Annotated in this window: 34 protein-coding genes; 16 read left to right on the top strand and 18 right to left on the bottom strand. The window is 66.3% G+C overall.

Annotation, left to right across the window (positions count from 1 at the left end; all coding sequences use genetic code 11):
- The first annotated feature begins 352 nt into the window (after positions 1 to 352).
- The 8 genes from rplU to DNJ95_RS16435 all read left to right on the top strand — a co-directional run bounded on the left by rplU (position 353) and on the right by DNJ95_RS16435 (position 9,324).
- Positions 353 to 664, top strand: coding sequence for a 50S ribosomal protein L21 (rplU, locus tag DNJ95_RS16470; RefSeq protein ID WP_131185821.1), 312 nt, complete (start codon positions 353 to 355; stop codon positions 662 to 664).
- Between the two features lie 36 nt (positions 665 to 700).
- The gene (gene rpmA, locus DNJ95_RS16465; RefSeq protein ID WP_131185820.1) at positions 701 to 958 is read left to right on the top strand and encodes a 50S ribosomal protein L27; all 258 of its coding nucleotides are present in this window, start codon (positions 701 to 703) and stop codon (positions 956 to 958) included.
- Between the two features lie 262 nt (positions 959 to 1,220).
- A complete protein-coding gene (gene cgtA, locus DNJ95_RS16460; RefSeq protein WP_131185819.1) occupies positions 1,221 to 2,441 on the top strand; it encodes an Obg family GTPase CgtA in 1,221 nt (406 codons plus the stop codon).
- A gap of 156 nt (positions 2,442 to 2,597) precedes the next feature.
- Positions 2,598 to 3,716, top strand: a complete 1,119-nt coding sequence (proB, locus tag DNJ95_RS16455; RefSeq protein WP_131185818.1) for a glutamate 5-kinase — start codon at positions 2,598 to 2,600, stop codon at positions 3,714 to 3,716.
- Positions 3,717 to 3,723: 7 nt separating this feature from the next.
- Complete coding sequence (locus DNJ95_RS16450; RefSeq protein ID WP_181953402.1) at positions 3,724 to 4,179, top strand: CreA family protein; 456 nt, start codon at positions 3,724 to 3,726, stop codon at positions 4,177 to 4,179.
- A gap of 283 nt (positions 4,180 to 4,462) precedes the next feature.
- Positions 4,463 to 6,829: an ATP-binding protein gene (locus DNJ95_RS16445; RefSeq protein ID WP_131185817.1), complete on the top strand. Its 2,367-nt coding sequence runs from the start codon at positions 4,463 to 4,465 to the stop codon at positions 6,827 to 6,829.
- Complete coding sequence (locus DNJ95_RS16440; RefSeq protein WP_131185816.1) at positions 6,826 to 7,257, top strand: response regulator; 432 nt, start codon at positions 6,826 to 6,828, stop codon at positions 7,255 to 7,257. The genes DNJ95_RS16445 and DNJ95_RS16440 overlap by 4 nt, the downstream gene beginning before the upstream one ends.
- Positions 7,258 to 7,263: 6 nt before the next feature.
- The gene (locus tag DNJ95_RS16435; protein ID WP_131185815.1) at positions 7,264 to 9,324 is read left to right on the top strand and encodes a putative bifunctional diguanylate cyclase/phosphodiesterase; all 2,061 of its coding nucleotides are present in this window, start codon (positions 7,264 to 7,266) and stop codon (positions 9,322 to 9,324) included.
- A gap of 79 nt (positions 9,325 to 9,403) precedes the next feature.
- Here the strand turns inward: DNJ95_RS16435 and rpsT are convergent, their stop codons facing one another.
- Positions 9,404 to 9,682 (bottom strand): 30S ribosomal protein S20, encoded by a 279-nt coding sequence (gene rpsT, locus DNJ95_RS16430; RefSeq protein WP_131185814.1) that lies wholly within the window; start codon positions 9,680 to 9,682, stop codon positions 9,404 to 9,406.
- 100 nt (positions 9,683 to 9,782) lie between these two features.
- The gene (locus DNJ95_RS16425; RefSeq protein ID WP_131185813.1) at positions 9,783 to 10,268 is read right to left on the bottom strand and encodes an LEA/WHy family protein; all 486 of its coding nucleotides are present in this window, start codon (positions 10,266 to 10,268) and stop codon (positions 9,783 to 9,785) included.
- A gap of 648 nt (positions 10,269 to 10,916) precedes the next feature.
- Here DNJ95_RS16425 and DNJ95_RS16420 point away from each other — a divergent pair.
- From DNJ95_RS16420 to DNJ95_RS16410, 3 genes are all read left to right on the top strand, one after another.
- Complete coding sequence (locus tag DNJ95_RS16420) at positions 10,917 to 13,010, top strand: TonB-dependent receptor family protein (RefSeq protein WP_131185812.1); 2,094 nt, start codon at positions 10,917 to 10,919, stop codon at positions 13,008 to 13,010.
- 120 nt (positions 13,011 to 13,130) lie between these two features.
- Entirely contained in the window at positions 13,131 to 13,595 is a 465-nt protein-coding gene (locus DNJ95_RS19570) for an Rpn family recombination-promoting nuclease/putative transposase (protein WP_420824395.1), read from the top strand.
- Positions 13,478 to 14,251, top strand: coding sequence for an Rpn family recombination-promoting nuclease/putative transposase (locus DNJ95_RS16410; RefSeq protein WP_420824396.1), 774 nt, complete (start codon positions 13,478 to 13,480; stop codon positions 14,249 to 14,251). The genes DNJ95_RS19570 and DNJ95_RS16410 overlap by 118 nt, the downstream gene beginning before the upstream one ends.
- Before the next feature lie 145 nt (positions 14,252 to 14,396).
- On the opposite strand, the gene DNJ95_RS16405 is transcribed toward DNJ95_RS16410, so the two are convergent.
- The 16 genes from DNJ95_RS16405 to DNJ95_RS16330 all read right to left on the bottom strand — a co-directional run bounded on the left by DNJ95_RS16405 (position 14,397) and on the right by DNJ95_RS16330 (position 37,666).
- Positions 14,397 to 14,906, bottom strand: a complete 510-nt coding sequence (locus DNJ95_RS16405; protein ID WP_242671985.1) for an Hsp20/alpha crystallin family protein — start codon at positions 14,904 to 14,906, stop codon at positions 14,397 to 14,399.
- A gap of 125 nt (positions 14,907 to 15,031) precedes the next feature.
- Positions 15,032 to 15,898, bottom strand: coding sequence for a 3-mercaptopyruvate sulfurtransferase (sseA, locus tag DNJ95_RS16400; protein WP_131185808.1), 867 nt, complete (start codon positions 15,896 to 15,898; stop codon positions 15,032 to 15,034).
- Between the two features lie 11 nt (positions 15,899 to 15,909).
- Positions 15,910 to 16,629: a DUF4198 domain-containing protein gene (locus DNJ95_RS16395; RefSeq protein ID WP_131185807.1), complete on the bottom strand. Its 720-nt coding sequence runs from the start codon at positions 16,627 to 16,629 to the stop codon at positions 15,910 to 15,912.
- Positions 16,630 to 16,723: 94 nt separating this feature from the next.
- The gene (locus tag DNJ95_RS16390) at positions 16,724 to 17,539 is read right to left on the bottom strand and encodes an ABC transporter permease (RefSeq protein WP_131185806.1); all 816 of its coding nucleotides are present in this window, start codon (positions 17,537 to 17,539) and stop codon (positions 16,724 to 16,726) included.
- Positions 17,536 to 18,372: an ABC transporter permease gene (locus tag DNJ95_RS16385; RefSeq protein WP_131185805.1), complete on the bottom strand. Its 837-nt coding sequence runs from the start codon at positions 18,370 to 18,372 to the stop codon at positions 17,536 to 17,538. Before DNJ95_RS16385 ends, DNJ95_RS16390 begins: the two co-directional genes overlap by 4 nt.
- Positions 18,369 to 19,445 (bottom strand): ABC transporter ATP-binding protein, encoded by a 1,077-nt coding sequence (locus DNJ95_RS19245; RefSeq protein WP_165491636.1) that lies wholly within the window; start codon positions 19,443 to 19,445, stop codon positions 18,369 to 18,371. Before DNJ95_RS19245 ends, DNJ95_RS16385 begins: the two co-directional genes overlap by 4 nt.
- On the bottom strand, positions 19,442 to 20,554 hold the full coding sequence (locus DNJ95_RS16375) for an extracellular solute-binding protein (protein ID WP_131185803.1): 1,113 nt from the start codon (positions 20,552 to 20,554) through the stop codon (positions 19,442 to 19,444). The genes DNJ95_RS19245 and DNJ95_RS16375 overlap by 4 nt, the downstream gene beginning before the upstream one ends.
- Entirely contained in the window at positions 20,541 to 21,890 is a 1,350-nt protein-coding gene (locus tag DNJ95_RS16370) for an LLM class flavin-dependent oxidoreductase (RefSeq protein ID WP_131185802.1), read from the bottom strand. Before DNJ95_RS16370 ends, DNJ95_RS16375 begins: the two co-directional genes overlap by 14 nt.
- A gap of 153 nt (positions 21,891 to 22,043) precedes the next feature.
- Entirely contained in the window at positions 22,044 to 24,761 is a 2,718-nt protein-coding gene (locus DNJ95_RS16365; RefSeq protein ID WP_165491635.1) for a TonB-dependent receptor plug domain-containing protein, read from the bottom strand.
- 122 nt (positions 24,762 to 24,883) lie between these two features.
- Positions 24,884 to 25,828, bottom strand: a complete 945-nt coding sequence (locus tag DNJ95_RS16360) for a FecR domain-containing protein (RefSeq protein WP_242671984.1) — start codon at positions 25,826 to 25,828, stop codon at positions 24,884 to 24,886.
- Positions 25,825 to 26,340: a sigma-70 family RNA polymerase sigma factor gene (locus DNJ95_RS16355; protein WP_131185800.1), complete on the bottom strand. Its 516-nt coding sequence runs from the start codon at positions 26,338 to 26,340 to the stop codon at positions 25,825 to 25,827. The genes DNJ95_RS16360 and DNJ95_RS16355 overlap by 4 nt, the downstream gene beginning before the upstream one ends.
- Positions 26,341 to 26,660: 320 nt before the next feature.
- Positions 26,661 to 27,575 carry an Rpn family recombination-promoting nuclease/putative transposase gene (locus DNJ95_RS16350; protein ID WP_131185799.1) on the bottom strand — a complete coding sequence of 305 codons (915 nt, stop codon included), beginning with the start codon at positions 27,573 to 27,575 and terminating at the stop codon, positions 26,661 to 26,663.
- Between the two features lie 125 nt (positions 27,576 to 27,700).
- Positions 27,701 to 29,764 carry an exodeoxyribonuclease V subunit alpha gene (gene recD, locus DNJ95_RS16345; RefSeq protein ID WP_131185798.1) on the bottom strand — a complete coding sequence of 688 codons (2,064 nt, stop codon included), beginning with the start codon at positions 29,762 to 29,764 and terminating at the stop codon, positions 27,701 to 27,703.
- A complete protein-coding gene (gene recB / locus DNJ95_RS16340) occupies positions 29,761 to 33,411 on the bottom strand; it encodes an exodeoxyribonuclease V subunit beta (RefSeq protein WP_131185797.1) in 3,651 nt (1,216 codons plus the stop codon). Before recB ends, recD begins: the two co-directional genes overlap by 4 nt.
- Positions 33,408 to 36,842 (bottom strand): exodeoxyribonuclease V subunit gamma, encoded by a 3,435-nt coding sequence (recC, locus tag DNJ95_RS16335; protein WP_131185796.1) that lies wholly within the window; start codon positions 36,840 to 36,842, stop codon positions 33,408 to 33,410. The genes recB and recC overlap by 4 nt, the downstream gene beginning before the upstream one ends.
- Before the next feature lie 107 nt (positions 36,843 to 36,949).
- On the bottom strand, positions 36,950 to 37,666 hold the full coding sequence (locus DNJ95_RS16330; protein WP_131185795.1) for a murein L,D-transpeptidase catalytic domain family protein: 717 nt from the start codon (positions 37,664 to 37,666) through the stop codon (positions 36,950 to 36,952).
- Positions 37,667 to 38,020: 354 nt separating this feature from the next.
- Here DNJ95_RS16330 and DNJ95_RS16325 point away from each other — a divergent pair, with 354 nt between their 5' ends.
- The 5 genes from DNJ95_RS16325 (at position 38,021) to DNJ95_RS16305 (ending at position 42,754) form a co-directional block, all read left to right on the top strand.
- Positions 38,021 to 38,800 (top strand): AraC family transcriptional regulator, encoded by a 780-nt coding sequence (locus DNJ95_RS16325; protein WP_131185794.1) that lies wholly within the window; start codon positions 38,021 to 38,023, stop codon positions 38,798 to 38,800.
- Between the two features lie 70 nt (positions 38,801 to 38,870).
- Complete coding sequence (locus DNJ95_RS16320) at positions 38,871 to 40,295, top strand: NAD(P)/FAD-dependent oxidoreductase (RefSeq protein WP_131185793.1); 1,425 nt, start codon at positions 38,871 to 38,873, stop codon at positions 40,293 to 40,295.
- 40 nt (positions 40,296 to 40,335) lie between these two features.
- The gene (locus DNJ95_RS16315) at positions 40,336 to 41,421 is read left to right on the top strand and encodes a polyamine ABC transporter substrate-binding protein (protein WP_131185792.1); all 1,086 of its coding nucleotides are present in this window, start codon (positions 40,336 to 40,338) and stop codon (positions 41,419 to 41,421) included.
- Positions 41,422 to 41,423: 2 nt separating this feature from the next.
- Entirely contained in the window at positions 41,424 to 41,744 is a 321-nt protein-coding gene (locus DNJ95_RS16310; RefSeq protein ID WP_131185791.1) for a cupin domain-containing protein, read from the top strand.
- Positions 41,745 to 41,905: 161 nt separating this feature from the next.
- Positions 41,906 to 42,754 carry an aldo/keto reductase gene (locus DNJ95_RS16305; RefSeq protein WP_131185790.1) on the top strand — a complete coding sequence of 283 codons (849 nt, stop codon included), beginning with the start codon at positions 41,906 to 41,908 and terminating at the stop codon, positions 42,752 to 42,754.
- The last annotated feature ends 175 nt before the right edge of the window (positions 42,755 to 42,929 follow it).

Genomic DNA, 42,929 nt, shown 5'->3' with positions numbered 1-42,929 from the left:
CACTCTGCCATGCGAGGGGGCGGGCTGTTCGGCGCGGGCGGCGGAACGCCGGTCGGCATGTCCAGGCGATGGCGCCGCGTGCGCCGTGGGGCGAAGAGCGCTCCAGCCTTCAGCGCTTTTATCGAAGTGCCTGGCCGCTGGATAATGGAGTGGTCCGCTCGCCCTGCCGGTATGTTGTTTTCAGCTTGAAGCTTGCAATTGTCACGCGTACAATCGCGGACCCTGAACTTTTACTGGGCATTTCCCTGCCTTACGCAATTGCACTGGCGCCTCTCCCGGCACCACGCAGCCATGCCAGCCACCAATCATTCTTACAAAGCGCTGGGTGAGCAGGATCAACGGAGATACACAGATGTACGCAGTCATCGTAACCGGCGGCAAGCAATATAAAGTTGCCGAAGGCGAATACCTGAAAATCGAGAAACTCGAAGCCGCTACCGGCGACGCCGTCACCTTCGACCGCGTCCTGCTGGTCGGCAACGGCGAAGACGTGAAGATCGGCGCTCCGGTCGTAGATGGTGCCAAGGTTACCGCTGAGGTGGTTGCCCAGGGCCGTCACGACAAAGTGACCATCATCAAGTTCCGCCGCCGCAAGCACCACATGAAGCGTCAGGGCCACCGCCAGTGGTTCACTGAGGTCAAAATCACCGGTATTCAGGGCTGATCCAGGCCTGAATCCCCCAACAGGAGTATTGAACTCATGGCACACAAAAAAGCTGGCGGTTCCACCCGCAACGGCCGCGACTCCGAAAGTAAACGCCTTGGCGTGAAACTGTTCGGTGGCCAGGCCATCAAGGCCGGCAACATCATCGTGCGTCAGCGTGGCACCCAGTTCCACGCCGGTGTTGGCGTTGGCATCGGCAAGGATCACACCCTGTTCGCGAAAGTGGAAGGCGTGGTCAAGTTCGAAGTCAAGGGCGCCTTCGGTCGTCGTTATGTGAGCGTCGTCGCGGCCTGATCGCGGTGTTGCTCGAGAAGCCCCGTCATGCGACGGGGCTTTTTTGTTTGGCCGCCATCCATGGCGGCAACCCTTCGGGCCGTCTCTGGATGACTTCAAGAATGGCTCCCGGCCACTTCCTGTTTCCGTATCCTGTGAGGTTCTTGCAAAACGGCTCGCCACTTCTTTAATAGTGGTGCCGGCAGCCCGGCGGCTGCGAGGGGTTTTGCAAGGCCCTTATATTCCTGTTTCTCGACCCGCATTGCCGCGGGAGGCGTTCTCCATGAAATTCGTCGATGAAGTATCCATTTTTGTAAAGGCCGGTGATGGCGGTAACGGCATGATGAGCTTCCGGCGCGAGAAGTTCATCGAGAAGGGCGGCCCCAATGGCGGCGATGGCGGCGACGGTGGCTCGGTGTATCTGATCGCCGATGAGAACCTCAATACACTGGTCGATTACCGTTATACCCGCAGGTTCATGGCGCGTAACGGCGAGAAAGGCGGCAGCACCGATTGTACCGGCGCCAAGGGCGACGACCTGCTGCTGCCGGTGCCGGTCGGCACCACGGTGATCGATGCCGCGACCCAGGAAGTGATCGGCGACCTGACGGTTGCCGGGCAGCGCTTGCTGGTTGCCCAGGGCGGCTGGCATGGACTGGGCAATACCCGCTTCAAATCCAGTACCAACCGCGCGCCGCGCCAGACCACGCCGGGCAAGCCGGGCGATGCGCGGGACCTGAAGCTGGAGTTGAAGGTGCTGGCCGATGTCGGCCTGCTGGGTTTGCCGAATGCCGGCAAGAGCACCTTTATCCGTTCGGTGTCGGCGGCCAAGCCCAAGGTGGCGGACTATCCCTTCACCACGCTGGTGCCGAACCTGGGAGTGGTCAGTGTCGGGCGCTACAAGAGCTTCGTCGTCGCCGACATCCCGGGGCTGATCGAAGGCGCCGCCGAAGGCGCCGGCCTGGGCATTCGCTTCCTCAAGCACCTGGCGCGCACGCGGCTGCTGTTGCACCTGGTGGACATGGCGCCGCTGGATGGCAGTGACCCGGCCGATGCGGCCGAAGTGATTCTGCGCGAGCTGGAGAAATTCAGCCCGGCACTGGCCCAGCGTGAGCGCTGGCTGGTGCTGAACAAGGCGGACCAGATGCTCGATGACGAGCGCGAGGAGCGTCTCCGCCAGGTGGTCGAGCGCTTGCAGTGGACGGGGCCGGTGTTCGTGATCTCCGCGCTGGAGAGCGAGGGTACCGAGGCGCTGAGCCAGGCCATCATGCGCTATCTGGATGAGCGCCAGGAGCGCCTGGCGGAAGATGTGGCCTATGCCGAGGCCCTGGCCGAACTCGACCGGCAGATCGAGGGCGAGGCGCGGGCACGCCTGCAGGCGCTCGATGACCAGCGCGCGCTGCGGCGTTCGGGGCTCAAGGCGGTGGGCGAGGCCGATGACGACGACGATGATTTCGATGACGATGATGATGAGGGCGGCGCGGAGATTTTCTACGTCCGCTGAGGTTTTCGTGTGTTGCGTCGAGGGTGGGCCTGAGAGCCTGTTCACGATCCCGCGAGCTAGAGCCCTGTTTTCAACGCGACAGAGCTGATGCACGGCGGATGGTGAGTGGGTTCCGAGTGGTCCGTTCGATGATTTGCCGGAGATAAGGCAGGGGCGATGCGGGACAAGGTGAGTGGTGCGCGGCGCTGGGTGGTGAAGATCGGCAGCGCCTTGCTGACGGCGGATGGGCGTGGCCTGGATCAGGCCGCCATGGCCGTGTGGGTCGAGCAGATGGTGGCGTTGCGCGCTGCCGGTGTCGAGCTGGTATTGGTTTCTTCCGGGGCCGTGGCCGCTGGCATGAGTCGGCTCGGCTGGGCCGAGCGCCCGAAAGCGGTGCACGAGCTGCAGGCTGCCGCGGCGGTCGGGCAGATGGGGTTGGTGCAGGCCTGGGAGGCCAGTTTCGCCCGTTGCGCGCAGCAGACCGCACAGATTCTGCTGACCCACGATGACCTGTCGGATCGCAAGCGCTATCTCAATGCCCGCAGCACCCTGCGTACCCTGGTCGATCTGGGGGTGGTGCCGGTGATCAACGAGAACGATACCGTGGCGACCGATGAAATCCGTTTCGGTGACAACGATACGCTGGCGGCGCTGGTGGCCAACCTGGTGGAGGCCGATCTGCTGGTCATCCTGACCGACCGCGACGGCATGTTCGATGCCGACCCCCGGCATAATCCGGGGGCGACCCTGATCAGTGAGGCGCGTGCCGATGATCCGGCGCTCGATGCGGTTGCCGGCGGTACCGGCGGGGCGCTGGGCCGTGGCGGGATGCAGACCAAGCTGCGGGCGGCGCGCCTGGCGGCGCGTTCGGGGGCGCATACGGTGATCGTCGGTGGGCGTATCGAGCAGGTGCTGGCGCGGCTCAAGGGTGGTGAGCGACTGGGTACGCTGCTGGCTCCCGAGCGTGGCCGGCATGCGGCGCGCAAGCAGTGGCTGGCCGGTCACTTGCAGACTCGCGGCACCCTGGTGCTGGATGCCGGGGCGGTGAACGCTCTCAGGCAGGGGCATCGCAGCCTGCTGGCGGTGGGGGTCAAGGCGGTCGAAGGCTCGTTCCGGCGCGGCGAGATGGTGGTCTGTGTCGGCCTGGACGGTGTCGAAGTCGCGCATGGCCTGGTCAACTACAGCGCTGCCGAGGCTCGCCGTATCAGTGGCCATTCCTCCGACGAGATCGAAAGCCTGCTGGGTTATGTCGATGACCCGGAACTGATTCATCGTGACAATATGGTCATCGTCTGAGGTGGGTATGGGACGCTATCTGCCGGGTTTGCTGCTTGCTCTGGGCGTTGCCCAGGGGGCCTGGGCCGAACGCATCGGCGAGGTTTCCACCGTGTTCAAGTGGGTGGGGCCGAACGACAAGATCGTTGTCGAGGCTTTCGATGACCCCAAGGTCGAGGGGGTCACCTGTTATCTGTCGCGAGCGAAGACCGGGGGCATAAAGGGTGGCGTCGGCCTTGCCGAGGATCGTGCCGAGGTTTCCGTCGCCTGCCGGCAAGTCGGGCCGATACGCTTCAAGGAGCCGCTGAAAGAGGGTGAGGAGGTATTCAAGGAGCGCACCTCGCTGATCTTCAAGACCATGCAGGTGGTACGTTTCCACGACAAGGCGCGCAATACCCTTGTCTACCTGGCCTATAGCGATCGTGTCATCGAGGGCAGTCCGCAGAATGCGGTGACGGCCATTCCCATCCTGCCCTGGCGCTGAGCCTTCAACGGCGGCTGCGGGCTTCAGGCCCAGCTCCAGGCCGTGCCTGCTCCCGGTGGTTCCCTGCAACGGCCGCGCCTCCACGGGTGGCGCGAGGCGTCTAGCGCGGATCTTTGCGCCTACCTTTTGCGAGTGCTGCCGGCCCGTCCTGGTGTGGTCATGGCTCTGGCTGAATCCAGTGGGGCATGGAGCGGCTTGATCTGCGGGAGAAATGCTTCCAATCTACGCGAGCTGGGGGGTCGTATAGCGATCAGGCGGGGTGCAGCTGCCGGAGCAGGATTCGATGGCGAGCGAGAGAATTGTCCAGGCAACGGATACCGGGGAGCGGTTGGCGCCTTCGTTCACCAGGGCGCTGGTTTCCAGTGTCGTCGGCTTGCTCATCGTTCTTGGATCGGCGCTGCTCGTGGCCATGTTCTGGCAGGGAAGCGCGAGTACCGAAGAGGCGGCCCGCCAGGAAGTCGGCGAGACACTGAACAAGACACTGGGGCGCCTGCGGATATTGCTCAGGGCGGCGGAAATGACCGTGGCGTCGGTCGAGCGTATCGTGCGGGCGACCCCCGCCAGCGGCGATAGCCTGCAACCGATGCTGGAGAGCGCTCTGGCCGCCTTCGAGCAGCGGCCAGAGTTGAGCTACCTCGGTATCGTTCTGCCCGAGCATGGCGAGTATGGGAACCTGGAGCGGACCGCCACGGGCGAAGTGCTCCTCTGGCTGTTTCCCGGGGCCCGGCCCCGGGACCCGAACGTCCGGACCTTTGCGCTGATGGAGCAAGGCTTCGTGCTCCGCGACGCATCCCCCCACGATGGTTACGATCCGCGTCGCCGGCCCTTCTATCAGGCGGCGTTGAACAGTACTGCCGAAGGTACCTGGATGCGTGTCTATCCCTGGGTCGTGCATGGCGGGGATAGCCAGCCGCTCTGGGGGTTCAGCTATGTGAAGGCATTGCATGACGAGGCCGGCGGGTTGCTCGCGGTGCTCGATAGCGACTTCGACATCCCGGCCCTGAACGGCTTCCTGGGCGCTCTCGCCGACGAGTACGCGACCCGCCTGCATATCATCGAGCTGGGGACGACGCCTCGGCTGATCGGCGCTCCCGAGGTCGGGCGGCAGCCATTGCCACTGCCTGCGGAACTGGCGACATTGCTGGATTTCCCCGGCGATACCTTCGTCGACCGGCTGGTGCTGGATGGCGAGCGGCGCTGGGTCGCGGCCCGCCGTATGGAGCTGCAGGGCGGGGTGCCATGGCTGGTCGTCGTGTCGCATGCCGCGCCTTTGATCGAAGCCCCGCTGCAGCGCCAGTTGTTCCAGGTATTGGCCATGGGCGCGACCATTGCGCTGTTGCTGGTGCTGGTTTCCGTTCGGGTAGCGCGCCGTTTCGGCAGGCCATTGCGGGAGCTGGAGCGGCGTGTGGCGCGGCTCGGGCTGTGCCGGGACGGCGCGCTGGCGGCGGGGAAGGCCAGTGTGGAAGGGTTCCGCGAGACCCAACTGCTGGGCGAGGCGCTCGATCGCATGGCCCGGGGCATGCACCAGGAAGCGCTGGCCAGGGAGCAGCGCCTGGCATCGCTGGCCTTGAAAGGGGCGATGTTCGATTTCACTTCCGCGGCGATCTTCAGTCTGGATACCAGCTTGCATGTCATCGAGTGGAATGCCGCGGCCGAGCGACTGTTCGGCCATTCGCGGGACGAGGTGCTGGAAAGGCCGGTGGGCGACGCGGTCCTCACTCCCGAGGGGCCTGCCGACTGGGCCGCTATCCTGGCTACCACGGGAACTGGCACTTTTCGCTTCGTCGGTGCCCAGGGCGCTTTCGATGCCGAGCTGCGGCTGGTGACTTTCATGCAGGAGGCGCGCGAGGTGCATACCCTTGTACTCAACGATATCACCGAGCGGGAGCAGGCCCAGGCCAGGCTGCAGGCCTTCAACACCGAGCTCGAACGGCGGGTGGGCGAGCGTACGGCGGAGCTGCGGGCCATCAATCAGGAGCTGGACTCTTTCTGTCATGCGGTTTCCCATGACCTGCGCGCACCCTTGCGCGGCATTGCCGGATTTTCCGAGATTCTCGCCAATAACTATGCCGCCAGCCTCGACGAGAAGGCGCGCAATTACCTGGGGCGGGTCCAGGCCGCCACCCAGCGCATGGGCGATCTGATCGACGACCTGCTCAAATTGTCCCGCGTTTCCCGTGACGAGATGCGTCGGCAGAGGGTCGACCTGAGCATGTTGGCGCGGGAGGTCATCGCCGATCTTCGGGAGGCGGCGCCCGAGCGCCGGGTGGAGGTGTCCATCGAGGACGGCTTGTATGCCGAGGGCGATATACGGCTGTTGCGCGTGATGCTGGAAAACCTGCTGGGCAACGCCTGGAAGTTCACCTCGAATACGCCGGATGCCCATATCGCTTTCACTGCGCTTGCCGATGAGGGCGATACTCCAGCCTTCGTCATCGGTGACAATGGCGCCGGTTTCGACATGCGTTATGTAAACAAGCTGTTCGGCGCCTTCCAGCGCCTGCACCGTGAGGCGGAATTCCCCGGTACCGGCATAGGCCTCGCCACGGTCCTGCGCATCGTCAATCGCCATGGTGGATATATCCGCGCCTACGCCGAGTTGGGCAAGGGCGCTACTTTCCAGTTTTCCCTCGGACGGGCCGAATCATGAACGCCAAGACCATTCTCCTCGTCGAGGACAATCCGGACGATGAAGAGCTGACGCTGCTCGCTTTCGAGCAGAATCATATTTCCAACGCCATCACCGTCGCCCGCGATGGCGTCGAGGCACTTGACCTGCTGTTCGGGCCTGACGGGCAGGGCGGCAGTATCGACCCGGCGGTGATACTGCTCGACCTGAAGTTGCCGAAGGTGGACGGCCTGGAGGTGCTGCGGCGCATTCGCGGCGACGAGCGCACGCGATTCCTGCCGGTGGTGATCCTGACATCCTCGCGCGAGGAACAGGACCTGATCGACAGCTACAGCCTGGGTTGCAACAGTTATGTGCGCAAACCCGTCAACTTTGCCGAGTTCCTCGGGGCTGTCCGGCAGTTGGGGCTGTACTGGCTTCTTCTCAATGAACAGCCCTCAGGGAGGTAAACCGCCATGGCTCCCATTCTCCGTGTCCTCATGGTCGAAGATTGCGAGGACGATGCGTTCCTCGTGCGCGAAGTGCTGAGCGGCGGTGGCTATGAAGTCCTCGCCCTGCGGGTGGACACCGAGGATGACCTGCTGCAGGCATTGCGCGACGAGGAATGGGATATTGTCCTGGCCGACTATTGCCTGCCTGCGTTCAGTGCCGAGGGGGCGCTGAGGGTGTTGCGCGAGTCGGGCCTCGATATTCCGGCGATCGTCGTTTCCGGCACCGTGGGCGAAGATGTCGCGGTGCAGACGATCAAGCTCGGCGCCGATGACTACCTGCTCAAGCAGAACCTGACCCGGCTGGCCTCGGCGGTGCGGCAGGTGCTCGAGGGCGCCGCCAGCCGGCGCCAGCAGCGCCGGCTCGAGCGCATGAAAAGCATCATCCTGGACAGTTCACCGGACCTGATCTGCATCCTGGATATGCAGGGGCGCTTCATCGAGGTGAGTTCGGCATCCCTGGCGATGCTCGGTTACGCGCCGGACGAACTGGAGGGGGCGCATTTCGAGGGCATGATGCACCCGGCGGACCTGCAGCGGGCATGGGACGAGTTCCATTCGATCCTGGCTGGCCATCCCGTGCGGAACTTCGAGAGCCGCCTGCTGCATCGCTCCGGAGCGGTGGTGCATCTGCTCTGGTCGGCCGCGTTTTCCAGGGATGATGGCCTGATCGTCTCCGTTGGGCATGACATCACCGCGCGCAAGCAAGCCGAGCAGCACATCCGCTATCTGGCCATGCACGATGACCTGACAGGCCTGCCGAACCGTAACCTGATCCAGGACCGCATCGTGCAGGCGATTGCCCATGCGCGCCGCAGCGGCTCCCTGCTTGCGCTGCTTTACCTCGACCTGGACCGCTTCAAGATCATCAACGATGGTTATGGCCACCTGTTCGGCGATGCCGTGCTGAGGGCGTCCGGTGAGCGCCTGGTGCGCCTGGTGCGCGAGGGCGACACCGTGGCGCGGCTCGGGGGCGACGAGTTCCTGATTCTGTTGACCGACCTTCGCCAGCCGGGCGATGCGGATATCGTCGCGCGCAAGATCATCGAGAGCCTGGATTGCCCGCTGGCGGTCCAGGGGCGGGAGATACACCTGTCGGGCAGCCTTGGTGTGAGCCTGTTCCCATACGATGGCGAAACCGCCGCGGCGCTGATCGACAATGCCGATATGGCCATGTATCGGGCCAAGGAGCTGGGTCGCAGCAACTATCAGTTCTTCACCTGTGAGATGAGCGAGAGGACGCAGCAGCGGGTCGAACTCGAGACTCGCTTGCGTGGCGCCGCGGCGGCCGGGCAGTTGCGGCTGGTCTACCAGCCCAAGGTCAGTCTGGACGATGGGCGCATCATCGGCTGCGAAGCGTTGTTGCGCTGGCATCACCCGGAGCTGGGGCTGGTGCCACCCGGCCACTTCATTCCGATCGCCGAGGAGTCGGGGTTGATCGTGGCGATTGGCGACTGGGTGCTGCGGGCCGCCTGCGCCCAGGCCAGGGCCTGGATGGATGCGGGGTTGCCGCCGATTTGTGTCGCGGTGAATGTTTCGGCGTTGCAGTTCCTGCAGCAGGATGTGGTCGCCTGGGTCACGCGCATACTCGAGGAAGTGGGGATACCACCCGGCTGGCTGGAGCTGGAGTTGACCGAGAGCCTGATCGCGCAGGATATAGAGAAGGTGACGATCGCCATCGACCAACTCAAGGGGCTCGGTGTGAAGCTGTCCATCGACGATTTCGGCATCGGCTATTCGAGCCTGAGCTACCTGAAGCGCTTCCGGGTGGACACGCTGAAGATCGACCAGTCTTTCGTGCGCAACATGCTGGTCGAGGCCGAGGACTCGACCATCGTGCGGGCGGTCATTTCCCTGGCCCACAACCTCAACTTCAGGGTGATTGCCGAAGGTGTGGAAACCGAGCAGCACTGCCATTTCCTGCGGGCGCACGGTTGCGACGAAATCCAGGGCTATTACTTCAGCAGGCCGGTGACGGCGCCGGAGTTCGAGGCGATGCACCGGCAGGGCAAGCGGCTATCCGCCTGACGTTCGCGCCATGCGCGCATCAATGGCCGGCCATTAAAAAACCGGCGCTTGGCCGGTTTTTTCTTCACATGCTGGTCAATCAGGCTGCGGCGGCTTCGCCGAGTGCCTTGATATGGCCATTCAGACGGCTCTTGTGACGAGCGGCCTTGTTCTTGTGGATGATGCCCTTGTCGGCCATGCGGTCGATGACCGGTACGGCGGCAGTGTAGGCGGCCTGGGCTTTTTCCAGGTCTTTGGCATCAATGGCCTTGACTACATTCTTGATGTAGGTACGGACCATGGAACGCAGGCTGGCATTGTGGCTGCGACGCTTCTCAGCCTGAATGGCGCGTTTTTTGGCGGAAGGGCTGTTGGCCACCGTCGAACTCCTCGAAAACGTAGGATTACAGAGTAAATAAGGCCGCGAATCATGCCGAGTCAGGTGGGTCCTGTCAAGTGCAAGAGCGGAGTTCCGTGCATTATTCGTACGGCTGGCCGATGCCGGAGAAGTCCAGCGTTCCCCGCTCGACGAAGTTGCGCGTGCCGAACAGGCCGCCCGCCAGCTTGCCACGCAAGACGTAGGGCATCCGGTCCAGGCTCGAGGCGTTGGCAAGGCCGATGGCCTGGCGGGCCGCGGAGAAGGCGGAAAGCGTGACCGGAACCGTCAGTACCTGCTCACCGAAGCGCGGAATCTGCCCCTGCTGGTCGCTGACCCCGCTGGCGAGGCGCTTGCCGTTGACTTCCAGGTCCAGTGCCACGCCATTGTAGCTGACCGCCTGCTCGTTGGGGTTCTGCAGCCTGAGCTTGATCGCCAGGCGCAGCTCCAGCCCTTCGCCGGGCAGTGGCTGGATGCCGGCGACCTGCACGTTGAGTGGCGAGCGTGGCGCCAGGCTGGAGCAGGCACCGAGGGCCAGGGCCAGCAGACCGATACAGAGGAGGCGGGCAAAAGGCTGGAAGGTTGTCATGGCGGGCTCCTGGGTTGTGTCCTGTTCAGACGTCGACAGGGGGGGAACAGTTCGCGGGGTATTGCGAGCGGATTGGTAATCCGGTCTGCGACGGATCGTACACCGCAGATGGGGGCTGTGGCCTCGCGAACCTGGCCACCCCGCTACGAAACACGCATGAACCCGTCGCCCATATGAATAAGGGGGCGCTCTTCGTCGGCGTCCCTGCCGACGAAGGTTTCGTAGCGGGGCTGGCCAGGCGCGCAGCGAATACCGAGGCGACTATGGAAAGAGCTGTCGGCGCAGTGCCTGAAATTATTCGTAGGTCTGGCTCTTTCTCACAGTCACCGCCGCTGGTGGCTGTGCGGATGCCTGGTGGTGGGACGGGGCCTTCGCCGCCAGGGATGGCGGCGAAGAGCTACAGGGATGTATTCACGCGTGCCCCGTCCCGCCACCAGGCATTCGCACAGGAACGATGATCCCGAGATCGCGCCCTACGATCCTGAAGCCAGACACACTATTACCAATCCGGTCGCAATACCGGGTTCGATCCAACCCCGCGGCCCTGAGCCTGGGCGGTAGCCATTGCCCTGATTTCCGGGCGCCTGCTTACCTGTCGCTGCCTGCGATGGCATCATGCCCGCTTTTGTGCCGCAGGAACCACTACTGATGCTCTTTCGCCGCCTGTTGACCCTGTCCGCCCTTGGGGTGTTGTCGCCGACCCTGTCCGCCGCCTCGCTGGAGCTGGACTCCGTACGGGTCGCCGAGCATGCCCTGGATGCCGGGGCGCAGGCGCGGGAAAGGCTGCGCCAGGTGCCGGGTGGTACCAATCTGCTGGAGGGTGGGGAAATCCAGTCCGGTCGCACCGCCACCCTGCAGGATGTACTGGCCTACCAGCCGGGTGTGCAGGCGCAATCGGCGGGCAACGAGGGCGTCAAGCTGTCGATTCGTGGTTCGGGCATCAACCGCGGGCCGGGTGGCCATGGCTCGGGGGTGTTCGTGCTGCTGGACGGCCTGGCGCTGAGCGGACCAGGCGGGACGCCCTACGAGTTGCAAGAGCCGCTGTGGATCGAGCGGGCTGAGGTCTGGCGTGGCGCCAACGGTTTCGACAGGGGGGCGATGGCGCTCGGTGGCGCTATCGACCTGATCAGCCCCACCGGCTACACGGCGGCGCCACTGACCTTGCGCTACGAAGCCGGCAGCCACGGTTTTCGCAAGCGGCACGTCAGCAGTGGTGGGCATGCCGATGGCGCGGATTACTTCCTGGCGCTGACCGATTCCGACTACGACGGCTACCAGGAGCAGAGCGCGGGCAGCAGCAAGGGGGTGATGTTCAATGTCGGCTATCGCTTCAATCCTAAGCTGGATACCCGCTTCTATTTCCGCTATCGCGAGACCGAGCATGAAACGCCGGGGCGCCTGACCTGGGCGCAGATCAAGCATGATCCCCGCGCGGCCAATCCCACTTTCCTGGCGCGTGGCTCGTATCGCCCGCAACCGGGCAGCACCTGGGTGGCGAACAAGACCACCTGGCGTTTCGACGACGGTGGCATGCTGGAAGGCGGGCTGGCCTACCACGATTATCCGATGGACCTGCATGAAACGAACAACCGGGTGAAGCTGGAGTACAGCGATGCCAGCGCATCGCTGCGCTACAGCAAGCCGCATCAGTTGTTCGGGCGTGATAGCCAGAGCGCCGTGGCCTGGCGCGCCACCGTCTTTCTGCCGCATAGCGGCGCTTCTGAATACGTGCGCATCGCCGGCAGCTACCCGGTCGGCACCAAGACCCGCAACTACGAACACAACGGCTCTGATTCGCTGCTGCAGTTCTCCAACGAACTGGAGCTGGCGCCCGATCTCTGGCTATCCAGTGGCCTGGCGTTGATCTACACCCGCCGCGAAGTGCAGGTGACCTATCCACAGGAGGGCACGGCGCTGAGCCTGAGCACCTGGGACTATGCGCCGCGCCTGGGGTTGCGTTACCAGATGACGCCGGATCTACAGGTGTTTGGCAACCTCAGCCGTTCGGTCGAGGCGCCACATGCCTGGTCGATGCTCTGGGGTTCCAATGACACCTTCCCTGGCGGCAGCGGCGCGGCGACCGGCATGATCCGCAATCCGGTGGAACTGGAGAACCAGACCGCCACCACCCTGGAGGCCGGTGGCCGTGGCGATTCCGCCCTGGGTGCCTGGGCGCTGGCCTACTACTATTCGCTGGTACGCCATGAACTACTGACCGTCGAACTGGCGGATGGCCCGACCATCTACAACGCCGAATCGAATGCCAGCCCGACCATCCACCAGGGCATCGAAGCGGCGCTGGACTCCGAATTGCTGCGCGCCGGGCAGGGCCGGCTGCTGTTGCGCCAAGCCTATACCTATAGCAACTTCCGCTATCGCGACGACGATCTCTTCGGCGACAACCGCCTGCCGGGCTTGCCCGAACATTTCTACCAGGGCGAACTGCGCTACCAGCATGACAGTGGCTGGCACCTGGCGCTCAATGCGCAACTGGCCTCGCGGATGGCGGTGGATTATGCCAATAGCCGCCATGCCGGCAGCTACAAGGTGTTCGGTGCCCGTGCCGGCTACCAGGCGCCGCGCCAGGACTGGCTCGGCTGGCTGGAGTTGCGCAACCTGGGCGGCGAGCGCTATGCCAGCAGTGTCACACCGGGCTATGACGACAAGGGTGGCGATGCTGCCCGGCTGACTCCGGGCGAAGGCTTTGGCGTCTATGCCGGGATCAGCTATAGCTGGCGTTGAACCGCGCGGCGGACGTTTTCCCGTCTGCCCGGGCATTGCCGGTGGGAACTGTGAACGGCTTCACGGCAGTCCATGGGACGAACTGGCAACATTCGCTCCTGGAACTTCCAGGAGCGGGACATGGCGCATACTCACGACAGCGGCTACAAACTGCTGTTCTCCAACACCGCTTTCATTCGCGATCTGCTCCTGGGCTTCGTGCCCCATGAGTGGGTGCGGCAGCTCGATTTTGCGACCCTTGAGCCACTCAATGGCCACTACGTCAGCGAGGACATGCGCCAGCGCCACGAGGACATGGTATGGCGTGTACGCCTGCGGGGCGATTGGCTCCACATCTACCTGTTGCTGGAGTTCCAGTCCACGCCGGATCGCTTCATGGTACTGCGGCTGCTCAGTTACATCGGGCTGTTCTGGCAACAACTGGAGAAGCAGGGGCAACTGACCGACGACAAGCGGCTTCCCCCGTGCTGCCGCTGGTGCTCTACAACGGTGAGCAGGAGTGGCCCTACCCCACCGAACTGGCCGCCTTGTGCCATCCGCCACCGAAGGATCTGCGGAGCTTCCAGCCACAGGACTACCTGCTGATCGACGAGAGCCGCTACGAAGAAGAACAGCTCGCCGGCCAGCGCAACCTGGTGGCCACCCTCATGCGGCTGGAGCACGCCCGCGATGTGCAGAGCCTGCAAGCGATTATCGAGGAGTTGCTGACCTGGCTGCGGCTTGATGACCAGACGGCGCTTAGGCGTAATCTCGCGCAATGGATCGTTCGCCTGATTCGCCGTCGAGTGCCGCGGGGCGAGGTCCCCGAGTTGACCGACTTGCTGGAGGTAAACACCATGCTGGCCAAACGAGATATCGACTGGGGCGCGAAGTGGAAGCAGCAAGGCCGGGAAGAAGGCCGGGAGGAAGGGCAGGCTGCGCTGTTGCTGCGCCAGTTGAGCAAACGCTTCGGCCCGCTGCCGAGTGGGCTGTGCAACGGGTGGCCCGCGCCGGGGGGCAGCGGATCGGTCAATGGGCTGAGGCGATCTTCGATGCGCAGGACCTGGGAGAGCTGCTGGGGACGGCTGACGACGGGGCATAGGTGTCGACCGGCAGGCCTCGCAACCATGGCGGGCGACTACACTATGCACGGCAAACAGCCGAAAACAGCGCTGGAAGGCTGGACGAAAGAGCGCGACAGCCGATGTTTTTCGTCCAGTTTTGCAGCCTCCAGCGCTTTTATCGAAGTACCTTGCCGGTGAATAACGGCATAGCGCGATCGCCCTGGCAACTATGGGTTGGAAGCAAGGGCGGGCACTCAATGCGGTGTATGCTGCGATCCGCCATGGGGACGCCGTGCACTTTGCACTGGGCGCACCCTTGTTGCTGGCTAAGGGGTACGGGGCCTCACTCGCTGCGCTTGACCTCGATGCGCCGCTCGCTGGCCAGGGCTTCCGGTTTTTTCGGCAGGGTCAGGGTCAGCACGCCCTTGGCGAAGTTGGCTTCGATGGCGTCGGCGTCCGCTGCGGCGGGCAGGGTGAAGCGGCGCTCGAAACGACCGTAGCGGCGCTCGGACAGGTGGTACCCCTTCTTCTGTTCGTCGCGCTCGTCTTTCTTCTCGGCACTGATCGACAGGTCGCGGCCAGAGAGTTTGACCTCGATATCCTGCTCGTCCAGGCCGGGCAGCTCGGCGCTGATGACGAAGGCCTGGTCCTGTTCGACGATGTCCACGGCGGGTGTGCCGGGGCGGCCGAGGAACAGCTCGCTGTCGAACAGCCCCTTGCCCAGTGGCAGCAGGCCAGGGGTGTGGTCGTAGTCGTCGAACAGCCGGTCGATCTGCTTGCGCAGGTTCAGCAGGGGATGCCAATGGCTGGGCGCGCCCTGTTCCTTGGCCAGCTTTTTATCCTTGTCAGTCATGATGAGTCCCTCCATATGGGTGGATAGAAGAGAGATCAGACCGCCCGAAGGCTGTTCGGGCGGTCTGACCAGTACACAGTCTGCCGATATCTGGAACGAGCGGCCAAGACCTGGATGCTTTCAGCTTAGACCTTGTACTCATGGGGGGCCGAGCTTTCTTTGGGCAAATCGTCGCGCCCGCCCCATTCCGCCCAGGAGCCGTCGTACAGCGCGCCCGGCGCGAAGCCGGCGAGCACCAGGCCGAGGCTGAGGATGGCGGCGGTCATGCCGCTGCCGCAGGTGGTGACCAGCGGTCGCTGGCCATCCACTCCGGCGGCGTCGAACAGGCGGCGCAGTTCCGCGGCGGGCTTGAAGGTGGCGTCGGCATTCAGCAACTCGCCGAATGGCAGGTTGGCGCTGCCGGGGATATGCCCGCTGGCCAGCCCGGGGCGTGGCTCCGCCACTTCGCCGGAGAAGCGCCCGGCGGCGCGGGCGTCGAGCAGTTGCTCGGCCTGGCTGTCGAGGTTGCCGCGAACGTCGCCGACGCCGCGCAGCAGGCCGGCGCGCAGGCTGGCGCGGAAGCTGGCCGGAGCCGCCGCGGCGGCCTCGCCAGTCGCCAGCGCGTGACCTTCGGCGCGCCACTTGGGCAGGCCGCCGTCGAGTACCGCCACCCGCTCATGGCCGAACAACTGGAACAGCCACCAGGCGCGGGCGGCGGAGAACAGGCCCTTCTGGTCGTAGACCACCACCCGATCGTCGTTGCCGATACCCAGCTCGCCAGCCAGGCGGGCGAAGCGCCCGGCGCTGGGGACCATGTGTGGCAGCTCGGTGTCCGGGTCGGAGAAGTGTTCGATGTCGAAGAAGCGCGCGCCAGGGATATGCCCGGCGCGGAATTCCGCCTGGGAATCGCGGCCTTCGTTGGGCAGGTAGGCGCTGGCGTCCAGTACCAGCAGGCCGGGTTCGCCGAGGTGTTCGGCCAGCCACTGGCTGTCGATCAGGGGTCCGAAGGTCATGGGTCGATTCCTCAATGTCCGTGATGTGCCAAGGCGAAGCTGAGGCTGCTGAAATAGCGTTTGAAATCCACCTCGGTGCCCGCCGGTTGGGGCTGATCGTACTCCAGGGCGATCACGTTGAGGCTGTCGGCATGCAGTTTTACCCGGGTCTGGCCCGAGGCGTCGGTGGCCGGGCTGAGGGCATGGTCGTTGGCGATGAAGTCCTCGGCCAGTCTGACCCCGGCCAGGGGCTTGCCGTCGAGCAGGACCTGTATGTTCAGTGAGTCGCCGCGTTTGAGTGCCAGCGGGTCGCCCTGCGGCAGCAGTTCCAGGCCCTGGCCGCGAGGTGCGATGGGCAGCTTCGGCGTGGCTTGCACGCTGAGGTTGTACTTGCGCGCGTAGAGGCCCTCGACGGCGCCGGGCAGCGCGGCCTTGGCCAGCGGTTGCCAGGGGGCGTCCTTGGTGCTGCGGCTGTAGAAGCCGAAGTCCACCGTGGTACGCAGCAGGGCGGCATCCGCTGGCGCCTGCAGGGTCAGGTGATCGCCCCGGTCGATACGCTTGACCTTGACCACCTCGCCATTGGCGCGCAGGCCTTCGACGGCTGTCACCTGGCCGGGCTCGTAAGACTCATCGGAGGCGCCTTCGCCGATTACTACCGCCAGTTCACCGTGGCGCTGGGCGACGTAGACGCCGTGGGCATGGGCCTGCTGGGCGGCCAGCAGGGCGAGTAGGACAAGTGCGGTTCTGTTCATGGAAGGTTCCTTTCGTCGGTGTGGCTGGTTGGTGTCGCGGTGCGCATGGCGCACCCGGTCGTGCAGGGTGCGCCATGCGCTCCTGGGGAGTGGTTCATGAGTGCAACCAGTGTGGCGCCGTGGCCGAGCGGCGGCGCAGCAGCATGGTCGCCAGGGCGATGAGCAGGGTGGCGAACACCAGCAGGCTGGCCACCGCCGCCACTGCGGGGGTCACGCTCTGCGCCAGGTAGGCGTACAGGCGGCTGGTCAGCGTCGGCGTTTCCAGCGGGCCGATGAACAGCGCGAACACGGTCTCGTCCCAGGCCGAGTGGAAGGCCAGCAGCACCGAGGTGAACAGCCCGAGGGCGGTCAGCGGCAGCATCAGCGTGCGCAGGATGGTCAGCGGACGGGCGCCGAGGGAACTGGCGGCCAGCCACAGGCTGGGGTCGATGCGGGCGAAGGTGCCGCCCAGCACCAGAGCCGACAGCGGCAGGGCCAGGGCGGTGTTGGCGAGGACCAGCATGACCTCGCTGCCGAGCAGGTCCCAGGGCAACAGTAGGCTGAACAGGCCGCTGGCGAGGATCACCTGGGGCATCCACAGTGGCAGGGTGAACAGGCTGTCGAGGCCGCGTGGCAGGTGCCGATAACGGTAGGCGTAGAGGGCACTCAGCCCGCCCAGCAGGGTACTCAGCACGGCGCAGCCGAGGGCGATGCGCAGCGACAGCAGGGCCGAGTCGAGCCAGTCGCGGTCGTTCAGCACCTCGCCGTACCAGGCCAGGGTCGGCTGGCGTGGCGGGAACTCGATCAGCTCGGCGCTGCCCAGGCTGGCCGGCAGGATGGTCAGCAGCGGCAGCAGCAGGAACAGCATCAGCGCCAGGCTGTAGAGGATGCCGAGGGCGTGCCCGGCGAAGGCTGGCAGTCTCGTTTTCATGAGTGGCTCCGGCGTTGGAAGGGGCGCCCGCCGAGCAGCAGGCAGAGCAGGGTGACCAGTAGTACCAGCAGGGTCATGGCGATACCCGAGGCGGCGGCCAGGGCCGCGCCCTGTTCGAAGTCGTAGACCAGGTCGTCATGCATCAGCTTGCCGAGCACCGTGTCGCCCGGTCCGCCGAGCAGCGCCGGCAGGAAGAAGAAGCCGCAGGACAGTGCGAACACCGCCAGCAGGGCGTTGGCCAGCGGCCGCCGCAGTTGCGGCCACCAGATGTCGCGGGCGACCTGCCAGAAGCCGGCGCCGAGGGTGCGCGCCGCCAGCGCCAGCGAAGGGTCGAGGCCGCGCAGGCCGGCCAGCAGGATCAGCGCCGCCACCGGCAGCATGATCTGGGTCATGCCCAGCAGCACCGCCAGGCGGGTGTAGAGCAGGTCCAGCGGCTGCTCGAGCCAGCCCAGCGACAGCAGCGCGGTGTTCAGCGGCCCGGAGCGGCTGAGCAGGATCTGCCAGGACAGGATGCGCAGCAGTCCGGAAATCGCCAGGGCCAGCAGCAGGCTGGCGCCGAGCAGGCGCAGCAGGCGCCCCTGGCGCCAGCTCAGGTAGGCGCAGGCGGGCAGCGCCAGCAGCACGCTGGCGACGGCGGCACTGCCGGCGAACAGCGCGGTATTGGCCAACGCCGCCAGGTACTGGCCGCGCTGCAGGAAGGCCAGGTAATGCCCCAGGCTCCACTGCCCGTCCTGGCGCAACGAGGCGTACAGGGCGATCAGGATCGGCAGCAGCACGAAAGCGCTGATCAGCAGCAGGGGTGGCGCGAGCAGTGTCAGGCGCAGGTGCCTCATAGGTCCTCCACCAGCAGCGGCGCCAGTTCGCTCCAACCCAGGTGCAGTGGGCTGTCCGCCGCCGGTGCCGGCAGGCTGCCGGACAGGCTGGCCTGCAGCGCCTGGCCGTCGGCCAGGCGCAGTTCCAGGCGCTGGCGTGCACCGAGGAAATGCCGATGCTCCAGGCGCACCGGCAGGGAGGCACCCGCCGCCTGCGGCTGCTCGTACAGGCGGCAGTCTTCCGGACGCAGGATCAGCACGGCGCGGCTGCCGTTTCTCAGGCCATGGGGGTTGCGTGCGCGCAGCACGGCACCGCCGCTGCTGTCGGCGGCCACCGTGCCGTCGCCGAGGTCGCGCCAGGCGCTGACCGGCAGCACATTGGCATCGCCGAGGAATTGCGCCGCCCAGCGGTTCGGCGGCTCGCGGTAGAGCGCCTCGGGGGTGCCGAGGGCGACGATGCGGCCGAGGTTGCACAGGGCGATCCGATGGGACAGGTAGAGCGCTTCCTCCTGGTCGTGGGTGACGTAGAGGGTCGGCACGCCAGTGCGCCGTTGCAGGTGGTGGATTTCCGCCTGCAGTTCCAGGCGCAGGTTCTTGTCCAGCGCACCGAGCGGCTCGTCCATCAGCAGCAGCGCCGGCTCGAAGGCCAGGGCGCGGGCCAGGGCCACGCGCTGCGCCTGGCCGCCGGAGATTTCCGCCGGGTAGCGTTCGGCCTGGGCCTGCAGGCCGGTCATCTGCAGCAGCGCGTCGACCCGCCGGCGTACTTCGGCCGCTGGCTGGCGGCGGATCGCCAGCGGGTAGGCGATGTTCTCGCGCAGGGTCTTGTGCGGGAACAGCGCGTAGCGCTGGAACACCATGCCGATATCACGCTGGTGGGTGGCCAGGCGGCTGGCGTCGCGGCCCTGGATGGTTAGGCGCCCGCTGTCCGGCTGCAGGGCGCCGACCGCCAGGTTGAGCAGGGTGGACTTGCCGGAGCCGCTGGGGCCGAGCAGGCTGACGAATTCCCCCGGTTCCACCGCCAGGCTGGCGTCCTCTATGGCCAGGGTATCGCCGAAGCGCTTGCTGACCCGCTCGAAGGCGATGGCGGCGCTCACAGCGACACCTTGCCGGTGGCGACCCACTCGCGCCACAGCGTCTGCACGCGCGCGCCATTGGCCTGCCACCAGGCCAGGTCGATACGTGCCGCCCGGGCCAGGTTGTCCGGCGCGGTGGACAGGTGGCGTACGTCCTCGGCGCTCAGGTGCGCGGCGCTGTCCTTCGGCGCCGCGCCATAGCCGGTCAGGCGGGCGAACGCGGCCTGGCGCGCCGGGTCGTTGATATAGAACAGCAGCGCGGCGGCGGCGCGCGGGTGGCGGGCGCCCTTGGCGCGGAAGATCCAGGCTTCGTCGAACAGGTTCTGCCGCCAGCTCACGCCGATGTCGTAGCCCTGGCGCAGCCCGGCCAGGGCGCGCCCGCTCTGCGCCACGCCGGCGACGAAATCGCCGCGCTGCACGCCCTGTACCGGTTCGTCGCCGCCGCCGGCCCAGAAACTGCGGATCGCCGGGCGCAACTGGTCGAGCCTGGAGAAGGCGCGGCGCAGCTTGGCGTCGTCGAGCGGGTGGATGTCCTCGGCCGCCACGCCATCGGCGAGCAGGGCGATGACCAGGCTGTAGGGCGAGTCCTTGAGGGTGCGCGGGCCGGGGAAGCGTTGCAGGTCGAAGAAGTCGGCCCAACTGTGCAGCCCTTCGGGAAACACCTCGCGGTTGTAGATCAGTACTTCCGAATAGGCGCTCAGCCAGGTGCCGTAGCGGTCGTAGGAGCCGTCGAGCAATTGCCCGGCGATGGGCGCCCAGAAATCTTCCGGCAGCGGCTCGATCAGCCCGCCCTGCTTGGCTTCGGCGACTTCCCAGGGCACCGCGGTGTAGGTCAGGTCGTAGGGCACCCGGCCACGCTGCACGTAGCCTTTGAACTGGGCGAAGCTGTGGCGGGCGCTGACCAGGGTCTTGACCCTGACCCCGCAGTCGCGTTCGAAGCCGTCGAGGAAGGCGCTGCGGAAGGCCTCCCAGTAGGTGCCGCCGGAGGTGTTGAGCACCAGCTCGCTTTCCAGCGGCTGCTCGGCGCTGGCGGGATAGCAGGTGGCGGCAGCCACGGGGCAGGCGGCGGCCAGCATCAGGCCGAGGCCGGCCAGCAGGCCGGCCCGGGCGTGCGACTCAGTGGTCGGCATGGGTGGGTGTGCTCCTCGGGTGTTCGGGGTAGTCCAGCCCGAGGTTCTGCCTCAGGGTGGTGCCTTCGTATTCGCGGCGGAACAGCTCGCGCCGCTGCAGCTCGGGGATCACCAGGTCGACGAAGTCGTCCACCGCGCCGGGCAGGTAGGGTGCGGCGATGTTGAAACCATCGGCGGCCTCGGCCTCGAACCAGGCTTGCAGGTCATCGGCCACCTGCTCGGCGCTGCCGACCAGGGTGCGGTGCCCGCGGCTGGCGGCGATCGCCTGGTAGAGCTGGCGGATGCTCAGGTTGTCCTTGCGTGCGCGTTGCTCGATCAGCCTGGCGACGCTGGCCATCTCGCCGTAGTCGTGGATCGGCGGCAGCGGACCGTCCAGCGGGTAGGCGGAGAGGTCGCCGAGCAGGGCCAGCAGCGACAGGCCGATCTTCGGGTCGATCAGTTCCTGTAGCCGGCCGAACTTGTCCTGCGCCTCCTGCTCGCTGCGGCCGACGATGGGCACCACGCCGGGCAGGATCAGCAGTTGCCCGGGGTGCCGGCCATGCTGCGCCAGACGGCCTTTCACTTCCCGGTAGTAGGCCTGGCCGTCCTCGATGCTGTGGTCGGCGGTGAAGACGAAGTCCGCCGATTCGGCGGCGATCTCCTGGCCCGCCGGCGACTTGCCGGCCTGGCAGATCAGCGGGCGGCCCTGGGGCGTGCGCGACAGGTTGAGCGGGCCCTGCACCGAGAAATGCTCGCCCTGGTGGCCGAGCACATGCAGTTTGTCCGGGTCGAAGAACAGCCCGGACTGCTTGTCCTCGACGAAGGCGTCGTCCTCCCAGCTGTTCCACAGGCCATGTACCACCCGGGCGAATTCCCGGGCGCGGGCGTAGCGGCTGTCGTAGTCCAGCGGCGTGTCGCGGCCGAAGTTGCGCGCCTCGCCGAGCGACCAGGAGGTCACCAGGTTCCAGGCCGCGCGGCCGCCGCTGATATGGTCCAGCGAGGCGAACTTGCGGGCGATATGGTAGGGCTCGTTGTAGGTGGTCGAGGCGGTGCCGACCAGGCCGATGTGGCGGGTGTGGGTGGCCAGGGCGGAGAGCAGGGTCAGCGGTTCCAGGTTGACCACGCTGGGGGTGCGCGCGAGCACCTCGCGGTCGTCCAGGTTCTCGCGTACGGCCACGCCGTCGGCGAAGAAGATCATGTCGAACTTGCCGCGCTCGGCCGCCTGGGCGCTGCGCAGGTAGTACTGCCAGTCCAGATTGGCGTGGCGCGGTACTTCCGGCAGCCGCCAGGCGGCGGCGTGGTAGCCGGCATGTTGCAGGGAAAGGCCCAGGCGCAGTTTTCCGGGTCGACGACTCATGGTGTGTCTCCAGCGATAAGCGAATGAAGGGTTGCGCACGTCAAGGCTTGGGATTGATTCGATGAAGAGCGCTGGACGGCTGGACGAAAAAGCCTCCGCCAAACCGCTTGTCATCCAGCCTTCCAGCGCTCTTCTCGGTTCTTTTGCTCCTTGTCAGAAGTCCAGGCCCACCTTCAGGTAGTAGTAGGCGCCCGCCGGGTTGTAGGCGGCCAGGCTGGAGTAGGTCTGCCGGCCAGTGCCATCGACGCCCATCTTCGAGGCGTTGAGGTCGGGCTTCTGGTCGAAGATGTTCAACCCGCCGAGGGTGACGTCGAAGGACTTGAAGCGTCGGGTGACACTGAGGTCGGTCACCCAGTCCGGGTCGAAGTACTGGTCCTGGCTCGGGTCCTGGTTGTTGTAGCCGCCGTAGCGGCCATAGCGCGTGGCACTCAGCCAAAAGTCCCAGTCGCCGTAGGCGTAGCGTGCGGAGAGCACCAGGGTATCCTTGGGGCTGCCTTCGGTGATCAGCCCACGCACCTGGCGGCCGATCACCGCGCCGCCGCTGTCGAACTGGTCGATGCTGTCGATGGAAGTGCGGTTGCGGTTATAGGCCAGGGTCAGGTCTAGATTGCCGTAGCCCTTGAGGTCGAAGTGCTGGCTGCCGACCAGGTCGAATCCATGGGTGGTGGTGTCGACGCCGTTGGTGAAGTAGGTCACCCCGTAGATCGATTGCAGGCCCAGGCTGTCGAGGGTGGCGCGGGTCTGTGCGTCAGCGAGGATTTCCGAGAGCACGATGCGGTCCCTGACCTTGATGCGATAGGCGTCCAGGGTCAGCGAGGCGTTGCCCCAGGGCCGCAGCACGATGCCGGCGGAGAGGTTCTGCGATTTTTCCGCCTTCAGCTCCTGGGCACCGAGGGTCTGGGCCAGGGCGGTATAGGCCGGCAGGTGCAGGGTCAGCGGCGTCTGCTGGCCGATGCGCCCGCTGACCTCGCTGTAGTAGCCCTGCTGGCCGACGGTCGGCGCGCGAAAGCCGGTGCTGTAGGCGCCGCGCACGGCGATGCGTGGAGTGAAGTCGTAGCGTAGCGAAAGCTTGCCGGTGGTCGAGTTGCCGAAGTCCGAGTAGTTCTCGGCGCGACCGGTCAGGCCGACCTGCAGCTTGTCCAGCACCTCGCCTTCCAGGCCCAGGTAGGCGCTCCAGTTCTCGCGCTTGGCACCGTACTTCTCCACCTCGTCGCTGAAGCCGGCCCAGGCCTGGGAGCCGACCGGGGCGACGTTGCCGGCGTTCGGCCCATCGAGGATCGGCACGCCACCGTTGGCCCAGGACTCACGATCGCCGGCGCCCAGCTCATAGGTCTCGCGGCGATGCGCGGCGCCGGCGGAGAGGGTCAGCGGGTTGGCGCTGAAGGCCAGCTCGAGGTCGCGGTTCCAGTCCAGCGCCAGGGTGGTCTGCTCGGTGGTCATGCGCCCGGCATAGAAGCGCGTCGGGCTGTCATCGCCGTAGCTGGGGTTGAGGTTGTTGTAGGAGCCCATGCGCACCCGGCCCCAGCCGTGGGTCAGGTTCAGGTCGAAGTTGCCGAGGGTCTGGTCCTGGTAGCGGCTGCCAAGGGTGAGGAAGGCGTCGTCGGTGCGCGACCAGATCCACACGCTGTAGCCGTCGGGAAAGATCGAGCGCACCGTGGCGTCGTCCTTGGGCAGGCGGAACGGCCCGGTGTTGTGGGCGATGCGGTGGCGGTAGTTGGCCGTGGCATAGCCGGTGAAACCGCCGCCCAGGCCGATCTCGCCATTGCCCAGCAGCGAATAGTTTTCCGAGCGGCCGAGGCCGAACTTGGTTTTGTCGCGCATGCCGTTGGCGGCCTCTTCCTTGGCGGTCTCACCGTCGAAGTACCACTGGCGGTTGTCGTAGCCCTCGGCGAGCATGGTGTAGCCGGTCTTGTTGCCTTCGGCGCTGAGGGTCAGGAAGCCGTCGCCCGGAAGGCTGAAGCCTTTCCAAGCGGACAGGTTGCGGGTCAGACCGTCGCCCTGGTCGAGCTCGCCGTACTGGGCCTCGGCACGACCGCCGCTGTCGCGTTCCTTGAGCACCACGTTGATCACCCCGGCGATGGCATCCGAGCCGTATTGCGCGGAGGCGCCGTCGCGCAACACCTCGACGCGCTCCACGGCGCTCACCGGGATCGACGAGATATCAACCGCCTGGGAGCTGCGCGCCACGCCGTCACTGGTGTCGACCACCGGCGAGACATGGTGGCGCTTGCCGTTGATCAGGATCAGCGTCTGGTCCGGCGACAGCCCGCGCAGCGACAGCGTGCGGTTGGCGGCTACGGCGCCGTTGGCACGGTTGCGCGGGTAGTTGATCGACGGCACGGTGGCCTGCAGGGCCTGTTGCAGGTCGCTGAAGCCGGTGCTTTGCAGGCGTTCGGCGCTGACCACGTCGACCGGTGTCGGGCTGCTCAGGTCGGTCACGTCGCTGCGCCGCGTGCCCAGCACCACCACCTGGCCGAGGCGCGGCGCCTGGGCCGGGGAAACTTCTGCGCCCGTTGTCTTAGGCTTTGGCTTTGCCGTAGGGGTGGCGCCGCTGTGCACGATCACGAAGGCGCCCCCAGGGCTGACCTGCAATTCCAGACCAGTGCCTTGCAATGCGTGCTGTACGGCCTGTTCCGTCGACAGTTCGCCGTGGATCGGGGCTGCGGAATAGCGACTGGCCTCGGGGGCGAAGGAAATGGTCTGTCCGCTCTGCCGGCTGATGTCCAGCAGCACCCGGTCCAGCGGGCCGGCGGCGATGTCGTAGTGCTGTACGCGGCTGTCGGCCAGCAGTGCCTGTGGTGTCGTGGCCAGTGTCGCGCCGGCGATGGTCGCGGCCAGGGCGCCACGCTTGAGCATCGTTCTGAATGCCATGAATCTTGTCTCCCCCATGATCGGAACAGGCCGCGAGAGCGGCGTTTTCACAGGGGATGTGGCGCAAGGCGGGGAAATCTTGCAGATCGAATGGCTATAAGCTTATGTGACCATAAGCTTATTCAGCCGGCGCTGAGGGTCACCCACAGGTCGGTGTGGCGCGACAGCCGCAGGTTGTGGGTGCGCGCCAGGGTGTCCAGCGCCAGGTCGCTGTCGTCCAGGCGGAACAGGCCGCTGACGTGCAGCCCGGCGATGCCCGGGTCGAGGCGGATGATGCCGCTGCGGTAGGGGCGCAGGGCGTCGACCACTTCCCGCAGCGGGCGGTCGCGTACTTCCAGCAGGCCGTCGATCCAGGCGCTTTCGGCGCCGGTGGCCGGTATTGCCGCGCCGACGCCATGCTGGTCGAAGGCGACCTGCTGGCCACTGGCGAGTGCCAGGCTACCGCCGGGGGTTTCGATCAGTGCCGGAGTGCGCAGGGCAATCGCCAGGCTGTTCTCATCGCGCAGGCGGATCAGCAGTTCGCGGCCCTGGGCGGTGGCCTGGCCGAAGCGGGTACGGATGACGAAGGGGCGCTGGCGGTCGTCGGCGATGCTGGCGAGTATTTCGCCGCTGTGCAGGTACAGCTCGCGGCGCCGCTCGCCGAAGTGGATATCCACCGCGCTGCGGGCATTGAGGGTCAGTTGCGTGCCGTCGTCCAGCGCGACCTTGCGTCGCTCGCCGGTGCCGGTGCGCAGGTCGGCGCTCAGCTCCGCGACCGGCAGCACGCGCGAGCCGAGCAGGCCGGTACCGACCAGCAGTCCCGCGCCGACCAGCGTCTGCTGCAGGAAGCGGCGGCGCGAGGAGGGGGCCGCCAGCGTCTGGCGCACCACCTCGCTGCCGCCCTTACGCACCACGGGCAAGCGGAGGACGCCCAGGGTGTTTTCCAGTTGCCGGCAAAGCCGCTCATGGCGTGTATCGGCCATCCGCCATTGCTGAAAGGCCTGTCGTTCCTCGTCGCTGGCCTGACCCGATTGCAGCCGTACGATCCAGTGGCTGGCTTCTTCGATCAATCGTTCCTGTTCGTTCACATTCGCTCCAGGCTGAGTCGCAGGCAACGCTTGATGGCCTGGGCCATGTAGTCGCTCACCGAGCGCTGGGAAATGCCCAGGGCGCTGGCGATCTGCGGGTAGGTCAGGCCATCCACCTGGGACAACAGGAAGGTCGCCTTGACCCTGGCTGGTAGGCCATCGAGCAGGCGGTCGATCTCGCAGAGCGCTTCCAGCATCTGTGCCTGTTCTTCCAGGGTAGGGGTGGTTGCTTCTTCCTCATGGATCAGTGTCTCGAGGTAGGCGCGTTCCAGGTCGCGGCGGCGCCAGAACTGGAACAGCAGGCGCCGCGAGATGGTGGTGAGGAAGGCGCGGGGTTCGAGAATGGGTGTGGCGGCCGGAGCCTTGAGGACCTGGACGAAGGTTTCCGAGGCCAGGTCCTCGGCGCTCGCCGAGCACTCCAGATGGCGGCGCAGGCGCTTGCACAGCCAGCCGTAGTGGCTGCGGAAGAGCTGGCCGACATATTCGCTATGAAGGTTTTCGACACCGGACATGGGGCGCTCCGCAAGGATGGAGTGGCATGGGGTCCGGTGTTCCGGTGGCGGCATCCTAGCAGCGTGATTTATTCCTCAAAAATAAATAATAGGTATCTGTTTATTCTTTTATGGAATTTTTACGGTCGCACCTTTCCGTGGGCTGCGCCGCTGCAAACGGAAAAGAGCGGCGCAAGGCGGCCTGGATATGCGGGATATTTCATGCAAGAGCCACTCGGCCTTTTCGATTCCGTCGAAAGCCAATGGCTCCAGATGCATCGAGGATAAAGCCAGGACTCGCCGCGTGGGCAGGCTAGGCCTGTGCTTGTGCCTGGGCTTCGTCAGGCTGCATCGGCGAAGACTTCATCCAGGGTGCCGAAACGGCGCTCCAGAAGCCTGAGCAGAACGGCGGCTGCTCCTTCCTTGTGGCCTTTCTCACGCCCCTCTTCGATACCCTGGGCTTTCCAGTCGCGGGTCCAGTCTTTCACGCGTTCGGCCAGCATGCTGTCGACCTCCTGTAAGTCGTCCAACTGTTCGAGGTGTTCGGTGTTTATAGCACCCATTCGCGCAGGCAGCAGCGCGCGCTTGATCCAGGCGGTGAAGTGCCTGCGCAGTTGCATCTGTTCCGGCAGCGCCAGCCAGTCGATCAGCAGGCTCAGCAGTTGGCGGATGTCTTCCGGGGTACGGCTGTTCTCCAGGCCGAACAGGGCGGCGACCAGGTTGCGTACCTGGGGTATGGGTTCGTTGGCATAGCGGTTTTCGTCCAGCAGGAAGTAGCGCAGGTGCGGCCTGTAGGTCTGCAGGTCTCCGGGTGCCTTGTCGATGAGTTCGGCGATATCCTGTGCGGCGTGCCATCGGCGCCTGCCGTTGTAGAGGACGATGGGCAGCACCGGGGGCAGTTTGCCGGACGGTGTGAGTTGCCGGGTCTTGCCCAGGTCTTCGTAGAGCCGGCCCAGGTAGGTGAGGATGCGCAGCGCCATGTATCGGTCGGGTCGCGACTGGAACTGCAGCAACAGGTAGATGTAGAGCCAGCGTTGCTGGTCGGCCCAGCGCACGCGCCAGATGATGTCGTCCTCGCGTTCGCGCAGGTCGGCGGAGACGTGGCTGCTGGCGACCCGGCTCAGGGTGGTGAAGTCGGGCTGTTCGATCCAGGGCTGGTGGATGTAGCCCCGCAGCAGGTCGGCGACCATTTGCGGATTGCTGAACAGCAGCTTGTAGCTGTTGTCGTGGGGTTTGTGCTGGCTTTGCTCCGGCATGTCGCGTCCTTGCTGGCGTGAATGGGCCGCATGCGGTAGCGGTCGTGGCGGTGCCAGGGCGAATCTCCGGGATTGAGAGGTGGTTCACATGAAAAAACCAACACCCTCCAGGCGGGGGCGCGGGGTCAGGGTGTTTCCGGCGCCGGGTTTCGCTCCCTCAGGGTCCGCAGCAGGCCGCTGCGGCGTTCCACGGCGCGTCGGGTGGCCTGGTCGAAGACGCTTTCGCGCTGTTCGATCAGGCTGAAGTGGCTGCGGGCACGGGTGATGGCGGTGTAGATCAGCTCCTTGGTCAACACTGGGTTGAGGCGTTCCGGCAACAGCAGCGCGGTGTGCTCGAATTCCGAGCCCTGGGATTTATGCACCGTCATGGCGAACACGGTCTCCACCGCGCTCAGCCGGCTGGGCAGGATATAGCGCAGGCCGGCGCTGCCATCGTTGCGCGGGAAGGCCACGCGCAGCACCTGGCGGGGCGGTTGGCCAGGCTGCTGGTCAGGCTCGGGCAGGCACAGGGCGATGCCGATATCGCCGTTCATCAGGCCCAGGCTGTAATCGTTGTGGGTCATCAGCACCGGGCGGCCCTCGTACCAGGGTGTGCTGGCGTCGATCAGCCCGCGCCGGCCCAAGGCCTGGGCGATACGCAGGTTGAGCCCGGCGACGCCCCAGTCGCCCCTGCGGATGGCGCACAGCAGGCGGAAACCGTCGAAGGCTTGCAGCACCCCGCCCGCCCAGCGCGCCCAGGCCGGGTCGTCCGCCGCCAGGGTGGGCGCCGGGCGTGTTTCATGCAGCCGTTGCAGGTAGTGGGTGTAACCGCCGGCCTGGCCATGGCCGTCCAGCAGCAGGTGCTCCAGGGCCGGGTCCTGGGCGCTGCGCAGATTCAGGCGATACAGGTCGTCGTGGGGTTCACGCAGGGTGGCGAGGGCCTGATCGGCATCGCGGCGGTTGACTGCCCTGGCCAGTTGGCCGATGCCCGAGTGCGCGCCGAAGCGCCGCGAGTGACGCAGCATGACTGTGTGCTGCTCCAGCGGATACTGCCAGGCGGTGCCGGGCAGCAGTTCGTCCGCGTCCAGCGGTTGGCCGCTCTGTGCTTCCAGCCAGGCGCGGGTGGCCGGGTCGTAGTGACCCGGTTCGGCATCCCGGCAGAGGTCGCCGAGCAGGGCGCCGGCTTCCACCGAGGCCAACTGGTCCTTGTCACCCAGCAGTACCAGGCGCGCCTGGGTCGGCAGTGCCGCCAGCAGGTTGTCCATCATTTCCAGGTCGATCATCGAGGCTTCGTCCACCACCAGCACATCCAGCGCCAGCGGGTTGCCGGCGTGGTGGCGGAAGTGGCGGCTGCCCGGCAGGCTGCCGAGCAGGCGGTGCAGGGTGGTGACTTCGCTGGGGATGGCCTGGCGCACCGACTCGTCGATGTCCAGGCCGGCGACCTGGGCGCCGATGGATTCGGTCAGGCGCGCCGCCGCCTTGCCGGTTGGTGCGGCCAGGGCGATGCGCAGCGGGCGGCCTGCTTCCTGCGCGGCCCCCTGCAACAGCGCCAACAGGCGCACCACGGTGGTGGTCTTGCCGGTGCCTGGGCCGCCGGTGATCACGCTGAAGCTGCTACGGGTGGCCAGTGCACAGGCCAGTTTCTGCCAGTCGCTACGGGGTGTGCCGGGGCCCTGTGGGAACAGCCGTTGCAGGCGCTGTGGCAAGTCCTGCGGGATCTGTCGCGCGCTCGCCAGGCGTTCGCCGATGGCGGCGGCCACGCGCTGTTCGTAGGTCCAGTAGCGGCGCAGGTAGAGGCTGTGGCCGTCGAGCACCAGCGGCGTATCATGGCGCTCGCCGGATACCGCCACCAAGCGGCTGGCGGCCAGGGCGGCACGCCACGCTCCGGCGGTCAGCCGTGCCAACTGGCGCGAGGGCAGCAAGGCACCGCCCGGTTCTCCTTCGGGCGGCAGCGAGAGGGCGAAATCCGGGTCGGCCAGGGTGGCGTGCAGGTCCAGGCAGACATGCCCATGGCCGAGCTGATGGCTGGCCAGGGCCGCCGCCAGCAACAGCAGCGGCGAGGCATCCTCCTCCAGTTCGGCGAGCAGCGCCGCCAGTGCCCGGTCCAGTTCGCGCAGCCAGCCGCAGGCGACCCAGGCATCGAGCAGCGCCAGCAGTTCGCCGCTATCGTCCAGGGCGCTCGGCTCCAGGTCCAGGCTGGTCTGTTTCATCGCTCGGGCTCCGTGGGCTGGCCCTGGAACAGGCGATCCAGGGCTTCGATCAGGCTGCGTGGCGGGCGCGCCAGGTGGACGCCGTGGTTCGCCGCCCGGCTACCGCGCAGGAACAGGTAGAGCGCACCGCCGATATGCCGGTCATAGTCGTAGTCGGTCAGGCGCAGGCGCAATTGGCGGTGCAGCGCCAGCAGGTAGAGAGCGTACTGCAGGTCGTAGCGGTGCTCGGCCATGGCCAGTTGCATGCTGTGTGGCTCGTAGGCGCCGTCGGCATCGCCCAGCCAGTTGGATTTGTAGTCGGCGACGTAGTAGCGCCCCTGGTGTTCGAAGACCAGGTCGATAAAGCCCTTGAACATGCCGCTCAGGGTATCCGCGCGCAGTGCCGGGCGCGCCAGGCCGGGCAGTTCGTGCTGGCGCACCAGGCGGTCGAGCTGCCTGACATCGACCTGGCGCGCCGCGAACCAGAACTCCATCTCGGCCTGGTATTGCCCGAGCTGGCCGAGGCTGGCATGGGTGCCGTCCGCCAGCGGCAGCGGGCAGGCCAGCAGCTGCAGCAGCCAGGCGTGCAGCGGCTCGATCCATTGCTTCAGGCCGCGCAACTGGCAGCGTCGCGCGATCAGGTCGCGCAGCCGCTCGGGGCGCGCCAGCAGGCGGGCAAATCCTTCGTTGGCGGCCATTTCCAGCAGGCCGTGGAGGAAGGTGCCCGGCCCTGGCCCACGCGGGAAGCGGTGCAGGCCATCGCCCTGGGGGCTGGCCAGCGGCGGCATGCCGATGCGCTCGTCGTCGCTGGCCTTCTGTTCGGCAGGGCTGTCCGGCGCGTTGTCGAGATAGTCCGTAGCATCCTCGCTGGCGCCGTCGTCGTGGCGCAAGGCGCTGTAGGACGCGATCCACCAGTGTTCCCGGGCGCTGCGCTGCGGTGTGCGCCAGTGCGGCGGCTGCCACTCCCGGGCGGGCGCCCGATAGGGCTGCGGGGTGGCCTCCGGGGCTTGTAGCACCTGGATCGCGGGAGGTTGTCGCAGCTCGTCGAGGTGCGCGGCCAGCGGATCGAGCGGTTCACCGCCGCCAAGCAGATAGCCCAGCGCCGAGCGCGGCAGGCTGGACTCCTTCCTGCGGCCGTCGCGCAGTTCGGCGATGCCCAGCCAGCAGGCATGGCGTGCGCGGGTCAGGGCGACGTAGAGCAGGCGCAGGTCCTCGCCCAGGCGTTCGCGTTCGGCCTGTTGCAGTTGCTGTTCGTCGGGTTGCAGCAGTAGCCGCCGCCGGCTGCCGTCCTGCACCTGGAGCGGCTTGCCGGCGTCCACCGGGCGGAAGGCGCAGATGAACGGCAGGAACACCAGGGGGTATTCCAGGCCCTTGGATTTGTGGATGGTCACCACCCTTACCAGCGCCTCATCGCTTTCCAGGCGCAACACCTGCTCGTCGGCGGTCTGCCCGGCGTTGCCCAGCAGTTCCGCCAGATGGCGGATCAGCGCCTGCTCGCCGTCCAGTTCGCTGGCGGCCTGTTGCAGCAGTTCGGCCAGGTGCAGCAGGTTGGTCAGTACCCGCTCGCCGTCGGTGCGGGCCATCAGCCGGCGTGGCAGCTCGAAGTCCTGCAGCAGGCCGCGCAGCATCGGCAACACGCCCTGACGTTGCCAGCGCTGGTGGTAGTCGCGGAACTGCATGACGCGGTGTTCCCAGAAGCGCTCGTCGAGGTTGAGGCGCTCCAGTTCTTCCAGCGGCAGCGCCAGGGTGCGGCAGGCCAGCGCCGCGCGTAGCGGGCGATCCTGTTCCGGCTCGGCGCAGGCGCGCAGCCACAGCAACAGGTCGCGGGCTTCCTGGCTGGCCAGCACCGAGTCCTTGTCCGACAGGTAGACGCTGCGTACGCCGCGTTCGGCCAGTTGCTGGCGGATCGCCTGGGCTTCGCCGAAGTCGCGCACCAGGATGGCGATATCGCTGGGGCGTAGCGGCGCCAGCCGCTCAGCTTCGGCGAAACCGGCCTTACCCTCGGCGCCCAGGTTGAGCAGGCGCACGATCTCGCTGGCGCCGGCGGCGGCCATGGCCTCGCGATAGGCGCCCTTGCCCAGTGGTTCCGCGGCGGGCAGGTGCCAGAGGGTCATGGCTGGCTGGGCCTGGCCTTCCAGGCTCCAGGTTTCCTGGCGGCCACGGGCGCCGATCGGCTGGAAGGGCAGGGGGTTGTCCGTGCCTTCGCGGAACAGGAAGGCGCCATTGCCGCTGTCGCGGTTCTCGGCCAGCTCGAACAGGTGGTTGACCGCCGCGACCATCGGTTGGCTGGAACGGAAGTTGGTGTCCAGGTCGTAGTGCCGGCCCCGGGTGGCGCGGCGCGCCCGCAGGTAGGTGTGGATATCGGCGCCACGGAAGGCGTAGATCGCCTGCTTGGGGTCGCCGATCATGAATAGCCCGCTGTCGGCGTGGTTTTCTTCCACACGGTAGATTCGGTCGAAGATGCGGTATTGCAGGGGGTCGGTGTCCTGGAATTCGTCGATCAGCGCCACCGGGAACTGGCGGCGGATGACCCCGGCCAGGCGTTCGCCGCTGTCGCTGTGCAGGGCGTCGTCGAGGCGGCTGAGCATATCGTCGAAGCCCATTTCCGCACGCTGGCGTTTTTCTTCGTCGAAGCGCCGGGCTACTTTCGCGGCGGCATGGCGCAGCGCGGCCTCGGCGGGGTCGGCCAGGGCCGCCAGGCGCCGTGGCAGTTCGGCCATGGCGTGCAGCGCCGGATGGCTGGGCGCCTGGCCCTTCCAGGCCTCGGCCAGGCCATCCGGGGTCAGGCGCTGGAAGCCGGTGCCCAGTTCGAGTTCGTTGTCGTCGCCCTGCGCCCAGGCGCGCAGCTTTTCCAGCCAGGGCTGGTAGTAGCGCGGCTGCAACTTGCGGCCATCCACCTGTTTGGCCGCCACGGCCTGGTCCAGCAGTTCTTGCAGCTCATCCGCCCAGGCCGGCCAGGGCGCCTTGAGACCGGCCAGTTGCCGTGCCCGCTCGTCCAGAGCGCTTTCCAGCAATTGGCCCAACGGCTGTTGCGGCGTGTCATCGTGCTCGCCCAGCAGCGGGCGCAGGCGCGGCAGCAACAGCGCCGGCTGCTGCCAGTGCGCCATCACCCAGTCCAGCGCCTGGCCCTGCAACGGGTAGCAGTGCTGGCGCCAGTAGTCGCGGGTCACTTCGGCCAGCAGTTCGCTGTGGTCGGTTTCCAGGTTCTGGGTGAACAGGCTGCCGCTGTCGAAGGCATGTTCGCGCAGCATGCGCTGGCACCAGCCGTGGATGGTGGAGATGGCCGCCTCGTCCATCCACTGCGCGGCGATCTCCAGGTTGCGCGCGCAGCCGGGCCAGTCCTCCTCGGCGAAGTCGCCGCGCAGTTGTCGCAGCAGCGGGTCGGGCGCCTCGCCGGCTTCGTCGCGGAAGGCGCGGGCGGCTTCCACCAGGCGGCTGCGGATACGCTCGCGCAGTTCGCGGGTGGCGGCGTCGGTGAAGGTCACCACGAGGATTTCCGGCGGCGGCAGCGCGCGCGGGAAGGCCTCCTCGCCGCCATGTCCGAGCACCAGGCGCAGGTACAGCGCGGAGATGGTGTAGGTCTTGCCGGTACCGGCGCTGGCTTCGATCAGGCGGCTGCCGTGCAGCGGAAAGCGCAGTGCCAGGGGGCGTTGCGCGGCGTGGCTCATGGCGCATCCTCCGCGTCGGCCAGGCGCTCGGGCGCGAACTCCAGCAGCGGCAGGTAGAGCAGGCGGCTCCACTCGGCGAAGCGGCCATCGGCGGCGAGGCTGGCGAAGTCCGGGTACTGGCGTGCCAGGCTGGCATCGCCGGCGACTTCACCCGCGAGCTGGAAGCCGCCTTCATAGCATTGCTGTGCGGCTTCCCAGGCCCGCTGCGGGTCTTCCTGGGCGAGCCAGGCGAAGGCGCTTTTCAGTGCCACCGGCAATGGCTGGCACATACCCTGGCGCCAGGCCTGCAGCCAGGTGGCGAGCAGGCCGCGGGCCTCGTCGGCCGGCAGCGGGGCGAAGCGCAGGCTGATGTCCTCCGCCACCAGCAGCGTGGCCAGCGGCAGTTCGCTGGCGCTGCCGGCGACATGGGCGACCCAGGTGCGCAGCAGCCGGTGCCATTTCAGTTGCTTGCCCTTGGCCAGGCTGCCGGGCAGCAGTTCGATACGCTGCAGCGCGTCTTGCTCGTCCCGGCGCAAGCCGCTCAGCCAGCCGCTCAGGCGCAGGCCGTCCTGTTCGAAAGACACCTGGCTGGGGGTCTCCCGCGGTTCGGAGAGGCCAGCGCAGAGCGCGTGGTAGCGGCGTATCTGCTGTGGCAGGGGTTGCAGCAACTGCTCGCGCAGGCGTGTACCGAAACCGGCCAGGGGCAGTTGCCCGCTGCGTTGCAGTTGCGCGGCCTGCCGTTCCAGCGCCTGCTGGTAATCGGGCGCCAGGCTGGCGGCTTCCAGCAACTGCTGCTGCATCTGGTGGCGTTGCAGGCCGTCCAGGGCGAAGGGTTCGCTGTCCAGTTCGGTCTGCTGCGCTTCGTCCAGATAGGCCTTGAGCCGTCGGCTGAAGAAGAAGCGCACCGGCGCGCGCAGGAAGCTTTGCAGGCTTTCCAGTTCCAGCGGTTGTTCCTGCGGCTGTTCGGCCAGTGGCGCATCAGCCCGCTCGTGAGCGCCCGGCTGGTGTACGGCGGCCCATTCGCGGGCATAGCTGAACAATGGGCCGTCATCCTGGCTGAAATAGCGTCGGCTGAAGGGTTGCAGCGGGTGTTCGGTGGTCAGCGCGGCCAGCAGGTCGCCGCCATCGGCCAGGCGCCAGCCGTTGCCCAGGTGGTCGCGCAACTGGCCGATCAGCACCGAGGGCGGGCGTTCGCTGTTGTCGCGGATGCTGCGCGCGACCCAACTGATATAAAGCCGGTCGCGGGCTGAAAGCAGCGCCTCCAGCAGCAGGTAGCGGTCGTCCTCGCGGCGCGAGCGGTCGCCGGGGCGGTAGTCGCCGGCCATCAGGTCGAAGTCCAGCGGTGCCTGGCTGCGCGGGTAGTCGCCATCGTTCATGCCGAGCAGGCAGACCTGGCGGAAGGGAATGGCGCGCATCGGCATCAGCGTGCAGAAGTTCACCGCGCCAGCCAGGAAGCGCTGGCTCAGGCGGCTCTCGTCGAGGCCGCCGAGCCAGGCCTCGCGCACCACGGTCAGCGGCAGCGGCTGCTCCAGGTGCGCCTGGGCGCAGAGTTCGAGCCAGCTATCGAGGGCTTCCAGCAGTTGCCCGAGGAGGATTTCCTCGCGCTCGTCGCGCGCCAGGAAGAAGCGCTCCAGCAATTGCCGCAGGCGCTCGCCCCAGGCCTGTGGCGTGGCCGGCTGGCGCAGGGCCTGCAGGGCCTGTTGCAGTTCGTCGAGCAGGCGCACCAGCGGCCCGATCAGCACCGCCTCCAGGCCGCCGATCTCGTCGAAGGGCTCGATGCCGGCGCAGGCGCCGCTGTCGCCCATGGCATAGCCGAGCAGCATGCGCCGCAGGCCGAAGTGCCAGGTGTTCTGCTCCAGGCCGTCGCTCTGCCCGAGGCTGCCGCGGTGGGCGGCGTCCAGCCCCCAGCGCACCCCGGCGCCTTCGATCCAGCGTTGCAGGGTGGGCAGGTCGCCGGCGCCGATGGCGAAGCGCTCGCGCAACGCGGCGATATCGAGCAGGTCGAGTACTTCGCTGACGTTCAGCCGCGTATCGGGCAGCTTGAGCAGGTGCTCCAGGGCGATCAGCAGCGGGTCGCGGCCACGGCGGCCCTGGTCGGCCAGGGTGAAGGGGATATGGCGTGGGTCGTCGTGGCCATACTGGCCGAACACCGCCTGGATATGCGGCGCATAAGTATTGATATCCGGCACCATGACAATGATGTCGCGCGGGCGCAGGTCGGCTTCGTCATTGAAGCGCTGCAGCAACTGGTCGTGGAGGATTTCCACTTCGCGTTGGGCACTGTGGGCCAGCTGGAAGCGCAGCGAATGGTCCCGCGACGGGTCGAACGGCGGCCAATGCTCGCGGGTTTCCGCCAGGGGCCGCAGGTCGAGGATGTCATCCTGCAACTGGCCGAGCAGGTGGCGGCTGTTCGCCTCGCCGAACAGGTCGATACGCCCGCCCAGGGCAGCGAAGCGCTGCTGGTAGCCGTGCGGTTGGTCGTGCTGGTCGAGCAGGTTCATATAGTCGCGGCCCTGCTTGCCCCAGGCCGCCAGCAGCGGGTGGGCGTGCTGGTGCAACTCGCTTGCGTCGAGATTGGCGCTCAGCCCCGGTTTGCGTTGCTGGCGGCGGTATTCGTGGCGCAACAGGTCCTTATCTTCGACGATATCGCCCCAGTGGTGCTGGCAGGGGTTGTGCACGCACAGCAGTACCTGGCTGAAACGCGCCAGCGCCGCCAGGGCTTCGAGGGTCTGCGCCGGCAGCGAGGAGATGCCGAACACGGTGATGCGCCGGGGCAGGCCGGCGGGCGCGGCCTCCAGCGTACGCAGGCGTTCGAGGAAGCGTGGATGCACCCCGGCGCGGCTGCCGGCCAGGTGCTCGGGGCCGACATCGGCCAGCAGCGCGCGCCACAGCTCGGCCTGCCAGCGGGCGTTGTCCTCCAGCGGGCGGATCCCCCGGCGCGAGGTGCGCAACTGGTCGCGCCCTTCAGCCCAGTCGGCCAGCCAGTCGGCGCGATAGACCTGGTACTGGTCGAACAGGTCGGCCAGGCGTTCGGCCAACTGGTGGCGTTTGCGCAGGTCCTGGTCGTTCGCCAGGAAGCGTTGCAGCGGCGCGAAGGCGGGCGCTTGCAGCAATTCCGGCAGCAGGCGCATCAGGCGCCAGGTCAGAGGCTGCTTGTCCAGCGGCGAGTGTTCGGGTGTCTGCTCGTCGCCCAGCACGCTGCGGTAGGCCTGCCAGAGAAAGCGCGCCGGCAGTTCCACCTGGATCGCGGCGGCGATGCCCAGCCCCTCTTCGGCGGCCAGCGCCAGTTTCAGCCACTGCGCGATGCCGTTGCTCTGTACCAGCAGCACTTCGTTTTCCAGGGGGCGCAGCGGATGCTTGCGCATCCATTGCAGGGCCAGCTCGCGCAGGTCCTCCAGGTGGTTGCCATGCACCACCATGAATCCGGGGGGCAGCGCCTGCTCGTCCTGCATCGGTGAACTCCGTGTGGGCTTCTACCGGGCGAACCTCCGTAGGCGCGGCCAGGGCCCACGGGCCATAGACGCTTCGCGGGCAAGCCCGCTCCCACGGGGTTGGCCCGTCAACTGTCCGAGACGTGGGCGGCGAGAATGCTGGCCACCTGCTTGGCCTCGCAATTCAGGTAGAGCGAGGATTGCAGCCATTGCTGGTCCGGGTACCAGGAAAACATGAACTGCCCGCCCTTGAGGCTATCGACCACCATGCGCGCCACCTCCGGGCGTACCGCCGGGCAGCCCTGGCTACGGCCGATACGGCCCTGGCTGGTGATCCATGCGGGGTTCACGTAGTCGGCGGCGTGCACGACGATGGCGCGCTCGCGGGCGCGGTCGTTGATGCCGGGTTCCAGGCCGTCCATGCGCAACGAGTAACCGTGCTTGCCGCTGTAGCTTTCGGCGGTGCGGAACAGGCCGATGCTCGATTGGTGGCTACCGACCCGGTTGGAGAAGCGCGTGGCCAGGTTTTCGCCGGATTTCTGCCCGTGGGCGACCAGGTCCTCCAGCAGCAGCTTTTTCTGCTGCAGGTCGAAGATCCACAGGCGGCGTTCGGAGGAAGGCAGGGAGAAGTCGATCACCGCCAGCCGCCGGGCGGGTGTGGCGCCATTGTTGACGGCGCACTGCATGGCGGCCACGGCGTGGGTCAGTACCTTGCGGTCCAGGGCGGGTGCCACGTGGGCGAGCGTGTCGACCAGGGGCTTGTAGGCGGTGTGGGCAGCGAAAACGGACGATGACAGGATAAAAAGCCCTGCGCCGAGGCAGAGCCGCTTGAACGGATTCGACATAGTTGACCTCATGCCCCGGGCTTGAGTTTTTCTTCGGCACAGGCCCCCGTAGCGGGCTTGCCGGGTCATGGCAAGGCGCCGTGCAGAATAGGCGGACAAGAATGATTCGGGGGAGTCTAGGGGGTGTTCAGGCCATATCGCAAGCCTGAGGCGCACGCTTCGGGACGGGCGGGGTTGTCCTGGCGTGGTTGAATGGACCCGGCCGGCGCTTTCAGAAGCGCCGGCTGGTGGCGAAGCTTCCATCGGCCGGTCGCCCGTCAATGGCGGGGGACGGGTATGACGCAATCCCGCCATTGCACTTCCCGGTGCGCAGGCGACATCATTCGGAACTCCATCCGACCGGTAGCCCTGCAGATGTCCGCGCGCCTATCTCCACTCGGCACGACAGAGGCGATCACCCGCACGGTGGTCGAGCATTACCATGCCCTCTGGATCGCCCAGGACAGCAGCGGCCTCATGGCCCTGTTTCATCCGCGGATCGAATACTTCGATTTCTTCAACAACCGGCAGATCCCCCTGGAGCGGTTACAGCAGTATGTGTGCCGCTCCTTCCCCAGCGGTCCTTCCCAGCACATCACCTACACCGATGAAATCAGGGTGGACGGCGACACGGCGTTCATCCAGTACGAAGCACGCCTGACATTGCCGCGGGGGCAACTGGCGACCCTGCGCGTGTGCGAAGCGATCACGGTGCGTGACCGGCTCATCTGGCGTGTCCATGAATACGCCTCGCGTTTGCGTGAAAGCGGCGATGAATCGGGAGAGGCCCGGCTGGGGCTGAGCGAACGCGCCCTCCAGTTGATGCTGCTGGATCTGCAGCACTACTTCCATACCGAGCGCCCCTATCTCGATGCGGGGCTGAGCCTGGCCAAGGTCGCCGCGGCGCTGGGTTATACCCGTAATCAGGTATCGCATCTGCTCAACCAGGTGCTGGGAATGAACTTCTATCAGTATCTGAGCAATGCACGCATGGACGAACTGTTCCGCCGGCTCGACATGCAACCCACGGCCCGCCTGGACGACCTGGCGTTTGCCGTGGGCTTCAATTCACTGTCGGTTTTCTACCGCTGTTTCCGCGAGCGTACGGGGCTGTCGCCCAGGCACTGGAGGGAACAGCAGCGCAGGAATTCCTGACGGGCCCGGAGGCAGGACGTGCCCCACATGCCTGACTAGAGTGACGCCATGGTTTCATGGAGCCCCAGTCATGCGATCTCCCGCTGTCAGTCTGTGGATGGACCAGGTGCAACACCTGAATACCGTCCGGCCATCCGTCACTCAACCGTTGGACCTCGATGTAGCCATCATCGGCGCCGGTTTCACCGGCCTGTGGACGGCCTGGTACCTCAAGCAGCAGGCGCCGCGGTTGCGCATCGCCGTGTTCGAGGCTCGTGGTGTCGGCCATGGCGCATCCGGGCGCAATGGTGGCTGGCTGCTCGGCCGGATTCTCGGCATGGAGCAGATGCTCCATGGCCTGCCCATGGACGAGAAACGCGCTCTGCTGAACGTTGTGCAGAGCATTCCGGACTGCGTGGAACAGGTGCTGTTGCAGGAGGATATCGACTGCGGCTACCGCAAGGGCGGCGTGCTCACCTGTGCCGCCCGCTACCCCGAGCAGTTGCGCTGGCTGCATGAGGAACTCAAGGCCCTGTACGCTTTTGGCTACAGCGAAGAAGACTATCGGCAACTGACCGTGGACGAGTTGTCCACACGCCTGCATGTGGCCAACGCCTACGGTGGGATGTTCACGCCACATTGCGCCACCATCCAGCCTGCCCGGTTGGTGCTGGGCCTGGCGGCCAGCCTCGAGCGCCGCGGTGTCGCCATCTACGAGAACAGCCCTGTCGAGCATTGGTCGGCTGGAGGCATGAGGGTGGCGGGCCACCCAGTCACGAGCCGCTGGGTGGTGCCCTGCGTCGAAGGCTATGCTGCCGAGTGCCCGCCACTCGGGCGCTATCAATTGGCGGTGCAGAGCCTGCAGATCGCCACCGCACCACTGAGTGACGCACAGTGGGATGAGATTGGCCTGCATCATGGCGAGGCGGCCCATGAGTGCAGTCACCAGGTCACCTATTTCCATCGTTCCCGGGACAATCGTCTGGTGTTCGGCGCGCGTGGCAGCTACCGCTTTGGCGGGCGCCTCCGGGAAGATTTCCAGTTGAGCGACGGGGAGTTGGGCTTGCGGCGCAATCTGATGCTGGAGCTTTTCCCGCAGTTGGCCGAGGTCCCGGTCGATTACGGTTGGGGCGGCAACCTCGGCATGACCCGCCATTTCCGCCCCTACATGCTGTGTGACGAGCGCCATGGGCTCGCCTGCGCCGGTGGCTATGGTGGCGAGGGCGTCGCTGCCGCCTATCTGGCCGGCCGTACCCTGGCCGATCTTATCCTCGAGCGCGACACCCTTTATGCGCGAGCGCCCTGGGTGGTGCGCGGGCGCAGCCTGTTCCAGGCATTGCGGCGCTGGGAGCCCGAACCCTGCCGCTGGCTGGGCTACAGCGCAGTGAGCGCCGTCTATAGCCACGAAGACGCGGTATTGAACAATCCGCACAGCGCGCCCTGGCGACGATCCCTGGCCAGAGCCCTGGCATCGGGTGTCAGCCACCTGGTGTCCCCCGACTTCAAGGCCGGCTGAGTTTCCATACAACCACTATCGTTCGCCTCAGGAGGCCCACATGCGTACTTTGCCCCATTACCTGGCCCTGGCCGCTACGCTGTTCTGCGCCGGCGCCCAGGCTGCGGACCTCAACCTGTACAACTGGGCCGACTACCTGGGGCCGGATACCCTGCGCAAGTTCGAGCGGGAAACGGGCATCAAGGTATTCCTCGGTACCTTCGACTCCGATGAGACGCTGGAAGCGAGGATGCTCACCGGTAACAGCGGCTACGACCTGGTGGTCGTGCCCAGCGACTTCCTGACCCGGCACATCCGCGCCGGTGTCTATGCGCCACTGGATCGTGCCCAGCTACCGAACTGGGATAACCTCGACAGCCACCTGCTCAAGCAATTGGAATCGGCCGACCCGGGCAACCAGTATGGCGTGCCCTACCTGTGGGGCAGCGTGGGTATCGGCTACAACGTGGAGAAAGTGCGGGCCGTGCTGGGCGAGAATGCTCCGGTCGATTCACTGGCGCTGCTGTTCGAGCCCGGTAATCTCAGCCAGTTGAAGCAATGCGGCGTCGCCTTCATCGACGGTCCTTCCCGGGTCATCCCCAGCATGCTCAAGTACCTGCAGCGGGACCCCAATACCCAGCAGGAAGAAGACTATCGCCTGGTCGAGCGGAAGTTGCTGGAGCTGCGGCCATCGGTGACTTCGATCAACTCGACCAAATACTTCGGCGACCTGGCCAATGGCGATATCTGCGTGGCCTTCGGCTACAGCGGCGACATCCTGCAGGCCCAGCAATCCGCCGCCGAGGCCGGCAAGCCGTATCACATCGACTACCGTTTGCCGAAGGAAGGGAGCAACCTGTGGTTCGATATGTTCGCCATCCCGGCCGACGCCAGGAACAAGCGTGAAGCGCACCAGTTCATCGACTTCATGATGCGCCCCGAAGTCATCAGCGAAGTCGCCAATTACCTGCACTATGCCCATCCCAACCAGGCAGCGGCCTCTCTGACCAATACCGAACTGCGTGACAACCCCAACATCTATCCAGGCCCCGAGCAACTGTCGCGCATGACGGTCAACGCCGACCAGGACAGAAAGACCCTGCGCCTGACCAATCGCATCTGGACTACCTTCAAGACAGGAAAGTGAACATGGCCATCCCCGCCTCCATACGCTTCGCCGAGCAACCCGTGACCGGGCCGGAACAGAGCCACACTTTCTACCAGGACGCTGCGCTGGGTATCGATAGCGGCTTCTGGGCAGCCGAGCCAGGCATCATCGAGCTGGATTTCGGCACCGGGCAGTGTGAACTGTGCACCCTGTTGCAAGGCAGGGTGCGCCTGACGACCGAAGACGGCCATGAGGCGATATACGCCGCGGGCGATACTTTCATCATGCCGGCTGGTTTCCGAGGGCGCTGGGAAACCCTGGAAACGGTACGCAAGTACTACCTGATCATTCAGGGCGCGTAAGCCGCCTCCATCGGCTGGCGCGTGCATGCCGGCGGTTCAGCGATTTCTCCGAACCGGTTGTCCGGGCCGGCCCTCAGTGGCAGTGGCGACTGCCGCGCGGGGCGAATTGAGATAAACGTACCCGTTGCCAGTACGACGGGCCTGTCGAAAGAGGAAAGCCAATGAATACTCGACTTCCAACCATCACGCTGCCGTCAGGGCAGTCCGTGCCGATTCTCGGGCAGGGCACCTGGCACATGGGCGACGGAAAGGCATCCATTGCAATGGAAGTCGACAGTCTGCGCCAGGGCATGGCGCTGGGTATGACGCTGATCGACACGGCTGAAATGTATGGGGATGGCGCTTCGGAGTGTGTCGTCGGGGAAGCGTTGCTCGGCCGGCGGGACGAGGTTTTCGTCGTCAGCAAGGTGCTGCCGTCGAATGCCTCGCACCAGGGCGTTCGCGCCGCCTGCGAGCGCAGCCTGAGCCATCTGGGCGTCGAACGCATCGACCTCTATCTCCTGCACTGGCGGGAAGAGGACACACCGCTGGCGGAAACGGTCGCGACCTTCGAGGAGTTGAAAGCGGAAGGAAAGATTGGCGCCTGGGGCGTGTCCAATTTCGATGTCGCCGACATGGAAGACCTGCTGGCCGTGCCGGGTGGCGATCGGGTCGCGGTCAACCAGGTGCTCTACAATCTGTCGCGCAGAGGCATCGAGTTCGATCTGCTGCCCTGGTGCCAGGCGCGCGGCATCGGTGTCATGGCCTATTCACCGCTCGACGAAGGACGGTTGTTGCGCCATGCCGGGCTCATCCAGTTCGCACGGGCGCGGAACCTGGCCCCGGCACAGGTCGCACTTGCCTTCATACTGGCCCACCCCGGCATCATCGCCATTCCCAAGGCTGGTTCGGCGGCCCACGCCCGGGACAACCGGGAGGCGCTGGCGATCCAGCTTGGCTCAAAGGACCTGGCGGCGCTGGACGCGATGTTTCCAGCACCGCGGCGCAAGGTGCCTCTGGAGATGATCTAGGGTCTGCCGGAGTTGAAGCCGCCTGCGGCCTAATCATGGCAAAGGGTAGCGTTTTTCACGCCACGACATGGGGCAGCGCAGGCAGGCTCACTCTTCAACATCTGGGCGATGGGGCCCGTCATTGCCCGCCCATGGTCCGCACGCTGCTTTGCTCACGCGCCAAGGCGTAATGAGG

The organism is Stutzerimonas kirkiae, from assembly GCF_004327335.1.
Taxonomy (GTDB): domain Bacteria; phylum Pseudomonadota; class Gammaproteobacteria; order Pseudomonadales; family Pseudomonadaceae; genus Stutzerimonas; species Stutzerimonas kirkiae.
Note: the sequence above shows the minus strand (reverse complement) of the source record. Positions and strands in the feature narration are given on the sequence as shown.

Excerpts from the sequence above, each read along its gene's own strand:
- rplU (WP_131185821.1), top strand. The coding sequence starts at position 353 with ATGTACGCAGTCATCGTAACCGGCGGCAAGCAATATAAAGTTGCCGAA.
- rpmA (WP_131185820.1), top strand. The coding sequence starts at position 701 with ATGGCACACAAAAAAGCTGGCGGTTCCACCCGCAACGGCCGCGACTCC.
- cgtA (WP_131185819.1), top strand. The coding sequence starts at position 1,221 with ATGAAATTCGTCGATGAAGTATCCATTTTTGTAAAGGCCGGTGATGGC.
- proB (WP_131185818.1), top strand. The coding sequence starts at position 2,598 with ATGCGGGACAAGGTGAGTGGTGCGCGGCGCTGGGTGGTGAAGATCGGC.
- DNJ95_RS16450 (WP_181953402.1), top strand. The coding sequence starts at position 3,724 with ATGGGACGCTATCTGCCGGGTTTGCTGCTTGCTCTGGGCGTTGCCCAG.
- DNJ95_RS16445 (WP_131185817.1), top strand. The coding sequence starts at position 4,463 with ATGGCGAGCGAGAGAATTGTCCAGGCAACGGATACCGGGGAGCGGTTG.
- DNJ95_RS16440 (WP_131185816.1), top strand. The coding sequence starts at position 6,826 with ATGAACGCCAAGACCATTCTCCTCGTCGAGGACAATCCGGACGATGAA.
- DNJ95_RS16435 (WP_131185815.1), top strand. The coding sequence starts at position 7,264 with ATGGCTCCCATTCTCCGTGTCCTCATGGTCGAAGATTGCGAGGACGAT.
- DNJ95_RS16425 (WP_131185813.1), bottom strand. The coding sequence starts at position 10,268 with ATGACAACCTTCCAGCCTTTTGCCCGCCTCCTCTGTATCGGTCTGCTG.
- DNJ95_RS16420 (WP_131185812.1), top strand. The coding sequence starts at position 10,917 with ATGCTCTTTCGCCGCCTGTTGACCCTGTCCGCCCTTGGGGTGTTGTCG.
- DNJ95_RS19570 (WP_420824395.1), top strand. The coding sequence starts at position 13,131 with ATGGCGCATACTCACGACAGCGGCTACAAACTGCTGTTCTCCAACACC.
- DNJ95_RS16405 (WP_242671985.1), bottom strand. The coding sequence starts at position 14,906 with ATGACTGACAAGGATAAAAAGCTGGCCAAGGAACAGGGCGCGCCCAGC.
- sseA (WP_131185808.1), bottom strand. The coding sequence starts at position 15,898 with ATGACCTTCGGACCCCTGATCGACAGCCAGTGGCTGGCCGAACACCTC.
- DNJ95_RS16395 (WP_131185807.1), bottom strand. The coding sequence starts at position 16,629 with ATGAACAGAACCGCACTTGTCCTACTCGCCCTGCTGGCCGCCCAGCAG.
- DNJ95_RS16390 (WP_131185806.1), bottom strand. The coding sequence starts at position 17,539 with ATGAAAACGAGACTGCCAGCCTTCGCCGGGCACGCCCTCGGCATCCTC.
- DNJ95_RS16385 (WP_131185805.1), bottom strand. The coding sequence starts at position 18,372 with ATGAGGCACCTGCGCCTGACACTGCTCGCGCCACCCCTGCTGCTGATC.
- DNJ95_RS16375 (WP_131185803.1), bottom strand. The coding sequence starts at position 20,554 with ATGCCGACCACTGAGTCGCACGCCCGGGCCGGCCTGCTGGCCGGCCTC.
- DNJ95_RS16370 (WP_131185802.1), bottom strand. The coding sequence starts at position 21,890 with ATGAGTCGTCGACCCGGAAAACTGCGCCTGGGCCTTTCCCTGCAACAT.
- DNJ95_RS16365 (WP_165491635.1), bottom strand. The coding sequence starts at position 24,761 with ATGGCATTCAGAACGATGCTCAAGCGTGGCGCCCTGGCCGCGACCATC.
- DNJ95_RS16355 (WP_131185800.1), bottom strand. The coding sequence starts at position 26,340 with ATGTCCGGTGTCGAAAACCTTCATAGCGAATATGTCGGCCAGCTCTTC.
- DNJ95_RS16350 (WP_131185799.1), bottom strand. The coding sequence starts at position 27,575 with ATGCCGGAGCAAAGCCAGCACAAACCCCACGACAACAGCTACAAGCTG.
- recD (WP_131185798.1), bottom strand. The coding sequence starts at position 29,764 with ATGAAACAGACCAGCCTGGACCTGGAGCCGAGCGCCCTGGACGATAGC.
- recB (WP_131185797.1), bottom strand. The coding sequence starts at position 33,411 with ATGAGCCACGCCGCGCAACGCCCCCTGGCACTGCGCTTTCCGCTGCAC.
- recC (WP_131185796.1), bottom strand. The coding sequence starts at position 36,842 with ATGCAGGACGAGCAGGCGCTGCCCCCCGGATTCATGGTGGTGCATGGC.
- DNJ95_RS16330 (WP_131185795.1), bottom strand. The coding sequence starts at position 37,666 with ATGTCGAATCCGTTCAAGCGGCTCTGCCTCGGCGCAGGGCTTTTTATC.
- DNJ95_RS16325 (WP_131185794.1), top strand. The coding sequence starts at position 38,021 with ATGTCCGCGCGCCTATCTCCACTCGGCACGACAGAGGCGATCACCCGC.
- DNJ95_RS16320 (WP_131185793.1), top strand. The coding sequence starts at position 38,871 with ATGCGATCTCCCGCTGTCAGTCTGTGGATGGACCAGGTGCAACACCTG.
- DNJ95_RS16315 (WP_131185792.1), top strand. The coding sequence starts at position 40,336 with ATGCGTACTTTGCCCCATTACCTGGCCCTGGCCGCTACGCTGTTCTGC.
- DNJ95_RS16310 (WP_131185791.1), top strand. The coding sequence starts at position 41,424 with ATGGCCATCCCCGCCTCCATACGCTTCGCCGAGCAACCCGTGACCGGG.
- DNJ95_RS16305 (WP_131185790.1), top strand. The coding sequence starts at position 41,906 with ATGAATACTCGACTTCCAACCATCACGCTGCCGTCAGGGCAGTCCGTG.